This window comes from Anoxybacillus kestanbolensis (assembly GCF_001996285.1).
Classification (GTDB): Bacteria; Bacillota; Bacilli; order Bacillales; family Anoxybacillaceae; genus Anoxybacillus; species Anoxybacillus kestanbolensis_A.
Map to the genome: position 1 here is coordinate 170,946 of NZ_MQAD01000001.1, position 46,553 is coordinate 217,498.

The following is a 46,553-nucleotide window of genomic DNA, read 5'->3' on the forward strand; positions in this document are numbered from 1 at the left end:
TTTCAACTTGACGGACGGTAACTGTTAGCGTTTCGTATTCAAACGACTCCCCAACGGTCGGAATGCGCTCAAACATTTCAAACACCCAGCCACCGAGCGTATGAGAGGAGCTTTCTAGCTCTTCGATACCTAAAATGTCACAAAACTCATCAAGCGGCAATTCCGCATTAAATTCGTACTCATAATCATTAATTTTTTGAAACGTTTTTACCGCTTCATCGTGTTCGTCCCATATTTCGCCGACAATTTGTTCCAAAATGTCTTCTAACGTAATGAGTCCGGACGTACCGCCAAACTCGTCGATAACGATCGCCATATGCACTTTACTTTTTTGTAATTCAGGTAACAATGTCGATATGCGCATCGACTCGACGACAAATAGCGGTGTGCGCAACAATTGGCGCACGTTTACTTCTTTTCCTTGTACGAGTTGACTGAAAAAGTCGCTTTCCGATAAAATTCCGATGACGTTATCAATGTCTCCTTCATATACAGGAACGCGCGAATATCGTTCGCGTAAAAAAATATCGCGAATTTCTTCAACTGGTTGATTCACTTCTACTGCAACCATATCGATACGTGGCGTGAAAATTTCGCCAACTAAAATGTCGTTAAAATCGAGCGAACGATGAACAAGTTCTTTCTCTTTATTATCGATTACTCCTTCTTCTTCACTTAAGTTCACCATCACTTTAATTTCTTCTTCTGTCACAGAAGGTACATCTGCTCGCTGACCAACAAGTTTCGATACAACTTTTTTCAACATGACAAGTAGCGCTGTAACGGGAGTAAACAGTTGGATTAACATATACAGCACGTCGGAAATAAGAAGCGAAAACGACTCGGCATGTTCTTTCGCCAATGACTTTGGCAACACTTCCCCGAAAATTAAAATTAAAATCGTCATACCAACCGTGCTAATGACAAGTCCTGTGCTGCCACCAAACAAATCGGTTGCCACTTTAGCTGAGATAGATGCTGCGGCAATGTTCACGATATTGTTCCCGACTAAAATAGTAGAGAGCGCTTGATCGAAGTTTTCTGCAATATATAGTGCTTTTTTACTGCCGCGTCGTTTTTCATCCACATAATTTTTCAGACGAATTTTATTGACGCTCGAAAACGCTGTCTCGGAGGCTGAGAAAAAGGCAGATAATAAAATTAAAGCGATAAGTAAAAACGTTAAACTCAGAGGTAAATCTCCCAATGAACATTCACACTCCTAATAAAAAATAGTGGTCATCATTAATATATATACGTCAATCATACCAAATTTAACTGAAAAAGAAAACGACTGCACATATGCGCAGTCGCTTTTACGATTCGATCAACGTTGTACCGATAAAAAATGTTAACAGCAACACGTACGTAATATTTAGCGTAATTGAAAGCTCTTCCACTCGTTCGTCCCCTCCATGAATATATTCCCCATTTTCATTTTAACAATGGTGAGAACGAATGTGTTTGTCAATGATGTGAACATTTTTATTCATGAAACGCCCAATGGTTTGTCGGTCCATGCCCACTTCCGATTTGAAGCGTTTGTTCAATCGCCTTTTGAATAAATCGTTTGGCTATGTCAACAGCTTCGTATGCCGTTTTTCCTTTTGCAAGTTGCGCCGTTATGGCTGCAGCGAACGTACATCCTGTACCGTGCGTATGTTTCGTATAGATCTTTTGACTCGTCCATTCGTAAAATTGTTCTCCGTCGTATAACAAGTCGACAAGTTCATCCCCTTTTCCATGTCCCCCTTTCATGACAACGTATTGAACACCCATATCGTGAAGTTTTTTAGCAGCTTCTTTTCGTTGTTCCAACGTTTCAATGCGCATATTCGTCAACACTTCCGCTTCTGGAATGTTCGGTGTTAATACGTAAGCAAGCGGCAACATATGACGTTGTAGCGCTTTTACCGCTTCTTGTTTTAACAATGGAGCCCCACCTTTTGCAATCATCACCGGATCGACAACGACACGAACCCAGCCATACTGTTTTATTTTACGAGCAACTAGCTCAATAATTTCTTCATTAAATAACATCCCCGTCTTCACCGCATCTGGCGGCAAGTCAACTGCAATCGAGTCGATTTGTTTTTCAATCGCTTCGATTGGAAGAGGGTACACTCCTTGTACACCGAGCGTATTTTGCGCCGTTACAGCTGTGATGGCTGACATGCCAAACACACGGAACTGGTGAAACGTTTTTAAATCCGCTTGAATGCCAGCCCCTCCACCGCTATCTGAACCAGCAATCGTCAACGCTTTATATACCATATCCCTCACCCCAAATATTGATAATATAGTCTCTTCGCTTCCTGAATATCATTTGTCCCATGAATGAATACACGCCCATCGGAAAAGACGACAAAACGATAAGGATGAATGGTAAACGCAAGTAAATATTCATTTTGTTCAATGCGAATGCCTTGTTGTTGTAAAAAAGAAATAAGTGTTGCCCATTCACGCTCCCCTCGTTGCGCAGGACGAATTTGTACAGTATCACGTCCGCACAATACAGCAAATTTCGTTTCGTTTTCATATTGAAGCGCTGGGTACGTTCGTTTACCGCCGCACGATTGGCAATCGTCTTTTTTTATACGTTTGACGTCAATCATGCGATATTGTCCGCTCCATATATCAAACGAGACGAGTTTTCGATTGATGCGCTCATCATTCACTAAAATTTTCAATGCTTCTGCCGTTTGATGGGCAACAACCATATGAACGACAGGACTAATGATGCCGGCTGTATCGCACGTCGCAACACCGAGCGGCACTTCTTCAAGAAGACATCGTAAGCACGGCGTTTCATGTGGGATAATGACGTAGCTTAATCCATAACTACCTACACACGCCCCATAAATCCATGGCACAGCATACTTTTGCGAAACATCGTTAATGATCATCCGCACATCGAAATTATCGGTACTATCGATGATGACATGAGGGCGATCGTGTGCCACAAGATACTCAAGCAACCGCGCATCTGCATCCGCCACGATCGGCTCGATAACAACGTCGCTATTTATCGCGCGCAAATGCGTAGCGGCCGCCATCGCTTTTGGCAGGCGTTTGATTGCATCTTCTTCCGTATATAGCTGCTGACGCTGTAAATTGCTCCACTCGACATAGTCGCGATCGACAATCGTTATTTTTCCAACTCCAGCTCTCACAAGCGTTTCAGCATTTGCTGCTCCAAGCGCGCCTACCCCAACGACGAGCACACGTTTTTCACGAATACGTTGCTGACCTGTTGCACCAATTGGAGCAAACCGTTGTTGCCGCGAGTAACGATCCATTAGACGATGCTCATCCCTTCGAGCGGGCTACTTGCTGTCGCATATCGCCTTTTCGGAATTCTTCCAGCTTCATAGCCGAGTCTCCCTGCCTCAATCGCAAGTTTCATCGCTTTCGCCATTTTTACTGGGTCTTTCGCACAAGCAACAGCTGTATTTAACAACACTCCGTCAGCCCCAAGTTCCATTGCCAACGCTGCATCCGCTGGTCCACCAATGCCTGCGTCAATAATGACAGGCACAGTTGCTTGTTCAATAATGAATTGAATGTTTAATGGATTGATAATTCCTTGTCCTGATCCGATCGGTGAGGCGCCGGGCATGATCGCATGGCAACCGAGTTGTTGCAGTCGCTTCGCCAACACGACGTCATCTGACGTGTAAGGTAAAACGATAAATCCTTCCTCTAACAGCATTTCTGTCGCTTTTAACGTCTCTACTGGATCAGGAAGCAACGTTCGGTCGCATCCGATCACTTCAACTTTCACCATATCACAAAGCCCAGAAGCTTTCGCTAAACGGGCGATACGCACCGCTTCCTCTGCTGTTTTTGCTCCTGCCGTATTCGGTAGCAGTTTATATTTCGTTACATCTATTTTTTCTAAAAAATTCGGTTGATCGGGTGCGAAAATGTTCATCCGTCTTACCGCAAACGTTAAAATTTCTGCCCCCGACGCTTCCACAGCTTCTTTTTGAATGTCGATGTTCGGATATTTCCCTGTACCAAGCAATAAGCGAGATTGAAATGTATACGGACCGATTTGTAACATATTATCCTCCCCCTACAAAGTGAACAATTTCAATGCGATCGCCGTCAGCAATCTGTTTATGTTCATAGTTCTTTTTCGGAATAATCTCCATATTGATTTCAACGATTGCGATTTTTTCATGAATATGAAAATGATGCAACAATTGAGCAACTGTACGAATGTGAGCTGGCAAGTCCATCATTTCACCATTAATGATGCAACGCATGCCCCTCCCCCTTTCTTGTTGGCGAAAACGGTGTCATATCAAATGGTACTTCTTTTCCTTCAAGCATATCGCTCACACATCGACCTGTAATCGCACTTAATAAAATGCCGTTGCGATAATGTCCTGTTACAATAAACACGTTTGCGTATTGTGGATGAGCCCCGATGTAAGGCAGACCGTCTTTTGTCTGTGGACGAATGCCTGCCCAAGTTTTCTCGAATGTACAATGAGCAATAGCCGGAACGATTTGCATTGCGCGTGTTAACAATTGATGCACGCTACATGTTTGCACGTTTTTCGTAAATGAATGTGCAATCGCACTAGCTCCGATGACAAGTCGATTATTCGCTTTCGGCACGATGTAGCAGCCGTTTTTCGCAAATACAGTAGCTTGTAAAAGAGGGGTTTCTGTCATCACCGAAACACATTCTCCTTTGACCGGATACATATGTAGCGATAACCGCAACTTTTCAGCTAACATTGGCGTCCATGCCCCGCACGCAATAATGATACGCTTTGCATATAGCGAACCACTCGTTGTTTTTACCCCTACAACACGTTCTTGTTCAACAATAAAATCGTACGCTTCCGTATACGGTAAAAACTTTGTCCCTTTTGCCATCGCTGCCCGAGCGAAAGCAAGCGAAAGCTGTTTAGCATCCACTTGTTGATCGATCGTATACATCGCACCGTACTCATTTCGTACGTGCGGTTCGATTTGCTCCACTTCATCAGCCGTTAACCAACGGACGTGTGTTGATTGAATACGCCTCCAAAATTCATAATGTTCCGTTAATTTTTCGTACTCTTCCATCGTTGTTGCCAGTTTTAACATTCCTGTTTCATTCCAATGGACGACTATATGCGTTAACTCATACAATTCGGCGAGGACGTCTGGAAATATCGCTTGACTCTTTAAAGCAAGCGGAATGAGAGGATGATCTGTCGCAAACTCAGAGTGCGCACCGAGCATTCCGGCTGCGGCCGATGATGCTTCTTGTGCGAGCGCACCACGTTCAATAACGACAACTGACGCTCCTCTTTTCGTTAACTCAAAAGCGATGCTGCTGCCAATAATGCCTCCCCCAATAATTAAAACGTCCATGTATTCGCCCCCATTTGTTTCCGATATAGTTGAACCATATACAGCGGATCATCCGCGTCAAATACAGTAGACATCACCGCAATCCCTTTTGCCCCCGCCATGAACACATCACGAACATGATAAGGTTTAATGCCTCCAATGGCAACGATAGGAATGCATATGTAACTCGCCAACTGCTGCAACGATGAAAGCCCGCGCGGCTTCAAGCCTTCTTTACAATTCGTTTCGTATATATGTCCGAAAACGACGTAGTCCGCTCCTTCGTCTTCCGCTTGTTTTGCTTCTTCCAATGTATGAACAGATCGGCCGACACGCAAAAATGGAAACTTCTCTTTTATTCGTTTAGGCGCCAAACTATGATGAGCGAGCTGAACGCCGCCAACGCCATAAACGACTGCGACGTCCACTCGATCATTGACGATAATTTTTTGTGTTGGCACATTTGCTTCAAGCAACTTTTCCACAATCATGCTAATTTCTTTCGCTGAGCGATGCTTTTCACGAATATGAATGTAATCGACATATGAATGGACGAGCGATGAAATATGAACAAACGTGTCCATCGACTGATTGCCTGTTGAGATGAGATGGAACTCTTTCATACTTACCGCACATCCTTTATCGCCACGTATGGGAACACGTCCGCGACGTAATATCCAGCTGCAACGATAACGCATATGACGATAAGTAAATAAATGTCATATTTCCCCATCGTCACTTCATAATAAAACGTCCGTGTTCGTTCATTTGTAAATCCTTTTGCTTCCATCGCCACCGCAATGCGCTGAGCGCGGCGAATACTTTGTGATAAAAGCGGGATCGCATATCGTTTCACCAATTCAAGTTTGCCACGAAATCCTTTCGCTTTGGCAGCCCGTCGCACCTTTAGCGCTTGATGAACCGTTTGAAATTCTTCTAACATGATCGGCAATAAACGAATAGCTGCTAAAAAACTATACGCATATTTCGGTTTCACTTTCGCTTGTTGCATAAGCGAGTAAAATAAAAGCACCGGCTTTGTCGTGAGCGCAAACATTAATCCGAAAATCGCAAACAAAAGCGTACGAAAGCCGAGGTGAACGCCGCGGTAAAAACTTTCTTCGGTAATATGAATCAGCCCCCAATGAAACCACGTCGTCTCCCCTTTTCCAAACAAAATCATCGACGACGACGTAGAAATGAAAATGAACAAAAACGGAGCAAAAAACAAAAGCATATGCTTCATCCGATAACCGCTAAACAACATAAATAAGGCGGTAAATCCGATTGTCCAGTTGATGAGTACGTTCGGATTATGGACAAAAACAATCACAACAAACATCGGCAAAAAGAAAAGCAATTTCGCTGTCGGATTCGTTTGATGCAACCATGTTTCGCGATGGTCAATGCTCCATCTCATCCTATTTCACCTCGTACAAGCATTCGCGGTGCAATCATTTCATCAGCGACAATCTTTCCGCTTTCAATGACCCATCGTCTTGTCGCGAATTCAGACACGATACGTTCATCGTGTGTTACCATGACAATTGCCTTTCCTTGTTGTCGATACGCTTCAAGCCATTCGAGCAGCGCAAACGTATTTTTTGCATCTTGTCCGAACGTCGGTTCATCAAGAAGCAATAGGCGATGTTGCTCCGTCACCGACGCAGCAACACTTAGTCGCCGCTTTTGCCCGATCGACAATTGGTATGGATGTAAATGCCGTTGCGCGCTTAAATGAAACCGTTCGAGCAGTCGATCCACTTCCTTGGCTATTTCATGCTCCGGGTGTTTTTCAAGACGGAAAGAGTACGCTAACTCATCATCTACACGATTTGTAACAAATTGAAACTCGGGGTTTTGGAACACAAAAGCAATGTTGTCATATAACAATCCTTCATGTTTGACAAGCTCTCCTTGCCAATACATATCGCCTTCTGTTCGAATAAGTTTCATTAAGCTTTGCAACAACGTACTTTTCCCTGCACCGTTTTCCCCTGTAACCGCAATCCATTCACCCGCATGAATCACTAACTCGTCGACCGCTATTTTTTCTTCTTTTTGTCGAAAGCCGCGAAGCGACTGTACATGTAAAAGAACATCCCCATGTGCATACGGTTGTTGCGCTGTTTTTGGCTTTTTATACGTTTCCCACACGTCTGGATGCCAAATCCCTTGTTCTGTAATAAACGAACGATACGTTGAAAAAATTTCATTCGTTCCGCCGTCAGCGATGATCTCACCATGTTCGTTAAATAAAATGATGCGCTCGACAAAATCAACAATGTGTTCAATTTTATGTTCAACAATGACAACGGTTCGATCCTCCGCCACTTCTTTTAACGTTTCCCACACCGCTTTTGTTCCTTCTTCATCAAGAAGTGCTGTCGGTTCGTCTAAACATAACACATCAGGTTCAAGCGCTAAAACTGACGCAATCGCTAACCGCTGTTTCATTCCTCCAGATAATGTTTGAATCGGTACATGAACGTGCGGGAGACGGAGGCGCACAAGACGAAGCATGTGCGCTATTTTTTCTTCCATCTCTGCACGTGGCACACCGAGATTTTCGAGAACAAAAGCCATTTCTTCATCAACATACGGCATACAAAACTGGGCATCGGGATCTTGAAACACATAGCCTACACGATTTGGAATGTGCAGTTTACTCGCTTTCATCGGCACATCGATCGAGCGCGGAATAATGCCCGCCATCACTTGCAAAAGCGTGGATTTTCCGCATCCCGATGGGCCTAAAAGCAACACTTTTTCTCCTTTTTTAATCGAAAGCGATACATCGGTAAATAACCGCTTTTCTGCCCCCGGAAATTTTAAGCGCAATTGTTCGATATGGATCAATGATGTCACCTTCTATTTATCAAGCGAGTCGTAATCTTCTTTTGTCGTCGGACGCAACAATTGCGTCACACCTGTCGCTTCGAGCGCTTTCACAAGCGAATAAGCAAATACACCAGCAATGATGATCGCTCCAATGAAACGCGCACCGATAAATAACGTTAAATTCCACCATGCTAATTGGTCGATATATCCTTTGTAAAAATCAAGCACTAATGAAGCGATCGTTGAACCAACCGCTGCAAGCGACACAACCGCCACATCAAAACGTTTATAGCGGAAAGCAGCGAAAACAAGTTCAGCGAGCAACCCTTGCACAAAGCCGTAAAATAGCACCTCAAGCCCCCATTCAGAACCAGCTAAAAACTCTCCTGATGCCGCAGCCACTTCTGCAAGCAGCGCCACTCCTGGTTTACGAATTAATAAATAGGCAACAGTTGCCGCAATAAACCACATACCATAAATGAGTTGATCAAGATGAAGTCCAAGCGGTTTTACCGCATAGTAAAGCGGTCCCCACACTTTATACACAATCCCAAACACAATCGCCACCACAACGGTCGTTAATACGTCTGTTAATTTAAGCCCTTTCGTTTGCATAAACATCCTCCTCTTCAATTGGCCAACGTTCTAATTTGTACGCCATGTCCCAAAATAAATATTCATATTGACTGCTGATCACAAAGTGTTGCTTCATCCGCTCTAACTCTTTTTCGCTAGCTGTTTTTGCGATGTCGTTTAAACGCGCAATTTGTTGTTCGACAAGCTGTTTGAACCAGTCAGAGCCGTACGCTTCAATCCATTGTGCATAAATTGGATGATTCGGCTTACAATGTTTTAACCGCTCACCAATTTCGTAATACAACCAATAGCACGGTAAAATGGCAGCTAATACATCGCCAAAACGTCCTGCAAACGACGCGCGATACATGTGGGACGTGTACGCATACGCAGTTGGAGCAGGAACAAACGACGCCTTTTCTTCTTCTGTAATACCGAGCTCTTTCATAAACGTTTCATGTAAACGAAGCTCAGCTTCATACGTACTTTGCGCATGATGCGCCATGCTTGCGGTCGTTTGTAAATCATCAGCCATCGCCCCGCCAAGCGCTTGCACTTTTGCAAAGTGTGTCAAATAATATGAATCTTGTAATACATAATAGCGAAAACAACGTAAATCAAGTGTTCCTTCCCCGAGCTCCTTCACGAACGGATGATGAAAGCTCGCTTCCCAAATCGGATCGACAGCCTTGCGCAACTGCTCTGAAAACAACATAACCTCTCCCCCTTAAGAAAAATAAAAAACCACTTTCTTTGCGCAAAGAAAGTGGTTGTAAACGATGGAAATTAATAAGAGACACACTTCGCACCGTTTCCACTTCCCTACGCTGGTATGATCCAGATCAGGTTCTAAGGGTCTCAAAGGCACACTTTGATCTCAGCCTATCTAAAGGCCCCCCTAGTGGAATACATTTGCATCATTCACTTTGTCACTAATATTAGCATATTTCATGGAATTGTCAAATATTTTTCTCCACCATTTGCGCGCATCGTGTTCTTCCTGTATGCTAAAGTAGCGAATATATAGTCAGGAGTGGGATGTATGGCAAATGTATTTTTAAAACGAAAAAGAAAAAAACGGCTCGAGCTTGGACATCCGTGGGTGTTTCAAAGCGAAGTCGATTATATTGAAGGAGATTTTGAACCGGGGGATTTCGTCAACGTATATAACCATCAACGTCACTTTTTAGCGAAAGGATATATTAATCCAAAATCACAAATGATCGTGCGCGTGTTAACGCAAAATCCAAACGATGAATTAAATGCGCAATTTTTTATGAACCGTATTCGTCAAGCATGGGCGTATCGCGAACGGATGATTCCGGGCGTTCGTTCATGTCGCGCCGTTTATGGAGAAGCCGATTTTTTACCTGGGCTCATCGTTGATAAGTACGAAGATGTGCTCGTTGTGCAAATTTTATCGCTCGGCATGGAAAAAAGAAAAGAATGGATTTTACAAGCGCTTCTTGACGTTTTTCAACCGAAAGCGATTTATTTGCGCAACGACGTTCACGTGCGCGAATTAGAAGGATTAAAACAAGAAAAAGGATTTTGGTACGGCACGTGCGATACGAACGTACAAATTGAAGAAAACGGCGTGAAATACATTGTCGATATCGAAAACGGACAAAAAACAGGATTTTTCTTCGATCAACGTCAAAATCGTGCTGCCATCAAGCCGCTGATTACAAGCGAATCAACCGTGCTCGATTGTTTTACGCATACAGGTTCATTTATGTTAAACGCCTGCTTATACGGAGCAAAACATGTGACCGCTGTCGATATTTCTGAACATGCGATTGAAACAGCAAAGCGAAACGCAGAGTTAAACGGATTTACAAATGTGGATTTCGTCGTTGCGAACGCGTTTGACTACTTACGCGAATGCGTACAACAGGGGAAAAAATGGGATGTCGTCATTATTGACCCACCAGCGTTTGCAAAATCCGCTCATGCGGTGCCAAAGGCGCTTGCCGGCTATAAAGATATTAATTTAAACGGCTTAAAGTTAGTGAAAGACGGCGGCTTTTTCGTGACAGCAAGTTGTTCGTATCATGTGCATCCATATATGTTTCAAGCGATGGTTACGGAAGCAGCGTTTGATGCGAAGAAAATTTTACGTCAAATTCATTGGAGCGGTGCAGGATATGACCATCCAAAACTACTTGCCGCCGATGAAGGCGATTATTTGAAATTTGCCATTTACGAAGTACATTCACGTAAGTAACAGGTTGGCTCATGCCAACCTGTTTAAAAATGGACAAAATGATTGTGCACACATGACACAAAAACAGGGTATACTATAATTGAAAACGCTTTCTAAAGAGGTGATGACAATGGCATTAAAAACAATTTGTCCAAAATGCTTCGGAAAAAAGAAAATGAAAATTTGTTTATCGCTTTATAAAACATGCTCACTATGCAACGGGACAGGGAAAATTCAACAAACACCAACGAAACGAATTAGTTAAAAAGCACTTCGCACAAACCGTTCATGCGAAGTGCTTTTCGTTTATGCGACCGCTTTTCGTTGTTTTGTTTTCGCTTGCGCACGCAAAATTTTTGCGGATAAATAAATACCCGTCCCTGTCAGTATGATAATCGAAATCGCAGCAACATCAATCATAAGACGATTCCAAACACCGAGATTGCCCACGTGAATAGCACGTACAAACGAAGCAAATTTATTGACTTCTTTTTTCACAACTGTACCGTCTGGCGCAATCGTCACTAACGTCCCGTCTTTATCGTTCAACCGTACCATATACATCCCATGATTCATCACGACACCAACTTCATCCATGGAAAACGCACCGGATTCACTCGCTTTTTTTACTGCATCGATCATATTTAACTGCGAATGTCCACCTCCATCACCATGCGCATGTTCATGGCTACCATGCGAATGTCCACCTCCATCACCATGCGCATGTTCATGGCTACCATGCGAATGTCCACCCATGCCCATTAACCAACGCTCAGTCAACAACAATCCTGTCACCGCTTCCAAAAGTAAAAAAACCGAACAAATGAGTCCAATCCATAAATGCAAATTGCGCGTTTTTTTCATCTGTCTTCCTCCAACTTCACTCATGTTTTACACATGTAAATGTAAAATATGAATTTGCGAGAAGTTTGAAAAGTACGTGAAAAAAATGTGAAAATCCCCTTTTCCATGTCGGAAAAGGGGATTTTCATTATTTCACCAAATATACACGCGCTTCATACGGACGCAATGTAAAGCGTGTCGCATGTTTATGCGGTTTTACATCGTAGTTTGCTAACACCAATTGCTCGCTATTTAATTTCAATGAATCGTAACGATACATTGTTTTTCGGTCTGTTAAGTTCACGATGACGATCGCTTTTTCATCACCTAACGTGCGCGTATATGCGTAAATTGCTTTATGGTTTTCTAATATTAAATCGTATGTTCCGTAAACAAATACGTCATGCTGTTTTCTTAGTTGAATCATGCGTTTGTAAAAGTTTAACACAGAGTTCGGGTCGTGCAACTGTTTTTTGACATTAATTTGTTTATAATTTTCATTCACACCAATCCAAGGTGTTCCTGTTGTAAATCCGGCGTTTTCATCATCAGACCATTGCATCGGCGTGCGTGAATTGTCACGACCGTTTTTCCAAATCCATTGCATCACTTCTTCATGAGAACGCCCTTTAGCACGTTCAATACGATAATAATTTTTGATGGCGACATCGTCATATTCATCAATCGTTTCAAATCGGACGTTCGTCATGCCAATTTCTTGCCCTTGATAAATAAACGGCGTTCCTTGCATAAGGAAATATAATGCCCCTAATGCTTTGGCACTTTCAACAAGATATTGTTCGTCATTTCCCCACGTCGACACGGAACGAGGCTGGTCATGGTTTTCAAGGAATAGTGCGTTCCAGCCAACACCCTCTAATCCTTTTTGCCATTTCGTTAATACACGTTTTAATTTCCGAACATCGACACCGCCATCTGTTCCTTTTTGCCAAAGTCCAAGATGCTCAAACTGAAAAATCATATTAAAAATGCCGTTTTCTTCACCGACCCAATCTTCTGCCTCCTCGACCGTTACTCCGTTCGCTTCTCCAACTGTCATGATGTCATAACGCGCAAACGTTTGCATTTTCAACTCACGAAGATAGTCCATAATCCCTTCTTGATTCATATGTCCGTCAAATGAAGGGACATAATCAAGTCCTTTTGGATTTGGTAAATCAGGGAGACCTTCTTTTTTCTTAATGTGTGAAATCGCATCAACACGGAACCCATCAATGCCTTTATCGAGCCACCAATTAATCATGTCATATAACGCACGACGAACATCTTCATTTTCCCAATTTAAATCCGGTTGCTTCGTTGCAAACACATGCAAATAATATTGATCCGTCGCCTCGTCATATTCCCATGCCGAGCCACCAAAAATGCTTTCCCAATTGTTCGGTTCTTTGCCGTTTTTTCCATCGCGCCAAATGTACCAATCGCGCTTTGGATTGTCCCGTGATGAGCGCGATTCAATAAACCAAGGATGTTCATCACTCGTATGGTTAATGACGAGATCTAAAATAACTTTCATGTCGCGCTTATGAATTTCTCGAAGCAATTGATCGAAATCTTCCATCGTCCCGAACTGCTCCATGATGTCTTGATAATCACTAATGTCATAGCCATTGTCAGCATTCGGTGATTTATAAATCGGACAAATCCATATGACATCGATTCCAAGGTCTTTTAAATAGTCAAGCTTTTGGATAATTCCCTGTAAATCACCGATGCCGTCTCCGTTTGAATCCATAAAGCTTCTTGGATATATTTGATATGCAATCGCTTCTTTCCACCAAGCTTTTTTCACGCCAAATCCTCCTCAATCCATTCAGCATAAATCGCTTTCAATATTCTTTACTCTTTCATGTTAATATACAAACAGCTTTGTTGAAAGAGGAAGTTGCACTTTTTCATAAAAAATTTCGTTTTTATTGCGCAAACGGTTTAACTGCGAACAAAAATAAGCAACGATTCATCATCGTTGCCTATTTTATACTTATATTTTATTCCATTTCATTCACTTTATTCGTTCGATTAGAAATCGTAATGCGACCAATAAACATTGCAAAAATAAAGCCGATGCCAACGAAAATCAATCCATACAAAAATACATCGCTTAACGCATCAACAAGCGTTTGTTTTAATACAGGCACAAACATTTGTTGCATTTGTTCAGGAATTTTTTTCAACGTATCCGGATTTAAAATGACGGAATATACGCTTTGCGGGTTCGATTCAACAAGTTGCTTAAATGAATCTGTCATCGCTTGCGCTTGCGCTGGCAATTGTTCTAACAACGGAAGAAACTTCGCTTCTAATAAATCTTTCGAACGATGATTCATAATCGCCCCTAACAACGTCGCCCCAAACGTTCCTCCAATTTGCCGGAAAAACTGGCTCGATGATGTTACAATGCCGAGCTGCGACTTCGGAAATACTTCTTGCAACGCGAGCGTAATAACTGGGTTGACGAATCCTAGCCCAAAACCGAGCGTCGCCATAAATGACATCGCTGTCCATTTATTCGTATCGACATCCATCGTTGACAATAAGAAAAAGCCAAGCGCCACAAGCACCATCCCAACAATCACTTGCGGGCGAACACCAATTTTTTGTACAAGTCGTCCACCGATCATACTTGCGATAATAAGCGCAAACATCATCGGAAACATCATCGTTCCTGATTCTGATGGGCTCATGCCAATAATGCCTTGCATAAAGAGCGGTACAAACATAATCGCTCCAAACATGCCGACAGACATAAAAAACCCGACGCTATTAAGCACAACAAACGTTTTATTTTTTAATAAATGAATCGGCATAATCGGCTCTTCTGCTTTTCGCTCTACAAATACAAATAAACTAAAGAAAACGACCGAGCTAGCTAGTAAAGAAATAATTTGCCACGATAGCCAATCGTATTTATCGCCACCGAACGTTAAGGCAAGCAACAACGAAACAACGGCTACAACCATCGTAAACATGCCTGCCAAATCAAGCTTTACTCGCTCAGCGACGCGATGATTATGCAAACCGAGCGAAATGAGAACAATGGCTAATATACCGACAGGGAGGTTAATGTAAAACACCCAGCGCCAATTTAACGAATCGACAATCCATCCACCCACTTGTGGCCCAAGAATAGATGCTAATCCAAATACGCCGCCAAACACACCTTGCCATTTTGCCCGCTCTGCTCCCGTAAATAAATCACCAATGACGATCATCGCCATCGGCATCATAATACCTCCACCAATGCCTTGAATGGCTCGGAAAATAATAAGCTGATTCATTGTGTCCGCCATGCCACATAGCGCTGAGCCGATAATAAAAATTGCTAACCCTGTAACATAAATCGACTTGCGTCCAAATAAGTCAGCGAGCTTCCCGGCAATCGGAACGATCGTTGTCGATGTGAGCATATAAGCGGTTGTCAACCATGCCATCATACTCAACCCACCAAGTTCGCCAACAATGCGTGGCAACGCCGTCCCGAGGATCGTCCCATCGAGTGCTCCAAACAACATCGCAACAAGAAGCCCCGTAATTAAAATACCTCGTTTTTGTTGTATATTCGCAATACTTGTTTGTATCGCTGCTTGTTCTTTCATACGTCTCACTTCTCCTCTTTTTCGTTTATCGCAGCAATTTTTTCGATAATATAGACAAACTGTTCAAGCTCTTCAAGCTGTAATTGACTTAAATAACGTTCAATAATTTTTCTTCGCTCTGCCCGTGCATGCTGAAGCATTTCTTTCCCCTTTTCAGACAATTGCACATACACGACACGCCGATCTTCTTCATCTCGATCACGCAATACAAACCCACTTTTATATAAGCGATCGATCATCGTAGTAATGGCGCTCGGTTTAACAAACATTTCGTCCGCTAATTCACTTACTGTACATTTCCCACGCTTCGACAACAAGTTTAAAATAAAAAACTGCGGTTTCGTTAAGCCGATTTCCTCCTTAGCCAAGTCAGCTGCCAATTTACGAACGGCCAATGAAAACGCATGCTCTAATCTCTCAACGAGTACAGTAAACGGCGTCCGCTCCATACACACCCCACCTTTTTAACGATATAAATATTTAACATAGTTAAATATAAATGAAAGAAAATATAAAGTCAATCAATGATTCCTGACGTATCAAATGATGCACTCGCTCATACATTGTCATAAGGAGGGAATGCGATGAAACGTGATGAGCAAAAAGCATTAGAAAAAGCGATTGCGGAAATTACAGAAATTGCCGAAGGATTTGGGCTTGATTTTTATGAAATGCGCTATGAAATTTGCCCAGCTGATATTATTTACACGTTCGGAGCGTACGGCATGCCGACACGCTTTTCGCATTGGAGTTTTGGGAAACAATTTCATAAAATGAAACTTCATTATGATCTCGGATTAAGTAAAATTTACGAGCTTGTCATTAACTCCGATCCGTGCTATGCCTTTTTATTAAACACAAACACCCTTATTCAAAATAAATTAATTGTCGCACACGTCCTTGCCCATAGCGACTTTTTTAAAAACAACGTTCGCTTTAGCAACACAAAACGAGACATGGTCGAAAGCATGGCGGCAACAGCCGAACGAATTAAACATTACGAACATGAATATGGGAAACAAGAAGTTGAAAAATTTTTAGATGCCGTATTAGCTATTCAAGAACATATTGATCCGTCGCTCCTGCGCCCGAAGCTTGCATGGACGTTATCCGACACGGAAGTGTACGAAGAGGAGAACGAAACGCGCAAACCGTCCCCGTATGACGATTTATGGTCGCTCGATGAAAAGAAAAAAACACAGCCCGTTCGAAAAAAACGAAAAAAGTTTCCACCACATCCAGAAAAGGATTTGCTGCTATTTATCGAAGAATATAGCCGTGAACTTGATGAATGGCAGCGCGACATTTTGACAATGATGCGCGAAGAAATGCTTTATTTTTGGCCACAGCTTGAAACGAAAATTATGAACGAAGGCTGGGCATCGTATTGGCATCAACGTATTTTGCGAGAAATGGATTTAACGAGTGACGAGGCGATTGAATTTGCTAAATTAAACGCCGGGGTTGTTCAACCTTCCCGCACCGGCATTAATCCATATTACTTAGGACTAAAAATTTTTGAAGATATCGAAAAACGGTGGGACAATCCGACCGAAGACATGAAAAAGCTTGGCGTCAAGCCAGGTTCAGGACGAGCAAAAATATTTGAAGTGCGCGAGCTAGAATCGGACATTTCGTTTTTACGCAACTATTTAACAAAAGAACTCGTCATGCGTGAAGATATGTATTTATTCCAAAAGCAAGGAAAAGACTATAAAATCGTTGATAAACATTGGGAACATGTGCGCGATCAGCTTGTGAACATGCGCGTCAACGGCGGCTTTCCATATATTACGGTCAACGATGGCGATTACATGCGCAACGGGGAGTTGTATTTAAAACATTGGTTCGAAGGCATTGAACTTGACGTCAAATATTTAGAAAAAGTGCTTCCATACATTTATCGGCTTTGGGGGCGTGCCGTTCACATCGAAACGATCATCGAAAACAAAACGACGTTATTCACATACGACGGACGAAACGTACAGCGAAAATATATATGAGCTACTGAGGGATCAGTAGCTTTTTTATTGAAACTTTTTTCTGTTTTTTCCGTACATACATATAAATAACAAGAAAGGTGGATTTATATGGGTAAGCGCTCTATTACAGGCATCGTCATCGGGTCGATTGCTGGCATTTTTCTTCTTGTTGCTGCACTAACATCATGGTACACCGTCGATGAGTCAGAACAAGCCATTATTTTAACATTTGGTAAAATCGATGAAGAAGTGACAACACCCGGACTACATTTTAAACTTCCTTGGCCGATTCAAACGGTCGAAACGTTGTCGCGAGAAACGTTTAGTTTACAGTTTGGCTACAAAGAAGAAAACGGAAAAGTTGTCGCTACAAACCAAGGCGATACGAAAATGATTACAGGTGATGAAAATATTGTTCTTGCCGATATGGTTGTTCAATGGAAAATTACTGATCCTGCAAAATTTCTTTATCGCTCATACGAACCGGAACAAATTTTATATAATGCGACGTCTGCTTCTTTGCGTAGCGTCATCGGCAGTTCAAAAATTGATGATGCGTTAACATCAGGTAAAGCAAAAATTGAAGCGGATGTGCGCGAATCGCTCACCGCATTAATGAAAAAATATGATATCGGCATTTCCATTTTAGCTGTGAAATTACAGGACGTTGACTTACCGAACGACGAAGTGCGCAAAGCATTTACAAATGTCACAGATGCGCGCGAAACAATGAACACAAAAATTAACGAAGCGAATAAATATCGCAACAAACGAACGAAAGAAGCCGAAGGGGAAAAAGACGCTCTCATCTCCCAAGCGGAAGCTGACAAAGTGGCACGCATCGAAAAAGCGTATGGAGATGTCGCTAAATTTAATGCCTTATACGAAGAATATAAAAACGCAAAAGACATTACAAAACAGAGGTTAATGATTGAAACGCTTGAACAAATCCTACCGTACACACGCATTTACATTATGAACGACGATGGCAATACGTTAAAATATTTACCAATCCAACCGATCGAAAAACAAACGACAGAGAAAAAGAAAGAGCAAGGGAGTGGTAACGAATGACAAACTTTCAAGATGATCAAAACGTCATTAGCTTGAAAGATAAACTGCCAACGAAATGGTTTCGTTTTTTTATCGGGGGAGTCATCGGACTTGTTTTACTCGTTATCGCTTTAACAAACGTCTACATTGTTCATGAAAATGAATATAAAGTTGTACGTCAATTTGGTGAAATTGTTCGCATTGATCAAACGCCAGGATTACGCTTTAAAATTCCTTTTATTCAAAGCGTAACATCGTTGCCAAAAGCCCAAATTTTTTATGACGTCGCCGAAGCAGAAATTAATACAAAAGATAAAAAACGCATTCTCGTCAACCATTACGCCATTTGGGAAATTACAAACCCAAAAGAGATGATTCAAAACGCGCGCACGTTAGAAAATGCAGAATCGAAAATGGACGAATTTATTTTCTCCATTGTCCGCACCGAGCTTGGACAGTTAAATTACGATGAAATTATTAACGACGAAAAATCATCACGCGGTAGTTTAAATGACGAAGTAACAGCGAAAGTAAACGACCTACTACAAAAAGACAGCTACGGCATTCGCGTTGTAGATGTGCGCTTAAAACGTATTGACTTACCGGAAGAAAACGAACAGTCCGTTTATAAACGTATGATTTCTGAGCGTGAATCAAAAGCACAAGAATATTTATCAATGGGGGATGCCCAAAAACAACGTATTATCGCGCAAACAGATCGCGAAGTGAAAGAAATGCTCGCTAAAGCGCAAGCAGATGCGGAGCGCATTCGCGCAGCAGGTGAACAAGAAGCAGCACGAATTTATAACGAAACATTCGCAAAAGATCCTGAATTTTACTCATTTTACCGTACGCTCGAATCGTATAAGACAACGATCGGCGAAGATACGGTTGTCATTTTACCAGCCAACTCACCGTATGCGAAATGGCTATTAGGACAAACGCGCTGAGCTTTCAGCGCGTTTCATGCGTAAGTAACCATTTTTTTCTTTCGATTCCCCACGCATATCCACCAAGTCCCCCACCCGTACGAACGACGCGATGACAAGGAACAACGATCGTTATGGGATTGTTGCCGACAGCGTTGCCAACCGCCCGTACCGCTTTCGGTTGCCCAATTTGTTTGGCAATATCGGCATATGAAACCGTTTGTCCATAAGGAATCGTTTGTAATACTTCCCATACACGCAGTTGAAACGGAGTGCCCACGAGCTTTAAGGGCATCGAAAACGACGTCCGTTTCTTTTGGAAGTATTGTTCAAGTTCTTCTAGCGATTGCATGAGAGGCTCCGCCACTTTTTCGTTCTGATCTTCACCTCGTTCAACGACATCAATCCGCTCGATTCCCTCATTCGTTCCAACGATTTGTAGCCAACCGATCGGTGATTCATAATACACAACGTGTTTCTTCATGTCCAACTCTCCTCTGCCAAATCGCACAACATTTACAGCGAGAAAAATGACCGTTTTTTCATAAACTACATATAGCTCCTCACGATAAGGAGGGTTTGCGGTGCATACAGCCGATTACGACAAAGCGCTTTACTATACGTACCGATCGGAATGGGATCATTTACTCATTCTTATGGTACGCACAAAAGACGATTTACTTTCAAAAAAAATTGAACAGTTTCTTCATGCATACAACTTCGAAAAAGATTATACCGTCGTCCAAAAGCGATTAAATGCATTGTTGCGTTACATCGACCACGCGTTGGATGTGTACGAACAAGAGCCAACACTTACGATGCAATATGATTATTAGAGCGAAAGGAACGATCTCCTTTCGCTTTTTATACGACCGGATACGTTTGAATAAGCGGATGTAATACGATTTCATCGACCAACATATGTTTCGGTGCGCTTGCCATATAGACAACGGCTTCGGCGACGTCTTCTGCCTTTAACCATTCTGCTTTTTCAGGCAATCCTTGCGTCGAGTTAGCAAAGTATGTATCAACCATCCCTGGATTGATCGTACCGACACGAATGCCGTATGGGCGCACTTCTTGAGCCACACTTCCTGAAAATCCTTGAACCGCATATTTCGTCGCTGTATATGCCGAACCGTTTGCGATGGTGTATCGTCCAACGTCCGATGAAACGGTAATAATCGTACCAGAACGTTGCTTTTTCATTTGTGGGAGAACGGCTTTCGTCCCGATAAATACACCTTGTACATTTACTTCAAACAACCGCTTCCATTCTTCGACAGTCGTTTCTTCAACCGATTTGAATACACCAATACCTGCATTATTCACAAGCAAATCAATGCGACCGAATGCAGCTATGGTCGCTTCAACCACTTCATTCATTTGTTGTTCATTTGATACATCTGCTTGAAACGTTTTTACATCTTTTAATTGCTCACCTACACGGTGAATATCCGACGAACTACCGATTAATACGAGCTGCATCCCTTGTTCCGCTAATTTATGTGCAATCGCTAAACCGATGCCACGAGATGCCCCCGTCACAATTGCTACTTGTCCTCGTAACATGCTGAACTCACCCTTTCTACATCATCGCCTTCATATTACTTGTTCTACATTCAAAAAACAACTGATAAAGCATTACACCTTATCAGCTGTTAACGTATATACCCGCTCCATCACCGCTGTTTCTAATTGTCCCAATTGTTGTTTTGCTTCTGCAAGTGTCTGCCCTTTTACACCAAAATAAAATTTCATTTTCGGCTCTGTGCCAGACGGACGCGCACAAAACCACGAGCCATCTTCTAACGTATATTTCAACACGTTCGATTTTGGTAAATCGATTGCTTCTTTTTCGCCTGTTTCCACATACACCCTCTCACTCGTCTTATAGTCTTCACGAGTCACGACGCGCTGATTAGCAACAAACGTCGGCGGCTCATTTCGGAACGTGGCGAGTAACGCCTCGATTCGCTCCGCCCCCTCTTTTCCTTTTAGTGTGAGCGAACGCAACCCTTCTTGATAATATCCATATTGTTCAAATAATCGCATAAGTGCCTCGTATAAAGATAAGCCCTGCTTTTTATAAAACGCGCACACTTCAACAGCTAACACAGCAGCTTGAATCGCGTCTTTATCACGGGCAAAATCACCAATTAAATAGCCGTAGCTTTCTTCGTATCCAAATTGGAATACATACTCTCCTGTTTGTTCATATTGTTTAATTTTTTCACCGATAAATTTAAACCCTGTCAATGTATCCATCGTTTCGATTCCAAACGACTTAGCAATCGCACGCCCAAATTCAGATGTGACGATCGTTTTAAATACAATCCCGTTTGGTGGCAATATCCCTTTTTCTTTCTTTTGTGAAAGAATGTAATGAAGTAACAATCCACCTGTTTGATTGCCTGTTAAAACGATGTATTCTCCTTGTTCATTTTTTACCGCAATGCCTAAACGATCCGCATCCGGGTCTGTTGCAATTAACACGTCTGCATCGACTTGTTTTCCAAGCTGAATCGCTAATTCAAACGCAGCATGTTCTTCTGGATTTGGCGATTTTACCGTTGAAAAATTCGGGTCCGGTTGTTCTTGTTCCTTTACAACAAACACGTGTTTATAGCCGAATTCCTTTAATCCACGTTGAACGAGCTTATTTGCTGTGCCATGAAGCGGTGTAAATACGACTTTGACATCAACTTCGTGAGAGAGTTCTGGATGTAGCGAAATCGTTTTTAATTTTTGTATGTATGCATCGTCAATCTCTGTGCCAATCATTTGAATAAGTCCTTTTTCTTTTAATACCTCTTCTCGTTCAACCACGAGTTCCCATTCGTTTTCAATCGCATTGACGTATGCAATAACAACATCGGCAATGTGTGGTGGCAATTGCGCCCCGTCTTCTCCGTATACTTTATACCCGTTGTACTCTGGTGGGTTGTGGCTTGCGGTAATGACAATACCCGAAAAAGCACGTAAATGACGGACCGCAAATGAAAGCTCCGGTGTCGGGCGAAGCTCATCGAATACGTACGTCTGAATACCATGGGTGGCAAGCGTTTTGGCTGCTTCCATCGCAAACTGTTGCGACTTGTGACGCGAGTCGTATGCGATCACAACTCCCCGTTTCTTCGCCTCCTCCCCAAACGACGCGATGTATCGTGCTAATCCTGCCGATGCTTTTCGCACCGTATATATGTTCATGCGGTTCGTTCCCGGTCCGATTTCGCCGCGCATACCTCCTGTACCGAACTCTAACGTTTTGTAAAAGCAGTCTTCTAGCAATTTTTCATCTTGCTCTAGTTGCTCCAAATGCGCGCGTAGCTCTTCATCTAATTGCGCTTCTTTCCAACGTTCGTATACTGTTTTCCAAGTCACGTTTATCCCTCCATATCCGTTGCTCATTGTAACTTATTCTCGCTTCTTTATACAAATTCCTTTTTCATAGCGAAAAAGGAGCTCCTTCAAAAGAAGCCCCTTTCTTGTTTAATGATATGAAGGTTCGGAAATCTCAGATAATGCTTGTTCTGCCGCCTCATCATATGCTTGGTTTGTTGCGATATCACCAAGTGCAACGATACCACAAAGCTCATTATTTTGTACGATCGGCAAACGACGAATTTGATTTTTCGCCATCACTTTCGCTGCTTCATTCACGCTCATGTTTGGCGTACCTGTGACAACATCGCTTGTCATCACTTGTGAAACAGGTGTCGAAGGGGTTAACCCTTGTGCTGTTGTACGAAGAGTGATGTCACGGTCAGTAATCATTCCTTTTACTTTTCCGTTTTCAACAACAGGAATGGCAGCGATATTATGTTCGTTCATTAACTGTGCTGCCTCTTGAACGGACTGATCTGGTGTGACCGTTGCCACTTGGCGTGTCATAATCGATTCAACTGTATGATTCAATATCATCCTCCCCTTTCGCTTTTTATTGTTTGCGTTCATTCGTTCATTATGTAAGTAAAATATCGTCGCAATTTACATTATTTCTTTTGATGTACTATAATGAACAAAGAGTAAAAAATAAGAAGGTGGAATCATGGCGCAGAAAGAAAATCATTTATTAACTGCGTGGAGCGTTGCGCTAATCGCTACACTTGGCAGCCTTTATTTTTCCGAAATAATGAAGTTTATTCCATGTGAACTTTGCTGGTATCAGCGCATTTTTATGTATCCGCAAGTATTTTTACTTGGCATGGCTTTTGTGCGCAAAGATTTTAAAATCGCCCGTTATACACTAATGTTATCTATTATCGGTGGCACGATTTCTTCTTATCATTATCTCATTCAAAAAATAACATTTTTCCGTGATACAGCTCCATCGTGCGGCATTGTACCATGTACAGGACAGTACATCAACTGGTTCGGATTTATTACCATTCCGTTTTTAGCACTTATTGCTTTTATTTTCATTAGCATCATAAGCTATCGTCTTATAAAAATGGAGAAAGAAGGGAAAGACGAATGAAAAAATTGCTTATTTTCGGTGGGATCATTATCATTTTATTCGGGGCGCTCGCTTGGATTACGTCTTATACGCAAAAACAAAAAGCAGAAGGAAATCCATTCGGAAAAGAAGAGTTGCACCCAGCGACGATCGATCTTCTCGATGACCCGAACTATCAAAACATTATTTTACCTAACGAATTAAGAGAAGCATTAAACAAGAAAGAAACGATAACCGTTTACTTTTACAGTTCCACATGTGAATTTTGTAAAAAAACGACACCAATCGTTGCTCCACTCGCGCAGAAGATGGGCATTGACTTAAAACAATTTAACCTGCTTGAATTTGAAGAAGGTTGGGATGAGTATCATATCGAGGCAACACCGACCATTGTTCACTTTAAAAATGGACAAGAAGTCGCGCGTATTGAAGGATATTACGAGGAAGACGTATTTCGAAAATGGTTTGAACAAATGGAATAAAAAGCCTTCATCACGAAGGCTTTTTTACATCACCCAAGCATGAATAGGCTTCATATACATGCTTACATACTCATCTCTTTGATGCAAAAAATGTTCAAGAGTGAGTGGAAAACTAATACCATGCTGTTCTAGCTGCTCAATATTTCGCTGAAATAGCTGTTCATAATGAGCGGAACGATGATGGAACGAAACAAACTCAATGATGGCTTGTAGTGATTGCAATGCAGAAATAATCGTAAATGCCTCTTTCAACGTTCCGTCATATGTGGACGCTTCAAATTGTAATACACCGAGCGATTGAAACGTTTCAATTTCATCGTCTGTAAAATATTTTGGAAAAATACATGTATAAAACTGTTCAATAAGCGAATGAATATATTGCTTTTGTTCTTCCGTAGCAACGTAAACGGTTTTCAATTGCCTCACCTTTTTTCCATTTCATTTCCTAATGTATAACGAAATTGTAACATATCAACGCACTTTATGGTGTTGGTAATTTATTGTACAGAAAGAGTGAGACGAATGAATGTGCAAAAGAAAGGAAACTGGCTTCTGTTTGAAGCGCCAAAATCATGGAGCGGTTTATCGCTCGAACAAGCATTCCAAACGAAATGGTTCGTTCCTAAAAAAATGTTACACGAATGGCGAATGACAAAAGGTGTAGCCATCAACGACAACATCGTTCCTTTTCATACAATCATTTCACCGAACGATCGCATTCGTGTTCGTATAAAAGAAGAACAAATCGAACCAACTCCGACATACGCACCGCTTCATATTGTATTTGAAGACGATCATGTGCTCGTCGTTAACAAACGAGCGCATATAGACGTCCATCCGACGCAACCGAGTCAAACAAATACGTTAGCAAACGCTGTAGCCTTCCACTTTCAATGTGAAGGCATTTATAGTAAAGTTCGTCATATTCATCGGCTCGATCGCGATACAAGCGGCGTTATTTTATTCGCCAAGCATGCACTTGCCGGGGCTATTCTGGATCAATATTTAGCGAAACGAACGATTCATCGCACATATATTGCACTTGTTCACGGATATGTCAAACAAAAAAAGGGAACGATCGAAGCACCGATCGGCCGTGATCGCCATCATCCAACAAGACGCCGCGTATCAAAAACAGGAGATACAGCTATCACGCACTATGAACGTCTCCAATATGATAAACAAAAGCACGTATCACTTGTTCGTCTCACGCTTGATACAGGACGAACGCACCAAATTCGTGTCCACATGAGCTATATTGGCCATCCATTAGTTGGTGATACGTTATATGGAGGAAAACCGTGGATCGATCGACAAGCGTTACATGCGTTCTCTTTATCGTTCCTACATCCGTTTACTGGGGAGCGTATCACTTGTTCCGCTTTGCCTGATGAAACCATTTTCGGTCACATAAAAAGAGGCACGTTATTATAACGCTGCCTCTTCATTCATATCTGTCACTACATCTACGTTATGGGGAAGACGTGTCACTTCAATTTTTTTCACATGATGACCGTCCAATTGCAAGACTTTAAAAACGTAACCACCAAACTCAATTTGCTCTCCAGGGCGAATGTTATAGCGCTCTGTTAACATCCATCCACCAATCGTGTCGACGTCTGTGTCGTCAATTTCTAAGCCGAATAAATCGTTAATTTCACTAATAAGCACTTTTCCATCGACGATCGCACGATTGTCATCGATCATTTGAATAAGCGGGGTTTCATCAGTATCAAATTCGTCTCGAATTTCCCCTACAATTTCTTCCAAAATATCTTCAACGGTCACTAAACCAGATGTACCCCCATATTCATCAACTAAAATGGCCATATGAATACGTTCTTTTTGCATTTGCACAAGCAAATCTTGAATCGGGATCGTTTCAATCACTTGAATAATTGGACGAATATAATCACGCAGCTGTTTGCGTTCGTGACAATTCGCAACGAGGTCCGTAAACAACTCTTTTACGTTTACTAATCCGAGAATATGATCTTTATCGCCATCAATGACAGGATAACGTGTATACTTTTCTTCACGAATGGTTTGCAACACGTGATCCATGGAGTCATTCACATCTAATGCAATAATTTCTTTGCGCGGAACCATAATTTCCTTTGCGACACGATCGTCAAAGCGGAAAATGTTATTGACGTATTTATATTCCGTGTGGTTAATTTCCCCGCTCTTATAACTCGCTGATAAAAGCAGGCGCAATTCCTCTTCGGAATGTGCTAATTCTTTTTCATTCGACAATTGAAAACCAAATAAACGGACGACTAAACGCGCAGACCCATTTAACAACCAAATGAACGGATACATGACGCGATAAAATAACATGAGCGGACGCGCTGTCCACAATGTAATCGCCTCTGCCTTTTGAATAGCGATCGTCTTCGGTGCTAATTCACCAACAACGACATGAATGAACGTAATCGTTGCAAATGCGACAATAAATGATGCACCATGTGCAAATGATGAAGATACGTTCCACTGATCAAAAAGTGGGCGAAGTGCTCGTTCTACCGTCGGTTCCCCAAGCCAACCGAGCCCGAGTGATGTCATTGTAATTCCTAATTGATTTGCAGATAAATACTCATCTAAATGAGTGATGACATGTTTGGCTGCTACTGCTTTTTTGTTTCCTTCCTCCATGAGTTGATCGATGCGCGATGGGCGCACTTTTACAATCGCAAATTCTGAAGCGACAAAAAAACCGGTCAAGGCAATAAGAAAAACAATCATCCATAAACTAAATATGTCCAACGAACATCCGCACGCATGAATGCGTGCGGATGTCACCTCCTATTGATTAATCTTCATCGTTTCCTTGTACAAAAATAAGCACATACTTAATTAATTCTAACACCGAAATAAGCGCTGCAGCAACATATGTTAACGCTGCGGCGTTTAATACTTTATTTACCCCACGCTCTTCTTCGTTGCGAATAATGCCTTCCGCAATCATAAAGTCTTTGGCGCGTGAGCTTGCATTAAACTCAACTGGCAATGTAATAACTTGGAATGCAACGGCAAACGAGAATAAAATGATCCCTAATCCAATCAATGAAAACTGTTGCATTAAAAAGCCACCAAGAAGAAGGAACGGCGCAATGCCAGATGTAAAATTCACAAGCGGAAACATACGATGACGTAAAACGAGCGCACCATACGCTTGTTGATGTTGCACCGCATGGCCAACTTCATGGGCAGCTACAGACACAGCCGCGATTGAACGTCCGTAGTAAACCGGCTCTGATAAACGAACCGCACGTGCAATCGGATCATAATGATCTGTCAACGTACCAGGAACGAGCTCAACTGGCACATCGTATAGTCCGTTGCGATCTAAAATGAGACGCGCCACTTCTGCACCTGTCAAACCAGACGAAGCAGGTACGTCTGACCACTTGCTGAAGTTTCCTTTTACTTTAAATTGCGCCCAAATCGATACCCCGAAGGCGATTAAAATTAAAAAATCCATTGGATGAAAAAACATACAATCATCCCTCCGTTACTTTATATTTTAATGGAAAGTGAATGAAAATGAAAGAGAATGCCTTCACATACATTACATACGACTATTGTGTCCAAAAAGTTTCACAACATCGAAAAAAAACCTCGCAAATCGCGAGGTTAAATCAAATTCCTTTTTAATGCGTATGGTGAACAGCACAACGGTTTGGACCGATTTCAAGTTCTTGTTGTTGCTCTTGTGTAGCATCTTTTACGCCGCGGTTAATAGCAATAATGTCTTCAAAGTTTGGCGGTGTTTCAGAAGATGCCGATTGTGCCACATGTTCCACAAATTCTTCTTCTGTTTTTCCTTGCATAATTTCATTCATTTGACGAATGTTTCCTAACGTATTGCCAATATATCCTTGCTCATTCACTTCTTGATCGAAGTTTGCATAGTGTGCAGGCAGGACAATGACATCATCTGCAATTTGTGCGACTTTGTTATATACTGTGTCGTATAAGTCTTTTGCCCACTCACGTGCTTTTCCGCCTAAGTCTGGTCGCCCGAGACCGCTAACGAAAATTGTATCGCCAGAGAACAACAATTTATTATTTACGAAAAACGATACACTACCTGGTGTATGGCCTGGTGTTTTAATCGCTAACACTTCTAAGCTTACTTTTTCAAATTCGATGCGATCGTGGTTTTCTAACGGTTCAAATTCAAATACTGCCCCTTCACTCTTCATTAAATAATACGTCGCACCTGTTTGTTTCGCTAATTCATATCCACCAGAAATATGGTCCGCGTGTAAATGCGAATCAACGATATGTGTAATCGCTACGTTTTCTTTTTGCGCCACTTCTTTATACACATCAATAAAGCGAGATGGATCGACGATTAGCGCTTCTTTTCCTGATACGACCATGTAAGAAAGACAACCTTTACCGACACGAATAAATTGATATACTTTTATGTCGTTATCTTGGTAAACAACAACTGGATATAAATATTCGCTCCAAGCTTTCATGCCGCCTTTTAAATAAAACACTTCTAATCCTTTTTCAGCAAGCATGTCAGCGACCATCATCGAAGAACCTTCTTTAGCACAAACGACGACGATTTTTTTATCTTTCGGTAAACGCTCTAACACAGGCTCCACACCATCAATGAGTTCAAAATAAGGAACGTTTAAATATTCAATATGTTCTCCTTCGATTTTCCAGTCAGCAAAATCAGATTCGTTGCGAACGTCAAATAAGAAAAATGGTTCTTTGTTTACAATCATCTCATTTATTTGCTGTGCCGTTAATGCATGTACTGCCATATACTCTCCACCTCTCCTTTATACCTTATAGGGTATTTTTATAGATAAAAAAATTATTGTTGTAACAATTGCATAATGCGTTGCGGATCAAATCCAATCACCCAACGTCCATTAATTTCAGTTTGTGGCACACCCATTTGTCCAGTTGAGCGAACAACATAATCAATAGCCTCAGGATGTTGATGCAAATTCACTTCTTTAAATGGGATGCCGCGTTCAGCTAAAAAGTTTTTCAATAATGTACAATATGGACATGTTGTTGTCGTATATACTGTAATCATATGATTATTCCTCCTTTATGTCTCGGTATTCCATATACCCCTATACGTATTATAACATAAAGGATGAACTTTTCAACAACTTTTACAAAATATCCAACCAAATTTTTATTGCTGTTGCTACAATAAGCGCAGCTAAAATAAACTGCAATACTTTTGTATTTACTTTTTTTCCGACATTCGCTCCGATCGGAGAAGCAATTAAACTGGCAACAACCATAATAAACGCCGTCCAAAAGTCAAATTGACCTGTTGTAATTTTCCCTACAGTTGCTCCAATGGATGAAATAAACGTAATCGCTAATGATGTAGCGATCGTCATACGCGTTGGAATTTTTAATACAACAAGCATAATTGGTACAAGAATAAATGCCCCTGCGGCACCAACAATACCAGCGCTCACTCCGACAGCGAATGCTAACGCTGTTGCAAACCATTTATTAAATGAGACTTGATCAAGCGGAATGTCATCAATTCCTTTTTTCGGAACAAACATCATCATCGCAGCAATCGTCGCTAACACCGCATAAACGATGTTAATGCCACCTTCGCTCATTAATTTCGAACCATAACCACCAATAAAACTACCGATTAAAATGCTCGTTCCCATATAAATAATTAACGTTTTATTTAAATATCCACCTTTACGGTACGCCCAAACGCCTCCAATCGTCGCAAACAGTACTTGAATGGCGCTAATTCCTGATACTTCATGGGCGCTAAACGCCACGTAACCGAGCAATGGTGGGATGTAAAGCAACATCGGATATTTAATAATCGATCCGCCAATTCCAACCATCCCTGAAATAAACGAACCGATAAATCCAATTAAAAAAATTGTAATAATAAAACCGATGGCCATGCTTATTCACTCCTTATATGAAGCATCGGGACATATGCCCGATGCTTATTACGCTTTCCGAATCCAAAATTTTAGTACGTCTCCTTCTTCGACCATATCGATCATTTCATGACCAGCTGACTTTGCCCATGCAGATAAGTCGTTTTTAGCCCCTTTATCCGTTACATGAATTTCCAAAACTTGACCAGATTGTAATGTGTCCATTCCTTTTTTCGTGCGAACGATTGGCATTGGACATGCAAGACCCTTTGCATCAACGAGAAGATCTGCTTTCATGTTCTTCCTCCTTAGAATGTTAACGTGATGTCAGCATCTTTCGCAAAATCGAGGAATGTCACTGCCCCACCTACATCAATGCCGTCGACAAAATGTTCTTTTGTTAGCCCCATAACATCCATTGTCATTTGGCAAGCAATAAACTTCACACCCATTTCTTGTGCCATGCTTACAAGTTCTGGGATAGATGGCACGTTTGCTTGGGCAAATCCTTGTTGAATTTGTTCTTTTCCTTCTGGAAGTGGCAATTGTTTATACGCTTCTTTATGAATTAAATTTAATCCTTCGAATGTAAAGAAAATGGCTACCTCTGCTTCTGTTGCTGCTGCTGCTGTTGCAATGTTAAATACTTTATATGCGTCAAATAAACCACCATTTGCTGCAATAATAGCTACACGTTTTTTCATTGTTCATTTCCCCCTTTAGTAATTGTTCCTTTCCATTGTGTCATACCTGGAATAACGTTAAATACATGTGTAAATCCTTTTTCAGCGAGTTGCTGTGCAGCCAAATCACTACGATTACCTGTTCGACAAATCACATAAATCGTTTCATCTTTATTTAATTCATTTAATCGCTCTTCTAATTGTCCGAGCGGGATATGATATGCTCCTGGAATATGACCAAACGCATATTCCGCTTCCTCGCGCACATCTAAAATAAATAGTTGTTCGTTGTTTTCTACTTTCTTTTGTAAGTCCTCTAAAGCAATAACGTGAGGATATGTTGTTTCTTCTCTTACTTCTGTAGGATTTGCTTTACGAAGATAATGTTTCAGTACATCACCTTCCTCAATCGTGCCGATATATTGATGCCCTGTGTTTTTGGCCCAACCTTGAATATCCGCAAGTGACCCTTTATCTGTCGCTTGCACTTCAAGCACTTGACCAGGCTGTAGCTGTTCCATCGCCTTTTTCGTGCGAACAATCGGCATCGGACACGTGAGCCCCTTTGCATCAACCACAAGATCGACATGAATCGTCATTCCATTCCCCCCTATCGTTCAATTTCACCCGTCCATTCAAGCATACCGCCTGTCATATTTACAACGCGGTATCCGTAACTTTCTAACAGTTGACAAGCCATACCGCTTCGATTTCCTGAACGGCAAACAAGAATATGCTCTTCGTTTTTATCAATTTCATTCATCCGCTCAAGCAGTTGACCGAGCGGAATATGACGAGCCCCTGGGATTTTTCCTTGAGCTACTTCCTCATCTTCGCGCACATCAATAATACTTAGCGCACGCCCTTCTTTTAATTGTTGTTCGACTTCTTGTGGAAGTATGTGTTTCATTTCGCCCACCTCTCTATACTCATAAGGGTATTTTTAATCTCAAAAAATAATTTATTACCATTACCTCTATGAGTATATTACAAAAACCCCCACCCGTTTGTCAACTGTTTTTCTCCAAAAAAAAACCTTGCTTGACACAAGGATTTAAACGAGTGTTTTCAATTCTTCTTTCCGGAAAAACGTCCTCATTGCCTGTAACACATCCGACTTTTGCTTTAAAATGTAGTAGCGAAATTTTTCATCTTTAATATGTTTATATGCTGACATGAGAGTCGAGTGGCGATTGTACTGATTCACTTCCCCGTATCCGAACATATTTGAAACTTTCATTAACTCTTGCACAAGCTTGACACAGCGGGCGTTATCGGACGTTAAATTATCGCCATCGGAAAAATGGAACGGATAAATATTGTATTTTGTCGGCGAGTATTTTGTTTCGATTACTTCAAGTGCCTTTCGATACGCTGATGAACATATCGTCCCGCCACTTTCCCCTTTTGTAAAAAATTCTTCTTCCGTTACAATTTTCGCTTCAGTATGATGCGCGATAAAAACAATATCGACCGTTTCGTATTTCGTCCGTAAAAATCGCGTCATCCAAAAGAAGAAGCTTCTAGCCATATACTTTTCCCATACGCCCATTGATCCGCTCGTGTCCATCATTGCGATGACAACCGCTTTCGAATCCGGCTTAATGACTTCATTCCACGTTTTAAACTTTAAATCTTCGGGATAAATTGGATAAAAACTCGGATTGCCACTTAATGCATTTCGTTTAAACGCAGCCATCATTGTTTTTTTCTTGTCGATGTTCCCCATCAATCCCGTTCGGCGAATATCGTTAAACTCAATATGTTGCACAACATGATCAGCGTGTTGTTTTTTCTTTAAGTCTGGAAGTTCTAATTGACTGAATAACGCTTCTTCAAGTTCCATTAGAGATACTTCTGCTTCATAATAATCTTGCCCTGCCAAATCACCTGCTCCTTGCCCTTTTCCGGGTCCTTTTTGACCGTCACCAGAACCGTCGCGCGCAATAACATCACCAACTTGACTGTCCCCATCGCCTTGGCCGACATGTTTATTTTTATCATAGTTGTAACGAATTTTATATTCATCTAACGAACGAATCGGTATTTTAATGACGTCGCGACCGTTGGACATAATGATACTTTCTTCTGTAATTAAGTCACCGAGATTATTTTTAATTGCCTCTTTCACTTTTTCTTCGTGCCGTTTTTGATCATCGTGGCCTTTTCGATGGAGGGACCAATCTTCCTTTGACACAATGAAGTTTCTACTCATTTTTTTCCCCTCCTACATATGAAATAATCATGCACAAATTCTTTTTCCTCGCATACACTATGTTGGCTAATAAAAAATCATAAATGAATGGTTGGTTACTTTATCCTATGCGACGACCGAAAAAAATTGACAAATGATTTCGAAAATTGTTCAAATCCCTTTCTGAAGGACAAGCCTGTTTTATACGATGATAAAACAAAGCATGCCAAGTGCGGCATGCTTTATCGGTTTAACAAACTTCCGACATAACGAAGCAACTCATTTGCTGAAGTGGAGTTATAACCATACTCATCAATTAACCGCGCAACAACTTCATTAATCTTCTTTAGTTGCTGTTCATCAGGTGTTTTTGTAGATGTTGTAATTTTCACGATATCTTTTAAATCAGCGAACAACTTTTTCTGAATGGCTTCGCGCAATCGCTCGTGTGAATTGTAATCAAATCGCTGACCTTTTCGTGCGTACGCAGAAATACGAATTAAAATTTCTTCACGAAATGCTTTTTTCGCATTCTCCGAAATGCCAATTTGCTCTTCAATCGAACGCATCAGTTTTTCATCTGGATTCATTTCTTCTCCTGTGAGCGGGTCCCGAATTTTCGCTTTGTTACAATACGCTTCTACATTATCTAAATAGTTATCCATTAACGTTTTTGCTGATTCTTCATACGAATAAACGAACGCTTTTTGTACTTCACGTTTTGCAATTTCATCGTATTCTTTTCTTGCAATCGAAATGAAATTTAAATAACGTTCCCGATCTTCTTTTGAAATAGACGGATGATGCTCTAGCCCTTCTTTTAATGCTCGCAATACATCTAATGCATTAATGGACGGCACTTCTTTTCGAATGATACAAGACGAAATACGATTAATAACATAACGTGGATCAATACCACTCATTCCTTCGTCTGGATATTCTTTTTTCAGCTCTTCGACATCCACTTCATTAAATCCTTCGATTAACTCTCCATCATATAAACGCATTTTTTTCACAAGGTCGATATCACCGCGCTTCGGCTCTTTCAATCGCGTTAAAATGGTAAACATCGCAGCAACTCGTAGCGTATGCGGGGCAATATGCACATCTGCCACATCGCTTTCACGAATCATTTTTTCATAAATACGCTCTTCTTCCGACACTTTTAAGTTGTATGGAACGGGCATGACGATAATACGCGAATGAAGCGCCTCATTTTTCTTATTAGCAATAAACGAACGATACTCTGTTTCATTCGTATGAGCAACAATCAATTCATCAGCACTAATAAGCGCAAAACGTCCCGCTTTAAAATTTCCTTCTTGCGTCAAGGAAAGTAAATGCCATAAAAATTTTTCATCACATTTCAGCATCTCTTGAAATTCCATAATGCCTCGATTCGCTTTGTTTAACTCCCCATCAAAGCGATATGCGCGCGGATCTGATTCCGATCCATATTGAGCAATCGTCGAAAAATCGATACTTCCTGTTAAATCAGCAATATCTTGCGACTTCGGGTCGGATGGGCTGAACGTCCCAATCCCAACACGTTTATCTTCCGAGAAAAAGATGCGTTCGACCATTACATCCTCAATGCGTCCACCATATTCCTTTTCAAGTCTCATCATATTTAACGGCGACAAGTTTCCTTCAATACGAATACCGTACTCTTTATAAAACTCATCACGCAAATGATGCGGAATTAAATGGAGCGGGTCTTCATGCATCGGACACCCTTTAATGGCATATACAGCACCGCGATCGGTATATGAGTAAGCTTCAAGCCCTCGCTTTAGCATCGTCACAAGTGTTGATTTTCCTCCGCTTACCGGCCCCATCAACAACAAAATACGCTTTCGAACATCTAATCGCTTAGCAGCTGGATGAAAATATTCTTCCACAAGCCGCTCTAGCGCTTCCTCAAGCCCGAACAATTGCCCGCTAAAAAAGTTGTATTTTTTCTTTCCGTCTACTTCTTCTATGCCCGCATCTTTGATCATATTGTAAACGCGAGAATGAGCAGACTGAGCTACCCATGGCTTTTCTTTTACAATTTCCAAATACTCCGCGAACGTCCCTTCCCACTTTAATTTTTGTTCTTCTTCTCTATATTTTTGTATTTTTTTCAAAATGTCCATACACGGACCTCCTCCACCTTTGATGTCTAGCGTCATGATTAATACCATATGTATGCAAGGATGTCCGTAATCATTCGTGAAAGTATGACTTTCATCTTGGTATACAATTAAGCTATAATGAAAGCGCGGACATTTTCTTGTCACTTCATAAGGGAGGAGATTTCGTATGAAAACGCTTCTTGTGCTTGGCGTCATTTTCGCCTTCTTAGCTGCTATTTTTACAGCAGGATATAACGATAAGCCAGAAGTAAAAAATTAAGCGACTTTCATTTGAAAGTCGCTTAAAATACATTCGGGAAGTTTTGTTGTCTTAACGCCTCATATACGAGAATGGCTGCGGTATTCGATAAGTTAAGCGAACGAACATATTCGTTCATCGGAATGCGCAAACAACGTTCCATATTGTTTTCAATTAAGTCTTTTGGTAATCCGCTCGTCTCACGACCGAAAACGAAAAAGTAATCTTTCGTTTGATCACTATAATCAAATGACGTGTAATATGTTTTTCCAAACTTCGTAATAAAGAAAAATTCTCCCTCTTTATATTTATCAAAAAGCTCCTGCAATGAATCGTAATAATGCACATCAACGTAGTCCCAATAATCTAATCCGGCACGTTTTAACATTTTGTCGTCCGTCGAAAATCCGAGTGGACGGATTAAATGTAACGATGTGCCTGTTGCCGCGCACGTACGCGCGATATTTCCTGTATTTGCCGGAATTTCTGGTTGATATAAAACGACATGTAAAGCCACATTCTTCACTCCTATATTCGATCAATAATATGAAAAAACTTATATTGAATATTCGGCGTATAAGCGGTTGAATCCTCGTATGACCAATAACGCATACGGCTGTTGGACGTATGAGCGTTTACAAGCGGCATCCCTTGTTTATCTTTCGCGACAACGATCGTCGTATGATCGAATCGTCCGTCCCCTTGAAAATCATAACAAATGACATCACCGGGAGACAACTGTTCCGGCGATTTTTTTTCGACCGCTTGAATGCCTGTTTTCGATCCGCTTAAATACCAGCGAAACGCGTTCGCGACTGTCCACGTATAACTCCAATCGTTTTTCCTCATCCACCATCCTTTTGTTTTATTGGGATAGCCCATCATCGGAATGCCCCCCGCATGCAAGCATTGTGAAATAAAATTTGTACAATCTACAGAGAATTTTTGGAACGCTGGATTATAATCATTCCACCATATTTCAGCATATCGTACTGCGGCTAGTCGATCATACGTATAGCGAACGCGTTCATCGTCATCTCGTTCTTGTGTTTTTTCTATTTGTCCCGCCTCAACATGTGGCAAAACAAGACGATCATCTACAAGTTCATTTTTCTCAAATGTTGCTTCACGCACCTCTTGTTGTTCCTCCACATACAACCACCCATTTTGCGAAATAACAAAACGAAAATGAACGATATAGCGCACAAATGTGTGTAGCCCGATATGTTTTTTTTCGATGATCGCTCCTTTTCCTTCACATTTCACAAGTTTCGCATTCCGCTTCGCCAACAGCTTTCGTTTTCTTTCCACTTCTTCGTCTATCACATCGCTAACAAAAAAATGACGAATGCGTTCATCGAGAAGATCGTGTAGTCGTTTTCTCATCCCGTTCACCACTTTTTCGTTTTTTAATACGTTATGTCAGAGATGAAAGAAAAACAACTACACATTTTCAAGCATCGCTAACGCTTTTTCAATTTCACGAATGACATCTTCATCTTGTTCCCGCTCTTTTGCTTTCTTTAACATTGGTACTACTTCATAATTTCCGATTTTTCCAAGCGCCCACGCCGCTGTTCCACGAATGACTGGACGCGAATCTTTTTGAAGCAATATCAATAAATCATCGATAGCACTTTCATCTTTATAATGAGCCAATGCAATAATAGCATTTCGTTGAATCGGTTTTTTTCCACGCCATGCTCCAGATAGATGTCCAAACGTTTCTTTAAACTGGCGATTCGTCATATGAAGAAGCGGTTTTAATAAAGGTTTCACCACTTCTGGATCCGGCTCCATCTCCGGATGTAGATGAAAGTCTTTTCCTTTATTTTTCGGACAAACAAGCTGGCACGTATCACATCCATACAATCGGTTTCCTAGTTTATCGCGAAACTCATCAGGAATAAACGTTTTCGTTTGCGTTAAAAAAGCGATACATCGTTTCGCATTCAACTGTCCCCCTTGCACAAGTGCGCCTGTCGGACAAGCATCGATGCAGCGCGTGCACGTCCCGCATTGATCTTCAATTGGCTCATCCGGAGGAAACGGGATATTTGTAATCATTTCTCCTAAATATACGTACGATCCAAACTCTGGCGTAATAATTGAGCAGTTTTTCCCACTCCACCCGATACCTGCACGCTCGGCTACCGCCCGATCCGATAACTCCCCGGTATCGACCATCGATTTTACTTTTGCATCTGGTACACGGGTGAGAATAAATTGCTCTAGCTTTTGCAGCCGCTCGCGTAAAATGATGTGATAATCTTGGCCCCAAGATGCGCGACAAAAAATGCCTCGACGTTCTTTTTTTGTACTTCGTGGAGCGTTTTTCAATTTTGATGGGTAGGCAAGGGCGATCGCAATAATAGAACGTGCTTCTGGAAGCAATAAAGACGGATTCGTCCGCTTTTCAATGTCAGGCTCTTCAAATCCCGATTCATACCCGAGTTGTTGTTGTTGACGCAATCGCTCTTTTAGTTCAAAAAACGGATCCGCATGAGCAAAACCAATTTTATCAATACCGATCGTTCGGCTATACTGAATGATTTCTTCTTTTAGCGCTTCAACGTCCATCCCTGAATCCCTCCTTTCTTCGTTGTTTATGTTACAATGTAAAGAAAAAGGAGTGAACGATATGTTAACCATTTGTGACACAATAAAACAGCGCATATCCCATTTTAAAATCGGTGTCCTTACATACGATCAAATCGTCGTCGGTCCGTCCCCCAACATGTTGAAAGGGAAACTTCGACAATTTCAAGAGTTGCTATATTTTGATATGGAACAAACTCCGTTAGCTGAATGGCCAGAAGTAAAAGAATGGCGGTCTGTATTTAAACAAATTGGCACAGATCCGAGCCGATATCGTCCTTCATCGGAAAGTTTGCTTCGTCGCGTACAGAAGCAAAGTTTTATTCCATCCATTCACTCAGCTGCTGATGTGAATAACTTTTTTTCCTTATATTATAAACTTCCTATCGGCATTTATGATCGTAACAATCTACACGGAGACATTGTTGTCACAATCGGCACTGAAGCAGACGAATACATCGGCATCAATGATCGTACAACAAATTTTGAGAAGAAACTTGTCACAAAGGATGCACAAGGTGCGTTTGGTAGCCCGATCGTCGATTCAAAACGAACGATGGTTACAGACAAAACGACACATGCGATTCAAATCGTATATTTTCTCCCATCATTCACAACAACAACATGCGAGCAAATACTACAAGCAATGAAAAAGATGTTTATTCAAATTCATGGTGGTCATGCATATACACAACTTATATTATAACAAGCACGGGGCAGGCGAAATAAAAAAACGCAATGCCCCGTTCATCTTCGAAACGAAACACTGCGTTGTCCCCGTATGTATGGAGCGGGTGATGGGAATCGAACCCACGACATCAGCTTGGAAGGCTGAGGTTTTACCACTAAACTACACCCGCACGCTTCAATCCAGTATACCTACAATCCATTTACCACGCCCGACCATGCCTCTTCCTCTACTCGCATACTCAACGAAGATGGATGCGTCGAGGCAACTCGCCGCTTTCTCGACGATGCACCGCTCGTGGCTGAGGTTTTACCACTAAACTACACCCGCACATGCAGAAAAAGTAGAAATTTGTCGAATAAAATATAAAAATAAAAAACAGGTATCCCTGTTTCGTAATTACGTTTTACATTATATCGACTCCTCCTAGGCAAGTCAATACCTTTTTTCAAAAACATATCATTCGTTTTACGAACGTTTTTGGGGAAATAAGCTATTTATATAAATTGAAATAAAGGTTTTCTTCCGTTCCACGGTGAATAAATAAAAAAAGAAAATAGGGGAACGGAAAGAAGATACGATGCCGAATCACAAAGACGAGATCGAAAAGTTGTCCACTGCCATGAAAGAAGCAAAAAGTAAACGAGCATATGAACGCTACCAAGCGATTTATCTTCATTTGCAGGGATACGCAAAAGAAGAAATCGCAACGATTACCGGTCGATCCAAAAAAACCGTTTATAACTATATCCATGCCTACACTCAGCGAGGTCTTGACGGACTAGAGATGAAATATTCACCCAGTGCTCCACGTCGATTGACCCCTGAACAAGAAAAAGAGCTGGCTTGGATCATTGAACATCAGCTCCCCGTAGATGTTGGATTCGGAGCGAAATATAACTGGACGCTTGCGATAATCGCTGAACTCATTCAACAAAAGTGGGGACCCACGTACACGCTTCTTCGAATGCGGATGACTTTTTGTTCCCAAATGATATCCATTGTTTTTATACTTACTAATTCATTTACTCAAACTCCCGTTTCCAACAGCAACATCATAATCATATAATCCCTTAAACCTACAAACGTATGAAGGTCGCATGCTTTAAATAACGCCTTTATCTGCTGGTTGTCAAACGTTTCTACAATCCTTTTTCTATCCCTCAGCAATTTGATGTCTTTCATCGGATTGCTTTTTATGAGATTTCGCCCTTCTAAAAAGTTAAAAAACGCTCTCATTGCTCTCAAACGGGAATTGATACTGACTGTCTTGAGACCTTTTTCTTTCATGTACATAATGACATTTCGCTTAATGGTTTCTCCTTTCCACTCACTTACACGCAACTCAATTTCTTGCTCTTTTAGCAGTTTTACAAATGCATTTAGCTCACTGCGGTAATATTTAATCGTATGTTCTCTTAAATTCCTCAATTCGCAATCCTCAATAAATATCTCTAGCAATTCATCAAAAGTGTATTCAATTTCTGTGTTGCCATCAGATATTAGCAACAGTTCCTCTCGACTCAGTTCACCTCTCCTTCTTCTCTTGCTATTTCTCTGCAATGTTCCCTAATTTCTCACTTCCAACTCACCTCACCGAACACGATTAGTCGCACACGATTTTTCTTACTCGAATCGTATTCGGTAAAAATAAAGAAAGGGTTCCCACATTCGTGAGAACCCTTGTCCCTAAAGCCTTTTCCCTATTTTCGATGCCGATGGTGGGAGTCGAACCCACACGGGGGGCTGCCCCACACGATTTTGAGTCGATTATGAAACCGTGCATCCCTCTCAATCAAAGCAAACCCATATGCAACAAGGGGTACTTTCATTTTCTCATTTTCTGGTCCATTATTACCGAATACGACTCGAACCTTCGTGCTGTTTGCAGGTATTATATAAATTATCTCATTTTTGGTCAATAATTTTTTCTTGCCTTTTTCTGCATTATTAAGATTCATAAATTTTTCTGCACTGAGATAATTAACTAAAAGATTTTGAAGTACAAAATCTCAAATATCAACATAAAACACCCATCATTTCATTGACCATTTAGCATAAGATTGAACACACACTAAGCAAAGACGCTTGGATAATTTTTTAAAAACCAAACGTTTTCTTTTTGTCACTCAACTATCGCCAACCGTTCGTAAAATTAATGGAATGTTCAACTATGTTACATAACCTTATTAAAATACTGGAAAGAGAAATTTTCAAGATAGACCTCCATGCCGTGTTGGACACCAGCAAATGATGAAAATACAAATTTTCGGGGATAGTTTAACAAGAATTATAAAATTTAAATTAAACATAATCCTCTTTATAATGCTTTTGCTTTATCAGTTTCAAGGTATATACCTTTTCTTTGAAGTTGTAAATGAACAAAGCCAAATATTGAAGAAAATATTAGCAATCCCCCTGATAAAATGTATACAAGACGAACTCCTATGAGGTCTGTTAATGCTCCAATACCAATTATAGAAAAAATAAAGATAAATTGTACTAATGATGATTTAGCAGCAAGTATTTTTGTCAATGTCTTTTCGTCTGTGCTATTTTGAAACATTGTTTCTTGTGCCAAATCTCTTATTTGATATGCAGGACCCATTAATAGTACCAACAATAATGCGAGATAAGGATTAGTTACAAAACCATAAGCAAATGTTAGTAATCCAAATATTACAGAACCAGTTAACATAAATACCGTTAAACGTCCTTGCATAAGTTTTGAAAGCCTATAAACCATAAAGCCACCTAAAATTGTACCCAAATAGTATCCGCCGTTAATATAACCCCACCATACTTCGCCTTTACCAAGAGCTTCTTTTACAAATGTTAATGTTACAGCTCCTATCCAAATTGTCCCGACCCAAGCCTCCATTAAATCCATTATAATAATAATACGTAGACCCTTATGTTGAAAAAGATACTTCCATCCAGTTGTTAAACGACTAATTAGTCCTTCTTGTGATTTTATGTTAGAAGTATTGTTTACTTTCACGAATAATAAACAGACTATTGATAATAAAACTAAACAAAACGTAATTAAGAGTATTGTTTGTTTTCCAAACAGAGCCAACAATAACCCACCGAATGTCCATCCACCAAATAAAAATGTTTGGTCAACACTTGCTATTAGACTATTAGCCTTCACCCTTAAATTTTCATTTACGATTGTTTTAACTATCGAGCTTTTGATAGGGGAGAAAAAACCGTTAAAAAAAGATATAAACGCCAACAAAATAAATATCAAAATTAAAATAGTCGGATTCAATTCTTGCAAAAAAAGCAGCAATAATCCTAAAAGTAAAACCAATTGAGTCAATTGGGAGAATATCAACAAATTTGATAACTTAAATCGGTCGGATATTGCCGGTAATAATATGCCACTTATCATACGGGAAATTACACTTATCAAAGTAACAGTAGCAGATAATGTCGTAGAGCCAGTTTCATTATATAAATGCATTACTACTGCCATTGTATAAAGAGCAAAACCAAGATTAGTTGAAGTCTGGCTAACTAAAAGAGCGTAAAAAGAACGGGTCAAAATAGCTCCCCCTTTAAATAATGAATATTAAAAATACTAAATAGCATTTTTAAAATTATGAAAACAAAATAAATTTTGACACAAGGATAGTTGTTTTAACTTTGTTATACTTTAAAACGAAAGTTATTTTATGTTTCTTGATAGCTATACTGAAGGAGGTTACAAATTATGAAGTTTAAAACAGTATTACGAAATATGACACAAGCAGTTTTTGCCAACCATGAAGCGAGTTTCACCACAGATAGTGGAAGTTAATTCATTTTTCCATAGGAGACCTCCATGCCAAGTTGCATCACCAGCAAAGGATAAAAAATACTAATTTTCAGGATAGTTTAATTTCATTTTATATGTTCTTAAATACAATATTCTGCATGGCTAAAAATACTCCCCAACCACCTAATCCTAATCCAATCGATAAAATTAATGAAAATGAAGCCTTTAAGGAAAAAGCCACAATTAATAATAAAAAGGCGGTTGCTGGAAATCCCCATAAAACACCAAATACAAATTTACTTAAATTTTGTGTTTGTTCTCCCTGAAAATAAAGCCAAAATAAACTCAATAAACTGACCAATGGTAATGCTGCTATAATTCCTCCAAAGGTCGGATATCTCTTTGCCACTTCTGTTACAATTCCAATTATTATTGCTGATACTATTATTTTTACTAACGTAAACATTTTTTTGCCCCCTCATTAAGAATAGAAAAAGCCTTTTGTATTATCTCTAAATCAGATGTACGAAGATTTTCTAAAACTTTCCTTAATTTATCTTTATCCAATCGAGTATGTCGATACAACACGTTCCTTCCTTCTTCAGTTAAAGTTACAAAAACTTTTCTTTCATCTATGCTACTTCTTCGTTTAGTAACAAGCCCTTTTTTTATTAGTCTTTTTGTATGTTCAGAAGCAGTATTATGGGATACATTTAAATGTTTGGCTAAATCTCCTATGGTTGTTTCTTTGTTTTTTTCAATATGTTGCAACAAACGAATGGCTTGATGAGTAATATTATCGTCGTGAACATAATGTAATAGGTAATAGATGTCCGTCCATTGCTCGTTGATAGTCTCAATCATATTATCCAATTGCATAAGGTTACCTCCTTTCTGTATTTATATCTTAATATAAGATATATTCTTATTACAAGATAAATAATAAAAGTTTATCAAAACCTTCTAACGCGAATTTAATCCTTCTTCAACTATCGTTTCCCGCTAATCAATCATGAAGCGAGCTTCACCACAGGTGATGAAAAAATTTTATTCTTCCATGGGAGACAACCATTCGGCATCTATACGGCACCATCAGAAGGATGAAAATACTAATTTTCAGGATAGCTGAGTAAGCAATAAAAACTAAAATCATGTGTCTTTGATTATGTTCTTCCAGTAGTTCCAAGCTTTTAGATAGTCCTCTAAATCATTTGGATGATGTCTAATACATGTTGCTAATCTGAGATATAAACCAATAAGCACTTCTTCATATAATAGTTGTTCACTTTTGTTCCCTTTAATTATCAAATGACTTGCTGCTGAATTTATCGTTTCTTTAGTTAAATCATCTGGTGAAGAACAAAACGCATAGATTAAATCATAAAGGGGTTCTCCAAAAACAGGAGTTGGATCAATCACCCCACATAACTGTCCCTCATTAAAAATAAAATTATGTACACCACAATCCCCATGTAATAAAAATGGTTCTCTGTTAAAACTATTTCTATTTGGACTTTTCACAAGTTCAAGTACAAAATTTAAATCATCTTTTTCTAAGTGTGAATCTAAAATCTTATTTGCTTCAATAACCCTATTCAAAAGAAAACCTTGCCACGAATCTGTTGGTTCATTTGCCCATCCCCAGCCAACGGAATGAGGAACGGTCTTATAATTATTTATAAGGCGTTGCACAAGCGCCTTAAGTATTTCCTTTTTATTTTTTCTAACATAGTTTGTAGAACCAGAAATGAATGAATAAACTATGTAATTATATGATTGCCCAACATACAGAAGTTTAGGTAATAGATTTACGTCCTTATAAAAATCAAGAAAATATGCCTCTGATTCAAGAACTTGCGGTTCATTCAACTTAACGACATATTTGGCGTTATCACTGTTACCAAGAAGGTATAAATTACTTATAGTTCCTCCGTTTAACTGTTTATACTCAATGGTATTTGAATGAATGATTTTTTTATTGACTAATTCTTTAATTATCTCTTGAATGTCCATAATTTCTCCGCCTTCCATCAAATAATGCTGTAAATGTCAAAATAAGAATGCACAATTTTGATTGTATAGTGATGTACAAAAATGATTTTATGGATAATTATGTTATTAAGTGGTGGATAGTAATAACTTGACATGGAGCCTCTACGGGCATGACTTACGAGCCAAGAAGCCAGCAATATCAATAGCTGGCTCCGCCTAACAAGGCTATCATGCCCGCCTCTCCATGTAAAGTTGCCCTAAGGCAATGAGAGAAACTATATAGCTTTAAACAATCATTTTTGTACATAGTTAAATTAGCATTTCCAATTTTATAAATGCGTTTAACTCGCTGCGATAATATTTAATCGTATGTTCCCTTAAATTCCTCAATTCGCAATCCTCAATAAATATCTCTAACAATTCCTCAAATGTGTATTCAATTTCTCCAATGTCGTCAGATATTAACAACAACTCTTCACGACTCAGCTCTCCTCTTCTTCCTCTCTTGCTCTTTCTCTGCAATTCTCTCTCATTTTCCATTCTTCCCACTTTCCATTTCACCTCACCGAACACGATTGTACGCACACGATTTTCTTTTCTCGAATCGTATTCGGTAAATAAAAAAACAAGGGATTTCACTTACGTGAAACCCCTTGTCCCTAAAGCCTTTCCCCTATTTTCGATGCCGATGGTGGGAGTCGAACCCACACGGGGGCTACCCCACACGATTTTGAGTCGTGCGCGTCTGCCAGTTCCGCCACATCGGCATAAAACAATTGAATTGTATCATGCTATCTTATTTTGTCAAGCCTTTTCAGTGCCGAGAGCCGGACTCGAACCGGCACGGTAGTCACCTACCGCAGGATTTTAAGTCCTGTGCGTCTGCCAATTCCGCCACCCCGGCGCATAAAAAAATGGAGGCGGCAACCGGATTCGAACCGGTGGTAAAGGTTTTGCAGACCTCTGCCTTACCACTTGGCTATGCCGCCGTGAAACAAAGAGCGGAAGACGGGACTCGAACCCGCGACCCCCACCTTGGCAAGGTGGTGTTCTACCACTGAACTACTTCCGCATATATGGCTGGGGTAGCTGGATTCGAACCAACGCATCACGGAGTCAAAGTCCGTTGCCTTACCGCTTGGCTATACCCCAATGTTTTAAAACGGATATGGGGCGACTAGTGGGAATCGAACCCACGAATGCCAGAGCCACAATCTGGTGCGTTAACCACTTCGCCATAGCCGCCATGTTTTTGGCAGGGGCAGTAGGAATCGAACCCACACCGGAGGTTTTGGAGACCTCTGTTCTACCATTAAACTATGCCCCTAAGATGGTGGAGGGGGACGGATTCGAACCGCCGAACCCAAAGGGAGCGGATTTACAGTCCGCCGCGTTTAGCCACTTCGCTACCCCTCCGCAGATGGTGCCGGCTGCAGGACTTGAACCCGCAACCTACTGATTACAAGTCAGTTGCTCTACCAATTGAGCTAAGCCGGCACATTATATATATTTATACGAAGCCGACATGATTCAAAATGGTGGCTCGGGACGGAATCGAACCGCCGACACAAGGATTTTCAGTCCTTTGCTCTACCGACTGAGCTACCGAGCCGTACATGGCGGTCCCGACGGGACTCGAACCCGCGATCTCCTGCGTGACAGGCAGGCATGTTAACCACTACACTACGGGACCAACTTTGGTTGCGGGGGCAGGATTTGAACCTGCGACCTTCGGGTTATGAGCCCGACGAGCTACCTGGCTGCTCCACCCCGCGATGATAAAAGTAAACCAATGTTCATATATGGTGGAGGATGACGGGATCGAACCGCCGACCCCTTGCTTGTAAGGCAAGTGCTCTCCCAGCTGAGCTAATCCTCCATTTCATCTTGCCCGGCAACGTCCTACTCTTGCAGGCGGTGTCCCGCCAACTACCATCGGCGCTGGAGAGCTTAACTTCCGTGTTCGGGATGGGAACGGGTGTGACCTCTCCGCCATCGTCACCGAGCAAT

General features: G+C 40.9%; 50 protein-coding genes, 14 tRNA genes, 1 rRNA gene, 1 pseudogene and 1 riboswitch (1 of these 67 only partly in view). Of the genes and pseudogenes, 11 read left to right on the forward strand and 55 right to left on the reverse strand.

From position 1 onward, the window contains the following. From BO219_RS00900 to tenA, 11 genes are all read right to left on the reverse strand, one after another. On the reverse strand, positions 1-1,207 hold the 5' portion of the coding sequence (locus BO219_RS00900; RefSeq protein WP_077427830.1) for a hemolysin family protein. It extends 59 nt beyond the left edge of the window; 1,207 of the gene's 1,266 nt are visible here — the first part of the coding sequence; its start codon is at positions 1,205-1,207; its stop codon lies beyond the left edge, outside the window. Positions 1,208-1,485: 278 nt separating this feature from the next. Beyond that, positions 1,486-2,274 carry a bifunctional hydroxymethylpyrimidine kinase/phosphomethylpyrimidine kinase gene (thiD, locus tag BO219_RS00905; RefSeq protein WP_077427832.1) on the reverse strand — a complete coding sequence of 263 codons (789 nt, stop codon included), beginning with the start codon at positions 2,272-2,274 and terminating at the stop codon, positions 1,486-1,488. Between the two features lie 5 nt (positions 2,275-2,279). Continuing rightward, the gene (locus BO219_RS00910; RefSeq protein ID WP_077427834.1) at positions 2,280-3,299 is read right to left on the reverse strand and encodes a thiazole biosynthesis adenylyltransferase ThiF; all 1,020 of its coding nucleotides are present in this window, start codon (positions 3,297-3,299) and stop codon (positions 2,280-2,282) included. Further along, on the reverse strand, positions 3,299-4,066 hold the full coding sequence (locus BO219_RS00915) for a thiazole synthase (RefSeq protein ID WP_077427836.1): 768 nt from the start codon (positions 4,064-4,066) through the stop codon (positions 3,299-3,301). Before BO219_RS00915 ends, BO219_RS00910 begins: the two co-directional genes overlap by 1 nt. A 1-nt stretch (position 4,067) precedes the next feature. Next, positions 4,068-4,271, reverse strand: coding sequence for a sulfur carrier protein ThiS (gene thiS, locus BO219_RS00920; RefSeq protein WP_077427838.1), 204 nt, complete (start codon positions 4,269-4,271; stop codon positions 4,068-4,070). Next, positions 4,255-5,376, reverse strand: coding sequence for a glycine oxidase ThiO (gene thiO, locus BO219_RS00925; RefSeq protein ID WP_077427840.1), 1,122 nt, complete (start codon positions 5,374-5,376; stop codon positions 4,255-4,257). The genes thiS and thiO overlap by 17 nt, the downstream gene beginning before the upstream one ends. Next, entirely contained in the window at positions 5,364-5,978 is a 615-nt protein-coding gene (gene tenI, locus BO219_RS00930) for a thiazole tautomerase TenI (RefSeq protein WP_077427842.1), read from the reverse strand. Before tenI ends, thiO begins: the two co-directional genes overlap by 13 nt. 2 nt (positions 5,979-5,980) lie before the next feature. After that, entirely contained in the window at positions 5,981-6,775 is a 795-nt protein-coding gene (locus tag BO219_RS00935) for an energy-coupling factor transporter transmembrane component T family protein (protein WP_077427844.1), read from the reverse strand. Beyond that, on the reverse strand, positions 6,772-8,223 hold the full coding sequence (locus BO219_RS00940) for an ABC transporter ATP-binding protein (protein WP_077427846.1): 1,452 nt from the start codon (positions 8,221-8,223) through the stop codon (positions 6,772-6,774). Before BO219_RS00940 ends, BO219_RS00935 begins: the two co-directional genes overlap by 4 nt. 3 nt (positions 8,224-8,226) lie before the next feature. Then, positions 8,227-8,817, reverse strand: a complete 591-nt coding sequence (locus tag BO219_RS00945; protein WP_012575849.1) for an ECF transporter S component — start codon at positions 8,815-8,817, stop codon at positions 8,227-8,229. Continuing rightward, positions 8,792-9,487 (reverse strand): thiaminase II, encoded by a 696-nt coding sequence (tenA, locus tag BO219_RS00950; RefSeq protein WP_077427848.1) that lies wholly within the window; start codon positions 9,485-9,487, stop codon positions 8,792-8,794. Before tenA ends, BO219_RS00945 begins: the two co-directional genes overlap by 26 nt. Before the next feature lie 87 nt (positions 9,488-9,574). Next, positions 9,575-9,682: riboswitch (TPP riboswitch) on the reverse strand. A 132-nt stretch (positions 9,683-9,814) separates the two neighbouring features. Here tenA and BO219_RS00955 point away from each other — a divergent pair. Both BO219_RS00955 and BO219_RS14975 read left to right on the forward strand, forming a co-directional pair. Beyond that, positions 9,815-10,999 (forward strand): class I SAM-dependent rRNA methyltransferase, encoded by a 1,185-nt coding sequence (locus BO219_RS00955; RefSeq protein ID WP_077427850.1) that lies wholly within the window; start codon positions 9,815-9,817, stop codon positions 10,997-10,999. Between the two features lie 109 nt (positions 11,000-11,108). Further along, positions 11,109-11,243 carry a hypothetical protein gene (locus BO219_RS14975; RefSeq protein ID WP_255350573.1) on the forward strand — a complete coding sequence of 45 codons (135 nt, stop codon included), beginning with the start codon at positions 11,109-11,111 and terminating at the stop codon, positions 11,241-11,243. A gap of 41 nt (positions 11,244-11,284) precedes the next feature. On the opposite strand, the gene BO219_RS00960 is transcribed toward BO219_RS14975, so the two are convergent. The 4 genes from BO219_RS00960 to BO219_RS00975 all read right to left on the reverse strand — a co-directional run bounded on the left by BO219_RS00960 (position 11,285) and on the right by BO219_RS00975 (position 15,887). Next, complete coding sequence (locus BO219_RS00960; protein WP_077427852.1) at positions 11,285-11,842, reverse strand: PepSY-associated TM helix domain-containing protein; 558 nt, start codon at positions 11,840-11,842, stop codon at positions 11,285-11,287. A gap of 127 nt (positions 11,843-11,969) precedes the next feature. Next, entirely contained in the window at positions 11,970-13,634 is a 1,665-nt protein-coding gene (locus tag BO219_RS00965; protein WP_077427854.1) for a glycoside hydrolase family 13 protein, read from the reverse strand. Positions 13,635-13,830: 196 nt separating this feature from the next. Then, a complete protein-coding gene (locus tag BO219_RS00970) occupies positions 13,831-15,438 on the reverse strand; it encodes an MDR family MFS transporter (protein WP_077427856.1) in 1,608 nt (535 codons plus the stop codon). A 5-nt stretch (positions 15,439-15,443) separates the two neighbouring features. Continuing rightward, entirely contained in the window at positions 15,444-15,887 is a 444-nt protein-coding gene (locus BO219_RS00975; RefSeq protein WP_077427858.1) for a MarR family winged helix-turn-helix transcriptional regulator, read from the reverse strand. A gap of 135 nt (positions 15,888-16,022) precedes the next feature. On the opposite strand from BO219_RS00975, the gene BO219_RS00980 reads away from it, so the two are divergent. The 3 genes from BO219_RS00980 (at position 16,023) to hflC (ending at position 19,423) form a co-directional block, all read left to right on the forward strand. Then, complete coding sequence (locus BO219_RS00980) at positions 16,023-17,441, forward strand: SpoVR family protein (protein WP_077427860.1); 1,419 nt, start codon at positions 16,023-16,025, stop codon at positions 17,439-17,441. 87 nt (positions 17,442-17,528) lie between these two features. After that, positions 17,529-18,494 (forward strand): FtsH protease activity modulator HflK, encoded by a 966-nt coding sequence (hflK, locus tag BO219_RS00985; RefSeq protein ID WP_077427862.1) that lies wholly within the window; start codon positions 17,529-17,531, stop codon positions 18,492-18,494. Further along, positions 18,491-19,423, forward strand: coding sequence for a protease modulator HflC (gene hflC, locus BO219_RS00990; protein WP_077427864.1), 933 nt, complete (start codon positions 18,491-18,493; stop codon positions 19,421-19,423). The genes hflK and hflC overlap by 4 nt, the downstream gene beginning before the upstream one ends. A gap of 4 nt (positions 19,424-19,427) precedes the next feature. Here the strand turns inward: hflC and BO219_RS00995 are convergent, their stop codons facing one another. Continuing rightward, entirely contained in the window at positions 19,428-19,886 is a 459-nt protein-coding gene (locus BO219_RS00995) for a methylated-DNA--[protein]-cysteine S-methyltransferase (protein ID WP_077427866.1), read from the reverse strand. A 100-nt stretch (positions 19,887-19,986) separates the two neighbouring features. Between BO219_RS00995 and BO219_RS01000 the strand changes: the two genes are divergently transcribed. Then, complete coding sequence (locus tag BO219_RS01000; RefSeq protein ID WP_004892205.1) at positions 19,987-20,238, forward strand: YhdB family protein; 252 nt, start codon at positions 19,987-19,989, stop codon at positions 20,236-20,238. A gap of 28 nt (positions 20,239-20,266) precedes the next feature. On the opposite strand, the gene BO219_RS01005 is transcribed toward BO219_RS01000, so the two are convergent. The 3 genes from BO219_RS01005 to BO219_RS01015 form a co-directional block, all read right to left on the reverse strand. Beyond that, positions 20,267-20,974: an SDR family oxidoreductase gene (locus tag BO219_RS01005; protein WP_077427868.1), complete on the reverse strand. Its 708-nt coding sequence runs from the start codon at positions 20,972-20,974 to the stop codon at positions 20,267-20,269. A 72-nt stretch (positions 20,975-21,046) separates the two neighbouring features. Next, positions 21,047-22,786, reverse strand: coding sequence for a phospho-sugar mutase (locus BO219_RS01010; protein ID WP_077427870.1), 1,740 nt, complete (start codon positions 22,784-22,786; stop codon positions 21,047-21,049). Between the two features lie 108 nt (positions 22,787-22,894). Further along, positions 22,895-23,326: a CBS domain-containing protein gene (locus tag BO219_RS01015; protein WP_077427872.1), complete on the reverse strand. Its 432-nt coding sequence runs from the start codon at positions 23,324-23,326 to the stop codon at positions 22,895-22,897. A gap of 127 nt (positions 23,327-23,453) precedes the next feature. Here BO219_RS01015 and BO219_RS01020 point away from each other — a divergent pair, with 127 nt between their 5' ends. Both BO219_RS01020 and BO219_RS01025 read left to right on the forward strand, forming a co-directional pair. Further along, entirely contained in the window at positions 23,454-23,882 is a 429-nt protein-coding gene (locus BO219_RS01020; protein WP_077427874.1) for a disulfide formation protein C, read from the forward strand. Further along, a complete protein-coding gene (locus BO219_RS01025) occupies positions 23,879-24,343 on the forward strand; it encodes a thioredoxin family protein (protein WP_006319172.1) in 465 nt (154 codons plus the stop codon). The genes BO219_RS01020 and BO219_RS01025 overlap by 4 nt, the downstream gene beginning before the upstream one ends. Positions 24,344-24,367: 24 nt before the next feature. Here BO219_RS01025 and BO219_RS01030 read toward each other — a convergent pair whose 3' ends face one another. Continuing rightward, the gene (locus BO219_RS01030) at positions 24,368-24,769 is read right to left on the reverse strand and encodes a YhcU family protein (RefSeq protein ID WP_012575867.1); all 402 of its coding nucleotides are present in this window, start codon (positions 24,767-24,769) and stop codon (positions 24,368-24,370) included. A gap of 96 nt (positions 24,770-24,865) precedes the next feature. On the opposite strand from BO219_RS01030, the gene BO219_RS01035 reads away from it, so the two are divergent. Beyond that, positions 24,866-25,777 carry an RluA family pseudouridine synthase gene (locus BO219_RS01035; protein ID WP_077427876.1) on the forward strand — a complete coding sequence of 304 codons (912 nt, stop codon included), beginning with the start codon at positions 24,866-24,868 and terminating at the stop codon, positions 25,775-25,777. Here the strand turns inward: BO219_RS01035 and BO219_RS01040 are convergent. The 14 genes from BO219_RS01040 to queG all read right to left on the reverse strand — a co-directional run bounded on the left by BO219_RS01040 (position 25,772) and on the right by queG (position 38,082). Next, entirely contained in the window at positions 25,772-27,109 is a 1,338-nt protein-coding gene (locus BO219_RS01040; RefSeq protein ID WP_077427904.1) for a hemolysin family protein, read from the reverse strand. The two genes, BO219_RS01035 and BO219_RS01040, sit on opposite strands and share 6 nt — an antisense overlap. A gap of 46 nt (positions 27,110-27,155) precedes the next feature. Then, positions 27,156-27,842, reverse strand: coding sequence for a zinc metallopeptidase (locus BO219_RS01045; protein WP_077427878.1), 687 nt, complete (start codon positions 27,840-27,842; stop codon positions 27,156-27,158). Positions 27,843-27,996: 154 nt separating this feature from the next. Further along, positions 27,997-29,130 carry an MBL fold metallo-hydrolase gene (locus tag BO219_RS01050; protein WP_077427880.1) on the reverse strand — a complete coding sequence of 378 codons (1,134 nt, stop codon included), beginning with the start codon at positions 29,128-29,130 and terminating at the stop codon, positions 27,997-27,999. Positions 29,131-29,183: 53 nt separating this feature from the next. Then, complete coding sequence (locus tag BO219_RS01055; RefSeq protein WP_077427882.1) at positions 29,184-29,411, reverse strand: glutaredoxin family protein; 228 nt, start codon at positions 29,409-29,411, stop codon at positions 29,184-29,186. 82 nt (positions 29,412-29,493) lie between these two features. Further along, the gene (locus BO219_RS01060; RefSeq protein WP_077427884.1) at positions 29,494-30,270 is read right to left on the reverse strand and encodes a sulfite exporter TauE/SafE family protein; all 777 of its coding nucleotides are present in this window, start codon (positions 30,268-30,270) and stop codon (positions 29,494-29,496) included. 48 nt (positions 30,271-30,318) lie between these two features. Then, the gene (locus tag BO219_RS01065; RefSeq protein ID WP_006319187.1) at positions 30,319-30,546 is read right to left on the reverse strand and encodes a sulfurtransferase TusA family protein; all 228 of its coding nucleotides are present in this window, start codon (positions 30,544-30,546) and stop codon (positions 30,319-30,321) included. An 11-nt stretch (positions 30,547-30,557) separates the two neighbouring features. Continuing rightward, positions 30,558-30,953 carry a DsrE/DsrF/DrsH-like family protein gene (locus BO219_RS01070; protein WP_006319188.1) on the reverse strand — a complete coding sequence of 132 codons (396 nt, stop codon included), beginning with the start codon at positions 30,951-30,953 and terminating at the stop codon, positions 30,558-30,560. Next, complete coding sequence (locus tag BO219_RS01075) at positions 30,950-31,531, reverse strand: sulfurtransferase TusA family protein (protein WP_077427886.1); 582 nt, start codon at positions 31,529-31,531, stop codon at positions 30,950-30,952. Before BO219_RS01075 ends, BO219_RS01070 begins: the two co-directional genes overlap by 4 nt. Positions 31,532-31,542: 11 nt before the next feature. Further along, the gene (locus tag BO219_RS01080; protein WP_035048092.1) at positions 31,543-31,842 is read right to left on the reverse strand and encodes a rhodanese-like domain-containing protein; all 300 of its coding nucleotides are present in this window, start codon (positions 31,840-31,842) and stop codon (positions 31,543-31,545) included. A 144-nt stretch (positions 31,843-31,986) separates the two neighbouring features. Beyond that, positions 31,987-33,147: a sporulation protein YhbH gene (gene yhbH, locus BO219_RS01085; RefSeq protein ID WP_035019780.1), complete on the reverse strand. Its 1,161-nt coding sequence runs from the start codon at positions 33,145-33,147 to the stop codon at positions 31,987-31,989. Positions 33,148-33,368: 221 nt separating this feature from the next. Continuing rightward, positions 33,369-35,264, reverse strand: coding sequence for a PrkA family serine protein kinase (locus BO219_RS01090; protein ID WP_077427888.1), 1,896 nt, complete (start codon positions 35,262-35,264; stop codon positions 33,369-33,371). A gap of 281 nt (positions 35,265-35,545) precedes the next feature. Then, on the reverse strand, positions 35,546-36,019 hold the full coding sequence (trmL, locus tag BO219_RS01095) for a tRNA (uridine(34)/cytosine(34)/5-carboxymethylaminomethyluridine(34)-2'-O)-methyltransferase TrmL (RefSeq protein ID WP_041638913.1): 474 nt from the start codon (positions 36,017-36,019) through the stop codon (positions 35,546-35,548). Positions 36,020-36,030: 11 nt separating this feature from the next. Further along, entirely contained in the window at positions 36,031-36,888 is an 858-nt protein-coding gene (locus tag BO219_RS01100; RefSeq protein WP_077427890.1) for an amidase domain-containing protein, read from the reverse strand. Between the two features lie 57 nt (positions 36,889-36,945). Next, on the reverse strand, positions 36,946-38,082 hold the full coding sequence (queG, locus tag BO219_RS01105; protein WP_077427892.1) for a tRNA epoxyqueuosine(34) reductase QueG: 1,137 nt from the start codon (positions 38,080-38,082) through the stop codon (positions 36,946-36,948). A 61-nt stretch (positions 38,083-38,143) separates the two neighbouring features. Here queG and BO219_RS01110 point away from each other — a divergent pair, with 61 nt between their 5' ends. Continuing rightward, positions 38,144-38,806: a B3/B4 domain-containing protein gene (locus BO219_RS01110; protein ID WP_198936607.1), complete on the forward strand. Its 663-nt coding sequence runs from the start codon at positions 38,144-38,146 to the stop codon at positions 38,804-38,806. Positions 38,807-38,886: 80 nt separating this feature from the next. Here the strand turns inward: BO219_RS01110 and BO219_RS01115 are convergent. Then, positions 38,887-38,960, reverse strand: a tRNA-Gly gene (locus tag BO219_RS01115). A 408-nt stretch (positions 38,961-39,368) separates the two neighbouring features. On the opposite strand from BO219_RS01115, the pseudogene BO219_RS01120 reads away from it, so the two are divergent. Further along, a pseudogene (locus BO219_RS01120) lies at positions 39,369-39,749 on the forward strand (helix-turn-helix domain-containing protein); the annotation flags it as partial. A 68-nt stretch (positions 39,750-39,817) separates the two neighbouring features. Here the strand turns inward: BO219_RS01120 and BO219_RS14380 are convergent. The 20 genes from BO219_RS14380 to rrf all read right to left on the reverse strand — a co-directional run bounded on the left by BO219_RS14380 (position 39,818) and on the right by rrf (position 46,549). Beyond that, a complete protein-coding gene (locus tag BO219_RS14380; protein ID WP_226373732.1) occupies positions 39,818-40,297 on the reverse strand; it encodes a tyrosine-type recombinase/integrase in 480 nt (159 codons plus the stop codon). An 811-nt stretch (positions 40,298-41,108) separates the two neighbouring features. After that, the gene (locus BO219_RS01135) at positions 41,109-42,338 is read right to left on the reverse strand and encodes an MFS transporter (RefSeq protein WP_077427898.1); all 1,230 of its coding nucleotides are present in this window, start codon (positions 42,336-42,338) and stop codon (positions 41,109-41,111) included. Between the two features lie 343 nt (positions 42,339-42,681). Beyond that, the gene (locus tag BO219_RS01140; protein WP_035067856.1) at positions 42,682-43,017 is read right to left on the reverse strand and encodes a DUF3147 family protein; all 336 of its coding nucleotides are present in this window, start codon (positions 43,015-43,017) and stop codon (positions 42,682-42,684) included. After that, positions 43,005-43,430, reverse strand: coding sequence for a MarR family winged helix-turn-helix transcriptional regulator (locus BO219_RS01145; protein WP_064214044.1), 426 nt, complete (start codon positions 43,428-43,430; stop codon positions 43,005-43,007). Before BO219_RS01145 ends, BO219_RS01140 begins: the two co-directional genes overlap by 13 nt. A gap of 270 nt (positions 43,431-43,700) precedes the next feature. Then, positions 43,701-44,564 (reverse strand): aminoglycoside phosphotransferase family protein, encoded by an 864-nt coding sequence (locus BO219_RS01150; protein WP_064214045.1) that lies wholly within the window; start codon positions 44,562-44,564, stop codon positions 43,701-43,703. A gap of 288 nt (positions 44,565-44,852) precedes the next feature. Beyond that, positions 44,853-45,182, reverse strand: a complete 330-nt coding sequence (locus tag BO219_RS14715) for a hypothetical protein (protein ID WP_375153706.1) — start codon at positions 45,180-45,182, stop codon at positions 44,853-44,855. Positions 45,183-45,226: 44 nt separating this feature from the next. After that, positions 45,227-45,310: transfer RNA gene (locus tag BO219_RS01160), tRNA-Leu, on the reverse strand. 51 nt (positions 45,311-45,361) lie between these two features. Further along, positions 45,362-45,447: transfer RNA gene (locus BO219_RS01165), tRNA-Leu, on the reverse strand. Positions 45,448-45,458: 11 nt separating this feature from the next. Further along, positions 45,459-45,532: transfer RNA gene (locus BO219_RS01170), tRNA-Cys, on the reverse strand. 11 nt (positions 45,533-45,543) lie between these two features. Next, positions 45,544-45,615 (reverse strand) — tRNA-Gly (locus tag BO219_RS01175). A gap of 5 nt (positions 45,616-45,620) precedes the next feature. Further along, positions 45,621-45,695: transfer RNA gene (locus BO219_RS01180), tRNA-Gln, on the reverse strand. A 17-nt stretch (positions 45,696-45,712) separates the two neighbouring features. Beyond that, positions 45,713-45,788 (reverse strand) — tRNA-His (locus tag BO219_RS01185). A gap of 8 nt (positions 45,789-45,796) precedes the next feature. After that, positions 45,797-45,870: transfer RNA gene (locus tag BO219_RS01190), tRNA-Trp, on the reverse strand. A gap of 4 nt (positions 45,871-45,874) precedes the next feature. Continuing rightward, positions 45,875-45,959 (reverse strand) — tRNA-Tyr (locus BO219_RS01195). A gap of 5 nt (positions 45,960-45,964) precedes the next feature. After that, positions 45,965-46,040, reverse strand: a tRNA-Thr gene (locus BO219_RS01200). A 39-nt stretch (positions 46,041-46,079) separates the two neighbouring features. After that, positions 46,080-46,155 (reverse strand) — tRNA-Phe (locus BO219_RS01205). 5 nt (positions 46,156-46,160) lie between these two features. Then, positions 46,161-46,236 (reverse strand) — tRNA-Asp (locus BO219_RS01210). Positions 46,237-46,241: 5 nt separating this feature from the next. Further along, positions 46,242-46,318, reverse strand: a tRNA-Met gene (locus BO219_RS01215). Positions 46,319-46,346: 28 nt separating this feature from the next. Then, positions 46,347-46,422 (reverse strand) — tRNA-Val (locus tag BO219_RS01220). Positions 46,423-46,432: 10 nt separating this feature from the next. Continuing rightward, positions 46,433-46,549, reverse strand: a 5S ribosomal RNA gene (gene rrf, locus BO219_RS01225). Positions 46,550-46,553: the final 4 nt, after the last annotated feature.

Bases quoted from the DNA above. Each gene is read 5' to 3' on its own strand.
- thiD (WP_077427832.1), bottom strand. From the start codon at position 2,274: ATGGTATATAAAGCGTTGACGATTGCTGGTTCAGATAGCGGTGGAGGG.
- BO219_RS00910 (WP_077427834.1), bottom strand. From the start codon at position 3,299: ATGGATCGTTACTCGCGGCAACAACGGTTTGCTCCAATTGGTGCAACA.
- BO219_RS00915 (WP_077427836.1), bottom strand. From the start codon at position 4,066: ATGTTACAAATCGGTCCGTATACATTTCAATCTCGCTTATTGCTTGGT.
- thiS (WP_077427838.1), bottom strand. From the start codon at position 4,271: ATGCGTTGCATCATTAATGGTGAAATGATGGACTTGCCAGCTCACATT.
- thiO (WP_077427840.1), bottom strand. From the start codon at position 5,376: ATGGACGTTTTAATTATTGGGGGAGGCATTATTGGCAGCAGCATCGCT.
- tenI (WP_077427842.1), bottom strand. From the start codon at position 5,978: ATGAAAGAGTTCCATCTCATCTCAACAGGCAATCAGTCGATGGACACG.
- BO219_RS00935 (WP_077427844.1), bottom strand. From the start codon at position 6,775: ATGAGATGGAGCATTGACCATCGCGAAACATGGTTGCATCAAACGAAT.
- BO219_RS00945 (WP_012575849.1), bottom strand. From the start codon at position 8,817: ATGTTTATGCAAACGAAAGGGCTTAAATTAACAGACGTATTAACGACC.
- tenA (WP_077427848.1), bottom strand. From the start codon at position 9,487: ATGTTGTTTTCAGAGCAGTTGCGCAAGGCTGTCGATCCGATTTGGGAA.
- BO219_RS00955 (WP_077427850.1), top strand. From the start codon at position 9,815: ATGGCAAATGTATTTTTAAAACGAAAAAGAAAAAAACGGCTCGAGCTT.
- BO219_RS14975 (WP_255350573.1), top strand. From the start codon at position 11,109: ATGGCATTAAAAACAATTTGTCCAAAATGCTTCGGAAAAAAGAAAATG.
- BO219_RS00960 (WP_077427852.1), bottom strand. From the start codon at position 11,842: ATGAAAAAAACGCGCAATTTGCATTTATGGATTGGACTCATTTGTTCG.
- BO219_RS00970 (WP_077427856.1), bottom strand. From the start codon at position 15,438: ATGAAAGAACAAGCAGCGATACAAACAAGTATTGCGAATATACAACAA.
- BO219_RS00975 (WP_077427858.1), bottom strand. From the start codon at position 15,887: ATGGAGCGGACGCCGTTTACTGTACTCGTTGAGAGATTAGAGCATGCG.
- BO219_RS00980 (WP_077427860.1), top strand. From the start codon at position 16,023: ATGAAACGTGATGAGCAAAAAGCATTAGAAAAAGCGATTGCGGAAATT.
- hflK (WP_077427862.1), top strand. From the start codon at position 17,529: ATGGGTAAGCGCTCTATTACAGGCATCGTCATCGGGTCGATTGCTGGC.
- hflC (WP_077427864.1), top strand. From the start codon at position 18,491: ATGACAAACTTTCAAGATGATCAAAACGTCATTAGCTTGAAAGATAAA.
- BO219_RS00995 (WP_077427866.1), bottom strand. From the start codon at position 19,886: ATGAAGAAACACGTTGTGTATTATGAATCACCGATCGGTTGGCTACAA.
- BO219_RS01005 (WP_077427868.1), bottom strand. From the start codon at position 20,974: ATGTTACGAGGACAAGTAGCAATTGTGACGGGGGCATCTCGTGGCATC.
- BO219_RS01015 (WP_077427872.1), bottom strand. From the start codon at position 23,326: ATGATATTGAATCATACAGTTGAATCGATTATGACACGCCAAGTGGCA.
- BO219_RS01020 (WP_077427874.1), top strand. From the start codon at position 23,454: ATGGCGCAGAAAGAAAATCATTTATTAACTGCGTGGAGCGTTGCGCTA.
- BO219_RS01025 (WP_006319172.1), top strand. From the start codon at position 23,879: ATGAAAAAATTGCTTATTTTCGGTGGGATCATTATCATTTTATTCGGG.
- BO219_RS01035 (WP_077427876.1), top strand. From the start codon at position 24,866: ATGAATGTGCAAAAGAAAGGAAACTGGCTTCTGTTTGAAGCGCCAAAA.
- BO219_RS01045 (WP_077427878.1), bottom strand. From the start codon at position 27,842: ATGTTTTTTCATCCAATGGATTTTTTAATTTTAATCGCCTTCGGGGTA.
- BO219_RS01050 (WP_077427880.1), bottom strand. From the start codon at position 29,130: ATGGCAGTACATGCATTAACGGCACAGCAAATAAATGAGATGATTGTA.
- BO219_RS01055 (WP_077427882.1), bottom strand. From the start codon at position 29,411: ATGATTACAGTATATACGACAACAACATGTCCATATTGTACATTATTG.
- BO219_RS01060 (WP_077427884.1), bottom strand. From the start codon at position 30,270: ATGGCCATCGGTTTTATTATTACAATTTTTTTAATTGGATTTATCGGT.
- BO219_RS01065 (WP_006319187.1), bottom strand. From the start codon at position 30,546: ATGAAAGCAGATCTTCTCGTTGATGCAAAGGGTCTTGCATGTCCAATG.
- BO219_RS01070 (WP_006319188.1), bottom strand. From the start codon at position 30,953: ATGAAAAAACGTGTAGCTATTATTGCAGCAAATGGTGGTTTATTTGAC.
- BO219_RS01075 (WP_077427886.1), bottom strand. From the start codon at position 31,531: ATGACGATTCATGTCGATCTTGTGGTTGATGCAAAGGGGCTCACGTGT.
- BO219_RS01080 (WP_035048092.1), bottom strand. From the start codon at position 31,842: ATGAAACACATACTTCCACAAGAAGTCGAACAACAATTAAAAGAAGGG.
- yhbH (WP_035019780.1), bottom strand. From the start codon at position 33,147: ATGAGTAGAAACTTCATTGTGTCAAAGGAAGATTGGTCCCTCCATCGA.
- BO219_RS01090 (WP_077427888.1), bottom strand. From the start codon at position 35,264: ATGGACATTTTGAAAAAAATACAAAAATATAGAGAAGAAGAACAAAAA.
- BO219_RS01100 (WP_077427890.1), bottom strand. From the start codon at position 36,888: ATGAGAAAACGACTACACGATCTTCTCGATGAACGCATTCGTCATTTT.
- queG (WP_077427892.1), bottom strand. From the start codon at position 38,082: ATGGACGTTGAAGCGCTAAAAGAAGAAATCATTCAGTATAGCCGAACG.
- BO219_RS01110 (WP_198936607.1), top strand. From the start codon at position 38,144: ATGTTAACCATTTGTGACACAATAAAACAGCGCATATCCCATTTTAAA.
- BO219_RS01140 (WP_035067856.1), bottom strand. From the start codon at position 43,017: ATGTTTACGTTAGTAAAAATAATAGTATCAGCAATAATAATTGGAATT.
- BO219_RS01145 (WP_064214044.1), bottom strand. From the start codon at position 43,430: ATGCAATTGGATAATATGATTGAGACTATCAACGAGCAATGGACGGAC.
- BO219_RS01150 (WP_064214045.1), bottom strand. From the start codon at position 44,564: ATGGACATTCAAGAGATAATTAAAGAATTAGTCAATAAAAAAATCATT.